A 49,100-nucleotide genomic window follows, 5' to 3' on the forward strand; every position below is an offset into this window, starting at 1 on the left:
CCCTTACTAGTTTAACACCTGCACAAATGGAAAGGCTGAAAGCCGGGCTACGATCCGGCCATCCCCGTATTGTAGAGCTGTTGATAAACAAGGAGAAAGTAAAGGCTAGAATCCAGGCAAATCCTGCTCATGGCGGACTTACCATTACCGACCTTGCTGGGCGAAAAATAGACCTCTCATCGACTACTAAAAGAAGAGCCAATTCAGCCGCAGCTAATACTTTGAAGGTAGTTGAAGACGTGCAGCAATCGGTAAATAATGGGAAGAGCAAGGGACAAAGAAACGGTTAAGGTAAAGCGGAAGGGAAAAACAACGGGAACATTCCAAAAAGAATAGAGGCAAAAAGAACGGCTAAAGTAGCCGCCCCGCTTGGAATTTCCAAACCCCGGAGGGCCATAAACACAGGGCTCGGCGGTGGGCCATGATAAAAGGCCATGCAGTGAAGCGACTGCCTGGCCTTTTATCATGGCCCGCTCTCATTTATAGCCCCAGGGTTTGGTAATGTCCACGCGGCGCGTCTATACATGGCCTTTCTTTTTGCCTCTATTCTTTTCGGATTGTTCAACGCGGAAACGCACTAAAAAATAAGATTATGAAAACAGTAAGTAAAGTAAATATCAAAAAATGTGAAATATGGGATAAACAAGGGTTGACTAACCCACTGGCGTGTCTTCGCCGGCGGCTCCTTCTAGTAGCTACACTCGCCGGAGTCATAGCTACTGTTCACTGTATCAAACCCACTTTCGATTCTTCGAAGGTGGTTCTTTCTCACACATCCATTTTTCCAATTAAAATTTTAAACAATAAAATCCTTCAATCATGAAAACTACAAAAAAGGAAAAACGTACACCATGGCCGTTTTCAGCCGAAGATCCCTTTGCTACTGAAAAGCAGGAAATGGATTCTAAAAATATCGAAAACACTAACTCTAAAAATCTAAACACAATGAAAACGAACAAAACTTCCGTAAAAAAGGCTCCTGTAACCCAAAAGAAATCCGCTCCCAGCAAGCCTATTGCGAATTCTGTTAAACGGGAAGCGGCAGAACGTGCTAAGCTCTCTATTGTGAAGGTGGAAACGCCGGGAACAGCCACGTTGCCAGGTAAGCCGGAACCCGTTACCCAACTTCAAAAAACGTTGCGCGTTGTGGACGAACTTGCACGTAAAGTTAAACAGCGGGATGTAATGGTGGAAACAATCGATACGCTGGAAACATTCCAAATCGATCAGGAGCAAAAAGAAGGAGAATACAACGGCTGCTCATTCACCGTAAGAGACGATAAAGGGATGAGCTGGACAATCAAAAATGTAAATTTTATTGTATCGATGCTGGAGTATGGCATCCAATGGTGCTATGCGCGGAAGGAAGCTATAGAGAAAACCATCATTCTTCCAACCAATGCCGCGTAACTTCCTGCTAAGAAGGCCTTCCCTGAAAATGGGGAGGCCTTCCTGTTTTTAACCAAATCTTACAACAATGCATAATATCCATAAAAATGAAGTAACAGGTCAGCACAGCTTCTTCTCCTACAAGCAAAAAGCATGGCATCAGCTTGGGAAGGTTGTGGATGAATATCCTACCAGCGCTGATGCCATGGAATATGCTGGGCTGAATTTTACGGTGGAGCGGCGGCCGCTGCTCACGTATGATTCCAGCAATTTTTACGGCGATCCTGAATTAGATGTGCTCATTGCTGAAGTTGATGTTCCAAACTATTACGCCACAGTGCGAACCGATACCGATCAGGTGCTCGGAGTAGTCGGGTCGGATTACCACGTGATGCAGAATGTAGAAGCATTTGCGTTCTTTGATAATCTTGTAGGAGCTGGCAACGGCATCAAATATGAAACGGCTGGTGCGCTTGGCAACGGTGAGCGGATCTTTATTACGGCAAAGCTGCCCGACTATATTCATGTGGTTGGTGACGACCTGCTGGAAAAGTACCTGCTGCTTACAACTTCCCATGATGGCAGTTCCGGCATTACCGCCGCCTTTACACCTGTGCGGGTCGTTTGCCAGAATACACTGAACTCGGCCCTCCGGAACCTGAAGAACCATATCACCTTCCGGCATACCGCTAATGCAAAGCAGCGGCTGGATAACGCGCATGAGCTCTTAGGTATTACATCGAATCTCTCCCAGGTTACAGAGGACCGCTTCCGCTTCTGGTCGAAAGTACAAATAACCGATCCGGAGGTGAAGCGGCTCATAGAGCTGGCAATGGCTCCTAGTAAGGAAGTGCTGGAAATGGTACACGCTAATCAGTATGAGGAATGGCCCACCGTTTTCAAGAATACCTGTGAAAAGGTGCTAGAGTATGCAATGACGGCAGAGAGCCAGCAAACGCAGGCTACGCGGGGGACCGTGTATGGCGCTTACAACGCGGTATCGGGGTATTTTCAAAATGTGCGTTCATATAGATCCCCCGAATCTAAAATGAAGAATATCTTCTACGGTGGTACGGCACAGCAGCGCACTCAGAAAGCATTTGAAATATGCGACAGCTATGTGGTAAACGGTGCTTTGGCGCTGCATGCCAACTGATCTCGATTTGATAAATATTCTTTAATTCAAATTATTTGTTATGAAATCATTTGAAGAACTAGATAACGTCGATATCGGTTACTACCTGCATTGTTGGTTTCCTCAGCATATTCCGGGACTATTACAGTACCTCGAAAATATGGCGCTATCCATGAGAGATGAACGCAGCAGTAAACAGCCAGATATTGAAGGAGTAGCAGCTGACGAAATGGAAGAACTATGGGCAAAAATAGTAAGGCGTATTCAGCATGAGCCGGAATTGAAGGACAACCCCACAAGGTTCGCCGAGAGGCTTTTTGCTGGTAAAGTTGGCATTTTGAATGTTAGCTGCATTATAACATGGATAAATTTTATCAAGCACGTAAATCCGAAATTTACGGAGGCGGTAAAGTTTTTTTTCGTAAACGCATGATAATCGGCCACCGCAGTGCCGCCCCGTTTGGGGGAGAAAGTTTTTAAATTTTTGTTTTCGATTTATTTGGTTTTTATTATTTCATATTTTTCTCCCGCTTGCCGCGAATTTTCCGTGCGGGCGGGTGTTTAAAAGCTAGTTTTTCGGGACTAGCTTTTTTTAGTTTAAAATATGCGGCTGTATTTCGTTGGAAGTAGGTACCAGCAGTTCAAAAATGGTTACGTGCAATAAATCTGCAAATTCTTGTAGGTTAACAATAGTAATGTTAACTTTTCCTTCTTCGATTTCTTCTAATTTCTCCGTTGAAATTTTTGCGGATTGGGCAAAAGTTATGGCGGATATCCTTTGTAAAGCCCGAATCCTGCACATATTTCTGCCAACTGTTTCAAGTATTGTAGCCATCACCCAAAATTTTCACAATTTAGGGTGTAAATATTGGGCAGTCGATGGGTAATAATCCATCGTAAGCAAATTTCTCCGGTTTCTGCAATAGGAAACCGGCGCACCACGCTTGGATGTAGCAGAAATAGAATTGCGTATCGGGCGTGGTGCGAGGTTAAAGTTTTTCTTTAGGCTGGAGGGGCGGAATTTCGAGCGGAACTACAATGAAAATCTACAAGGAAACCTGCAATGATTCCATTATCAAAAATTCATTTTCTGAATACGAACAGCGTTAAGGATTGCCAGTAACGCTACACCTACATCTGCGAAAACTGCCTCCCACATGGTCGCCAGTCCACCGGCGCCGAGAATCAGCACGATGGCCTTCACCCCAAACGCCAGGGCGATATTCTGCCAGACCACCCGATTCGTAGCTCGGCCGATCTTAATAGCAACAGGTATACGGGATGGCTGGTCTGTCTGGATCACCACATCCGCCGTTTCGATTGCGGCATCGCTGCCCAGTCCGCCCATAGCGATACCCACGTCGCTGAGCGCGAGCACCGGGGCGTCATTGATACCGTCTCCGATGAAGGCAACAACAGCACCGGGTTCTTTCTTTATCTGCTCCACTTTCTCCACCTTATTTTCCGGCAAGAGGTTACCGAATGCACGGTCGATTTTTAGAATGGCGGCTACTTTATCTACAACGGCCTGCTTGTCACCGCTGAGCATCGTTGTCTTGATATTCATTGCATGCAATGCCTGCACGGCTTCCTGTGCATCTTCTTTCAGTTCGTCGGAAATGGTGATATATCCGGCGAATTTACCGTCTACCCCCACCATTACAATGGTGTCGGTGATCGCGTCCGCATCCTGCGGAACGATTATGCCCAATCTCTGCATCAGCTTGCCGTTGCCGGCAGCCACCACCTTCCCGTTAACCGTGCCTTTCAGGCCGTGCCCGCTGATTTCCTCCAGCGAATCGACGGCCAGGCCATCTACAGATTTTCCCACGTGTGCTACGACTGCGGCGGCGATGGGGTGAGTTGATTTGCTTTCCAGCGCAGCGGCCATCGGCAGCCAGGCTTCTTCCGGCAGTTCGAAGCTGCGGACTTCCTGCACCTTGAAAACGCCTTTGGTCAGCGTGCCGGTCTTATCCATCACCACACGGTTCACTTTGGTAATAAGATCGAGATAATTGGAGCCTTTGAACAGGATACCTTTGCGGGATGCGGCACCAATGCCTCCGAAGTAACCGAGCGGAATGGAGATCACCAGTGCGCAGGGGCACGAGATCACCAGGAAGATGAGCGCGCGATACAGCCAATCGTTAAATACGTAATTATCGACGAAGAAGTACGGCAATAGCATGATACCGATGGCGAGGAAAACGACGATGGGCGTGTACACCCGTGCGAACTTTCGGATGAATTGTTCCGTCTTCGCTTTTCGTGTGGTAGCTTCCTGCACCATCGTCAGGATGCGCGCGAGGGAACTATCATTGAACAGTTTGGTTACTTGCAGCTCCACCACCTTCTCCTGGTTAATCATACCGGCCAGCACGGTTTCACCCTTGCGGAAAGTGGAGGGTTTGCTTTCGCCCGTCAGCGCCGCGGTATTGAAGCTGCTGCCATCATTGAGGATAACACCATCCAGCGGCACTTTTTCACCTACTTTAACCTGAATGGTTTCGCCCACTTTTACCGCCATGGGCCGCACTTCCTTGGCATTGCCGTTGACGAGCACCGTGGCGGTATCAGGGCGAATATCCAGCAACGCCTTTATGCTGCGCTTCGCACGGCTGACAGCTGCTCCCTGGAAGAGTTCTCCTACAGTGTAAAACAGCATAACGGCCACGCCTTCCGGATATTCCCCGATATAGAAGGCGCCCAGCGTGGCGATCGTCATCAAAACGAATTCAGTGAATACATCACCTTTTAAAAGCAGCCGGATACCGTGCATAGCCACAGGCCAACCTACTGGTAAATATGCGATACCATACCATACCAACCGTACCCAGCCGGTGAAGAAAGACGGCTGGATTAAATTGTCGGCTGCGAGGCCAACCATGAGCATCACGAAGCTGATGATGGCGGGCAGGTATTCCCGCCAGGGAGATGAGCTCGCCGGTGCATGTGAGTGGCCGTGTTCTACTTCAGCATCATCTTCCTCGGTGGCCACAACCTGCTCATGGGTGTGTATCGTGGAAGTAGCGCCCTTTATTTTCACACCTTGCCGTTCGATCTCTTTCAAGATGATATCCTTGTCGGTCGCTGTCTGGTCAAATTCGATGCGAATGTTACCGGTGGCGGATACGGAAGTATCTACAATGCCGTGCACTTTCTTCAGTTGGCCTTCCACGGCCGACGCTTCGATCATTTCACGGATGGCCTCGACTTCGATCATCAGGTGACCGTACTTCCGGGAAATCGACGCGCCTGCTTCCTGGGCAAAATGTTGGATTTGCTCCAGCGATATTTCGTCGGGATCGAAATGAAAGCAAAGCCTGGCGCCATTCTGGCCATCCGCGGGAACGACGTGCGCCTTTTCAATGCCTTTATGTTGCTGCATGGCCGCGATGACGCGCTGCACGCAGGCATCCCTTTCATCCGGCACTTCCGGCAAAACCAAATCCAGGTCGATCTTGATTTTTTCCATATGAGGGCTTTATATAAGCGGCGTCCGTATTTACACGAACGCCGCCGGAGTTAAAACATAAGATTTTACAGGCGTAGCTTCAGTCCGCCGTTTACGACGAAGCCATCCAGCGGTGCGTAGATATCCCGGAAAACGGGATTCGAGACGGTGCCCCTGTAAATTGTATCAAACCTTGTTTGCCGGGTATCGAGGAAGTTCTCGAAGTTCACGAACAGGGAGAATTTTTCCCAAATCTTCTCTGCCATGAAACCGCAGATCCAGTATGGTTTGCCGGTGCTGCCATCGCTGAGCTGCTGTTTGCTGTAATAGTAGCCTTCCAGCCCGAACTTCCATTTTTCTTCGATCTCATACATCAGCACGTTGTTGAGCCGGTGGCGGGAAGTGAGGTAGTTTTCCCGTTTGGTGCCGTTTTCATTGATCCGCGCATCGGTAAATGTGTAGCCAATGAACAGTTTAAGATCGCCGTAGCTCACCTTTACGTTGGTTTCCCATCCCTTTGTATCGATATGGCCTTCTGCATTGACAAGCCGGTAAAGATTGCCGGGGGCATTGGTCAGCAGCAGTGGGTCGTTGATACGGGTGTAAAAGAACAGTTGGTTCACGCTGAGGCTTACTTTGCCGTCTGCAAAGCCTGTACGGTAATTCAGGTCGAAATTGGCACCGTAGGACCGTTCTAGCTTGTTATCGTCCGAATTGATGGGCAGAACGGAATGGTATTGCAGTCGTTCCGTTTCTTCGGTAAAGATGGTAGGCGTTTTATAGCCCAGCCCACCGCCGATCCGGGACGAGAATTTCGGCGAGAACTTGAACAGCACAGAGGCACGCGGCAGCAACACAAAGCCATAGTCGATCACGTAGTCGCCACGTAGTCCAGTTTCCACATGAACGACCTCGCTGGCCTTCCAGGTGTTCTGCACGAAGGCGCCGATGGTGTTTTGATCGTAATTCCGCAGTGGGATGGTATCGGTCTTCGCTTCCTTGAAATTATCAGTATATAGGTTGACACCTCCGACCCATTCCGACCGATCTTTACGCAAACTGTAGGCGGCTTCTGTGTAGGAGGACCACTGCGTACCGTCGAATACATAACCCGGAATGCTCAGTTTTCGTTTAAAGTTGTTGACGGAATTTTTCACCGTCAGGCTGCTGTTTTCGCTGAAATCGTGGTCAAAAGCCAGTTGGGTGCTGTACCGCTGGGTTTTGTTCTTCTCAAAATAGGAGTGTGTAGCGTCGCCCCGGCCTTTGATATACTGGATATCCCCGCCAGTACGATCTTCCAGCGTGGCGTTCACCCCGAAGTTCAGGCGCGTGCGCGGGTTGAAGTACAGGAATAGTTTCGGGTTGATGTTATAACGTTCAAACTTTGGGATCGCAGTAAAACCCGTGTTGGAAGGATCATAAGGGCGGTTACTGTTGCGGGAGGCGAACACGGTCAAACCCACTTTCTCGAACTTCTGGCCGTAAAAGCCACTCACGTCCAATCCACCGGCGGTTGTACCGTTTACGAGGAATCGGAGATCCCGTTCCTCCGTTGGCGTTCTGGAAATGAGGTTAACCAAGCCTGCGATGGCACCTCCGCCGTAGAGCGTGGAGGCTGAGCCTTTAATCACCTCCACCTGCTTGAGGTCGAGCGGCGGTGTTTGCAAGAGCCCCAGGCCACCTGAGAATCCGGCATACAATGGGAAGCCGTCTTTCAGTATTTGGGTGTATCGCCCATCCAGCCCCTGAATGCGGATACTGGAATTGGCAGAAGTGGCGGAAACCTGCTGCGTCTGGATGCCGGTGCTTTCGTTAAGCATCATGCGTATATCGCCCGGCTTCATATTTCCCTTTTCCTCCAGTTCTTCCCCAGCGATAAACTCCACGCGGGTTGGGATGTTCTGAATGGTGCGGGTGCTGCGTGTAGAGGTGATTACCACTTCCTCGATTTCTTCGGATTCCTCTTCGAGCATGATAGTCAGCGTATCTGTGCCACGCGGAAACACAAGGGTATCGATTATAGTTTCAAAGCCAACGAAACTAAACGCAACTGCCTGCCGGCCGTTAGGAATGTTCCGTAGAATGGCAATGCCGTCTTCACCGGTTTTAGCGCCAATAGACGTTCCCGGCAGGGAAACCGTTGCGCCATGCAGAGGTTCCTTGCTGTCAGCTTCAAGAATGCGAGTAATAAGTACGTTTTGGGCATTGCATATATAGCCGATACAGGCCAGTAGGCCGGTAAATATAAATCTCTTCATAATACTTTATAGAGTGAAATAACAGTTCAATTCGCCATTGTTTGAGGCGATGCCAATGGTTTATATGTAAAATCAGGCTTTGGGGGGATGCCAGACGGCAGGCTGGTAGGTGGAAAGAACGGAACTATCCGGAGAAAAGAATACGTGCGTTGTCGAGATTGTCCAGGCGGTTAGAATGACCTTATTTGCGGTTACTACCACACCGTGGCAGGTATTGCAGGAAAAGAAGGGCGAACAGGGGAGTTCGGGTTTCCCATGCTTTTCGTGATCGTTATGATTTCCACATTCCTGGGCAGAAACCAACTCAGTCTCGTTCTCACAACATGCGTCATCGCCACAGCAGGGAACTGCGGATAAGGTGAGGACGTATGCGGCGAAAAGGAGCCAGAACCATTTCATCGGGTAAAATTACGAAAATATTTAATGATGTAATAGGTGCTTAACGAAAGGAGAAAAATGTCTCATGAGCAACATGATTTATTCATTTGAATTGGCGGACACTTCACTGTGCCGTAGCTGCAATACACACAACAATCTCCCAGTTTCGGCTTCAGTCTGATATTGCAGCTCGTGCAGGTGTAAAAGTATTGGCAAGCATCTACCGGCATGGTTTCTTCTTTTTGAAACCCGCAATGTGGGCAGGTAATAGTTGATTTCAAAACGATATTTTCTTGCATTTGGATTGTTTTTCCTTACTTGAAGTCTTTATTCAAACTAGTTTGTATTTGTTTCGCAACAAGGCTTATCTCCTTCGGCGTCTGTGCTGTCAATAACTTCCGATCCGCGAACTTTATAGCCTGTTTTCGCGATCGCCGCTGCAATGGCTTCCTTATTCGTTATTGAAGAGTCGAAAGCCACAACACTGCTCCTGCCCGTGAAAGAAGTGGTATACGACAGCACTCCCGGTACTTTGGAGATTTCATTGTTCACATGGGCTTCACAGCTTGCGCAGGTCATGCCCTGTATTGTAAATTTTGCTTGCAGCTTATTATCAGGGGCCTGATGCTCCGAATCCTGTCCTTTGCTTTTCGGGTAAAAGACGCTGGCGTATAGCGGGAAAGTCATCATTAACACGGAAAAAAGCGTGATGATCCCCAGGAATTTTGTTGATTTTAGAAACGAAGGCCTTTTTGCCGGTTCGCAATGGCAATCTGTGTTCGATGGTTTCGCTGGTTTAAGTTGTTGGTACCAGGCGAATAGCAATACCATCGCCGAAATGCCAATGAGGTAAGGCCGTAAGGGCTCCAACCAGGAAAAACTGGCCAGCAGGCTGCTACTGCCTGCGATCATGGCGATAATGGGAGTAATACAACAGAGCGATGCGGCGATGGCGGTCAGCAAGCCTGTGCCGATTGCCGCGCCCGATGATCTGGCCTTTTTCATGGCTCTACCATTTTAAGGGTTTCCGAATTGATATGCGTAAAAAACGGTTTTATAGTTGGTAAAAATTCTTTCACCAGCGAGTAATAAACCGTCAGGCCTTCTTTTCGCGTCTGAACGATACCACCATCCTTAAGTTTCTTTAAGTGCTGGGATATGGCCGGAATAGTCATCTCCAAAATGTCGGAAAGATCGCAGGGACAAAGTTCTTTTTCCTCTTCCAGTAGGTACAGGATCTTCAGCCGAACTTCATTACCAGTGAGCGACAACACAGCTGATAAGCTGGTGAAAGCCTTCTGTGCGGCTATCAACCTGCCTTTGCATGCCATGATTTGTGCCTGGTCAGCGAACCGGCGAATGCAGGTATTTCCTTCCATTCTCCAAATTTAAGTAAATTCTTAGTATTTAAGCAAATGCTTAAATACTACCTTCTTCATGTCGTACTCGAAGTGTATATAATCTAACCGGAAGGAATTGTGGTTGTGGATGGACAGCGTTTCGTAGATATGGAGCATCACAGAGCCGCAATGCGGATAGCCATACAAGTTTACTTTGCTGATAATCAATAATTTGTTTAAATTTGTACAGAAGAATAAAGTGTTCTTTGCATAAATTTGTTCAAATTAGACCACAGGCTTCGGGTACCTATTCGGGTACCTGCCAAGTGTGAGAATATTCAAACTCAATACCGAAGTGTATTTTGCTGGAATTTTAAAGATCCCAGCGGGATCACAAGCAACTTTAAAACCTGCGCACAGCGCGGGTTTTTTGTTTTTACTCTATAATTTACGCTATAAACTTTCCTAAATCAATTCAGATTACATTCCTTCTTAATAGAAACAGTAAGTTTTATGGACCAATTGGGAATATATGTTATTCTTTTATTTTTCCCGGCTACCGAGAAGCCGATTGCAGCAATTTGATTGTATGTTAGGATTTGTGGCCCGCCAGTAAAAACTTCTTTGTCCTCTGTTTGTATTGTATTTACACAAACCCTGGCAAGATCGGCACCATGAATGGGATTCGTTTTGCATGCTCCGTTGCCAAATAAAATAACTCATCCTTTTTTTGCCATCTTATAAAACTCACTCATAGTTTCAAGCTGTTGGTTCCACGCTTTGCCATATAAAAAAGCACTCAATTAACTTCATCCTTACCACGGTCAAAGAAATCATCAATTTCGCCAATTGCCGTTCTAAGGCATCTCATTATTTCTTCGTGAAAATCAGTACCCGAAGCGTGCAGCGGGTCAATAGATTTTACTAAAAGTTCTCTCAACTCAAAAAGCTGTTCCCGATTATATTTTTTTGATGCTTTTACCAGTTCCAACTTCATTAACTCTACCTGTTGATTTTGCTTAGGGTTGAAAATTTCGTTGATATGACTGCATTGATGACAAACTCCCTGCTGGTTGATTAGCGCGCATCTATGCTCAAAAATATCTGTCATAGTACTTCTTGCATCATTCAGTAAATGCTTTACCACACCTTCTGTTTTCTCAAGAATAAGGCAAATCTCCTTTACCTGAAAATCATACATATTTTTCAGTATCAATGTGACTTGGTTTTCAATCGGCAGTGTTTTCGAGATGCAAGTAAAACAATAGTCAATATGCTCTCTCATCTCATAAGCGCCGGCTGGCGATGTGTCATGAACCATCCAAAATACCTGCCGGATTTCTTCAGAGCCTATTGCCAGATCTGCTGCACGGTCTTGAGCATCTGGAAGCCACCTTTTTTTCTTTCGTAAATGATCGTAGGCAAGATTAGTAGCTATTTTAAACACCCAGGTTTTGAGGGAAGACTCCTGATTGAATGTTGATATTTTAGTAAATGCTTTTATAAAGGTGTCATGAGTTAAATCTTCTACATCGTCCCGGTCTGTAAGCAGCCGATAGAGGTATGATTTTAACTGATTTTGAAATTCAGCAAACAACGCTTGGAATGCGTTAATGTCGCCTGACAGAGCCGATTTAAGTATGTCTTCTTTTTCCATTCGATTCATAATCAAATAAAATGTGGTGCAATCTTTGTAAGAAGATTGCACCCAATAATGCATTACAATATATTCACTTTCCCACAATCCACATCAACAATGTGACTATTGAATATAATTCCATTTTCAGATGCAAGAAACGCAGCAGTTTCGCCAACTTGCCTTAATGTAGGGCTTGTTTTCAAAATGTCAAAAGCCTTGTACTGAGCAATGATCTGTTCCTTTGGTATGCCGTATTTTTCTACAACATCATTAATAAAGCCTGTAATTCTTTTGGTTTCCATTAATGCTCCCGGGCAAATACCGATGACTTTTATTCCATTTGCACCCCATTCGGCTGCCATTACCCTCGTCAGCCCTTCTATAGCTGCACTGGCAGCCGTAATGCCTGCCACATTAGGAAGTTTTGAGCGAGATAATGCTGCCGTTAAAAGCAGAATAGTTCCTTCTGTTTGTGTTGCTATCATATACTTTGCAGCCACTCTCGAAGTAAGAAACTGTGAACCGCAAATCTTTTCTATCGGTGCCATAAACTGTTCAAAAGTTGCTTCGGTTGTTGGTGGACGGCCACCCATCTCCCCATAATTAGCGCCGATGCCATTGAACACGATATCCAATTTGCCATTGTCAGCTATTACTTTTTTTAGGAAGTTGTCAATCTCTGTCTCATTCAAGGCATCTACTGGGGCAGCTTCAACATTACCACTACTTTTATTAAGTTCTTTCGCCAATGATTTTACCGCATCAATATTCCGTGCAGTGATGTACAGTTTTGTTCCATGTTCCGAAAGCGAGCGAGCAACAGCCCCTGCAATTTCTCCTGATGCGGCAAATACCACAGCTACTTTGTCTTTTAGATTTGTCATTTTACTATTATTTTATGTTAACAATAGTCTTTTGACGTTTGAGCTTTTTAAAACGGTCGGAATCTTCAAATAAAATTGAGCCGTTCTGTATATTATTGGTTATAAATTTTTTACATAGTATAAAAGTAATCACTTTTGTTTCATCACGTAATTTAAGGAAATGCAATACAACAACAGAAGGTGGCGAGGCAAAGTTCTATTATCTGAACGGGCAAATGGAGAAAATTACGACCAGAAATTTTGGAGAGACCTTTCAATCATTGACGGAATATTACAAATACAATAAGCCCCCGGCCGCATTAACCCCCTCCGCCAGAGATAAACTTAAAATATCCTATCTTAGTTAAATCATCGTATAACCCGGTAAACCATGTAAAAACAATGACCGCTTTATTGAATGCATTAAAGACCCGCAACCTGGATCTGGCCGCCACCCTTGCTGGCCAGGGCGAGCAATTACCCGGCAACCTGCCCGATTATGAGATACGCCAGCTGTTTGGCAACCTCCTGCAGGCCAAAGCCTATCCATTGCTGCTGCACCTGGTCAACGGCGGGTTCATCGAGACTGACATCTACGAATACGGCAAACTGGAAGACGGTGTATTTGAAGTGCTGCTGCGGTGGGTCAATGAAGAAGAAGAACGCCTGCAGTTCCTGCGGGATTTTCTTTCCAAACTGGATAATGTTGGGGATGCCGTGCAAGACAAAACCCTGCTGGATATCGCTTTTTCCCTGCAAGCGCCTATCAGCGCCATCCGTATTTTGGTGGATGCCGGCTGCGACCTCCACCGTAAGAACAACGCCGAAGCTAACCATCTCTATAAAGTAGTACAGGAATTTAGCATCAAAGAGGAGAGGGGCCTGGAGTATATCGCTTACCTGCTGAACGAAGGTATGGACGTGAACGAAGGGAACGTTGTGGGCGAAACGCCCCTCCACCTGGCCATCAACAAAAATAAAAAACGGTACATCCAGTTATTATTAGAGAAAGGCGCAGATCTGAACCAACCAGACGCCAAAGGTGAAACGCCGCTTTACGGCGCCGTGGTGCACCAGGTGTGCGACGCGGATACTTATAGGTCCCTCACTGCTTTTGCCCCGCCAGACTTTGAGCAGGCCACTAAAGACGGGGAGACCCTGCTGCTTGGCGCTGTGCGCATGCGGCGCAGCGGAAATGAGCAGGAAGCCGGGCTCCTGACCGCCCTGCTGAACGATGGCGCGGACCTGTACCAGACCGCTCCTCACTACGGGAAGGCCAAATCCGCGCTCGACTGGATCTGCGAAAAACCGTCCGGCCTGCTGAATGCCGCACTTTCCGCCGGCGCTGCCGACGTACACCGCCGGGACGATGAAGGCAACACCCTGCTGCATCATGTATGCGCGTACAATGTGAACTACGAGCAGGAAGCCGCCCGGCAATTGTATCGAAAGGTAAAACTCCTCATTGCGGCCGGTGCGGACCCCAATGCCACCAACGACCAGGACCAGACACCCCTGATGCTGGCCGTGCAGGACAACCTGAAAGCCAAAACAGTTGAACTATTGCTCAAACATAAAGCCTAAGCCATGTCCATGTCTTTTATCATTGCCTGCGAAAGCGGCAAACGGAAAATTGCTGAAATACTGCTTGCCAATAAAGAGGTGGAGGTAGCTTATACAGACGAAAAAGGCCGTACCGCCATTCACTATGCCGCCCACCGCGGCTATCTTGATCTTGTGAAATTGCTGATAGAAGCCGGTGCTGATATCGATTATGAAGATCATAACGGCGAAACGCCCCTTTATTTTGCCTGCCTGCAAAAGCAGAAACAAACCGCCATCTATCTCCTGGAGAAAGGTGCGCGTACCAATATCAACGACTACCAGGGCAACAGCCTGCTGCACCTGGCCGCCCGTACCGGGCAAACCGAAGTTGTTGCCAAACTGCTGGAGCTGGGCATGGATGCCAACCTGGAAAATAACGAAGCCGAAACGCCCCTGATGATAGCCGTGGCCGCCCGTTTCAAAGAGGCGGCAGCGCTGCTGGCTGGCCAGGGCGCCAGCGTGAACGCCACAAACAAAGCCGGTAACACCCCGCTGCTGATAGCAGTGCGTACCCGGAATCAGCCCATGGTCTCCTTCCTGCTGGAAAACGGCGCCAGCGTCAACCACGTCAACCATGCCGGCGAATCCGCCCTGCTGATAGCCTGTTATGATGCCAACCGCGCGCTCACCAGCCTGCTGGTGCAGCAGGGCGCCGATGTACTGGTCACTTCCAAAGAAGGGTTGTCTCCCATCTGGCATGCCTGTGCCAAAAACCAGAAAGAGGTGGTGGCCCTGTTCCTGGATAATGGGGTGAACGTAGATTTCAGTCAGCCCGTATCCGGTAATACAGACAGCATGAACAGCTATCTCAGCTGGGTAGAGACCGCCAACAATCTTTCCATGGAAGCCAGTTTCAGCTTTCATCACAGCTACAGCTACGGCGGCGAAAGCCTGCTGCACGTGGCCGCAAAGAACGGGCACCTGAGCATGGTGAAGCTGCTGCTGGAACGGGGCGGAAATATCAATATACAGGACGAATCCGGTAATACCGCTTTGCACTATGCCACGTCCGCCGGCAAGAAGGATGTAGTAAAGTACCTGCTGGAACAGGGTGCGGACGTTACGGTCGTAAATGCGAAAGAGCAGAAAGTGATCGATTACGCTAACATCAAAGGCCTGAATGAAATTGCCGCCCTGTTGCTGGGTGCGGCCGCCAAACCGCAGCAAACGGCTATCCCTGATATCAAGAAAGCCCTCCTGGACCTGAAGGAACTGTTGGATGCGGGTGTATTGACGGAAGCGGAATTTGCAGCGCAGAAAGCAAAGCTGCTGGCAGTTTGAATACAATCATTGGCACATGAGCAAAAAAGCGTTAGACCACGGATTCTTCATTATCGACAATAAATTCATACTCCATTTTGACAGGGAGGTATACAGAAAATTTTACCCGGTTATTGACTTTGCCAGTTTTGAGATCATTGAAAGCAACGGTGCTACTTTTCATTATTTCCGGGATAAGCACCGGGTGTATATAGAAAGCTACATGAATGCGTTTGCCGTACTCCCCGATGCGGCCTCTGTTTATTTTAAGGTGCTTGATTTTGAACGCGGCAAAAGTACGTCTAACGGGAACGATTATCTCTTTGACCAAAAGTTGCCCCACCGTTTTGACGATTACCGGGTATTGTCCAACTACTACCAGTTTGCGGCCGGCACGGTTTATTTCAACTATTTCCACGCCATGCCCGAAGCGGATATCCGGTCTTTTGAAGTATTGCATGGTGAGAACGTTGGCAATGTAGCCAAAGACAAAAAGCACGTTTACTTTCGGGATAAGGTGGTGGATGGCGCTGATCCCGGCAGCTTTCATTTCCTGGAAGAATGCTTTTCCGGGGAATACTATAGGGAATGCGACCATACGTATTATGCCATAGACAAGCACCAGGCCTACTATGTGGATACCATTGCCAGGGCGTTTAAGGCCATCAGAACAAAAGACACCGGCCAATTCCACTTCAAAGTGATCAACGAGCTGGGTTATGCTTTTGACGAAAAATATGCATACCTGTTCGGGAAAAGAAAACCGGTTGGTTAAAGGCCACGCAGATCAGCGCCTGCTTAAAACCCGTTCCACAGCAATTGGGTCTTGCAGGTCCACACCGGAAGATTTCAATTGCTCGCTCATGACGCCAGATGCTACCACATACCGGAAGTTATAGAAGGGCATAAGCGTGGTTTCCAGCCCGTCGGGCACCTGTTTGCCGGTGGTATTGGCCGTCCAGTAATAATGAATGGTGAGCGTTCCCTGGCGGTATTCGTACGCGAAATTATGTACCACGTCAGACGGAGACACGGCCTGGAACGAAAGCGGCAGCGGCATCCAGTTATGCACGCCTTTCGGGATCATATATACCAGCACCAACCCGTTGTCGATCACTTCTTTCGTGATCTCAGGGGCTTCTACAGTGATGTATTTGCTGAAATGCAGTTTCACCTGGTTATTGCCATAGTCAAGGGCATAGTGGCCGGGGTATTTCCATGTGGAGGCCATGGTGGTGAACTTCTTTGCCGTGATGTTGGCGTTGCCGTCTTTACCTGCGGGGCCGGCGGGGCCTTCTTTTTTACAGGCGCCCAGGGCAATCAGGAAAGCAGCGGTAAGCATCACAAACGCATTTTTCATAATTAAGGGGTTGCGGGGTGATTGAATGGGTGCAAGCTAGGCATGTTAATAGCCTGAAGGGGAAGTGAATTAACGGATGAAGGGTTTTTGTTAACGGAAGATGGGTATCACTTTATGCCCCCGCAACATCCACCGCCGCCAGTTTCATAAGGCAGAACCTGCTGTCACGGATGGGGTAGCGCACATGTCCTTCCTCCTCCATGAACTCGATGGCCAGGGCCACAAACACAGGGTCAGCCGTATTGACCGGTATTTTCACGGACAATGTTTGCGGTACTGCGGGCGTTACGTTCAGCGGCATATCCGCGGACCGGGTGAATGAGACGGTATGCTTGCCGTTCTCGAAGTGCAACACCGCGGCGCCCAGCTTCAGCCTGTAGTGCGTGGCCTTTTCGGGCGCAAGGACCACCTCCCCGGGGATGTACGCCGGCCATTCCAGGCTAACGGTACCCGCCGCCCTGTCAACCCGGTGCAGGAACGGCACAGGCATGGTGTTGCTGAAGCTCCCCGCCGGCGTAAATTCGAAATCGTGAAAAAGCCGGGTATCGCCATCCGGCAGGCGGCGGCTGCCCCGTTTATGCGCCAGGTCTGACTTGATGACCGCTTTGCAAAGCCCGGTCAGCCGCTGGAAAAGGTTGCTGTTGGCCTGCCGCGGCACCATGGCGGCAAAAGCCCGTTTGATCAGCACGGCTGCCTTGCAGGCTTGGCCGAAGTCTTTGGCGTTCAGCCGGGCGGCCTCATAGTTCGGGTCAGTGGCCATCCTTTCCGCCGTAACCCCGCCTTTCTTCCGGAAACCAAATTCACCGTTCCTTTTCCGGTAAATGATCATGTTTTGGGTGGGGCCCGTCAATTGCAGGATGCCCCGTTGCTTTTTTTTAGCCATAATAATTGCTTTTAAAAATGGAAAAATGTGACGCGCGTCATTACCATTCAAATGTAGCCGCCGTTGGAGGGCGGGCAAAACCAAATTGCCGATTTTGCCGCTTTTTGCCGGTTTTTGCCGCTTTTCGTCGCGGGTATTGCATGAAAAATGGCCGCAATTAGGGGGGCATTGTGTTTGCCGTTTTTTGCTGGGGGCCAGCTGCCTGCTTATCGGCATAAAAGGCGGTCTAGTCGCCTTCTAGTCGGCTTCTTATCGGCTTGTTACCGGCGGCTATGGCTGGCAGTGAAGGAATGGCAAAGCAGGGCCTGCCTGCCTATTCACTCCGCAATACCGCCACGGGGTTGCTACTTGCCGCCTTCAGCGTCTGGGACCCGATCATCATGAACGCGATCAGCAGCACCGCCAGCAGGCCGGCGAACAGCTCGGTGAATTGTACGGGAGTATGATAGGGGAAATGGGGAAGTACAACAGTTTTGAAGAAGAAATAAGTGGCGGGCAGGGCAATGAACGCTGATACTGAGAGGAGAAACAGGAAACCGCGGCTCAACAGGTACATCAGGTTGCCCACGCTGGCGCCCATCACCTTCCGGATGCCGATCTCCTTTAGCCTTGTTTCGGTGGTGAACACCACCATGCCGAACAACCCCATGGATGCAATGGAAATGGCCAGGAACGAAAGGAAGCCAATGATCTTGATCATAGTGGAAAATTCGCTGTACGCATTTTCTATGGCTTCGTCGTAAAATTCAGCCATGAGCGGGTGAACAGGATCTGTCTTTTTCCATGCTGCCCCGATCCGGGCCAGCGTGGCCGGCAGGTTGGCGCTTTGTATCCTGGCGCTGATGATGGCCCTGTCTTCGGGTGTCCAGAAGGTGAATGCCACCGGCCCGATGAGGTGCTCCACCTTGCCGTAATGAAAGTCTTGCATGACGCCAACAATGGTCATCTGGCGCCCATTCAAAGTGATCTGTTCCCCGATTGCTTTTTGGGGATCGTTACCGCCTATGTTGAACCGCTTTAAAACCTGCTGGTTAACGATCACCTCGCTAACGGCCCGGGCAGTGGCGGGTCTCGCTATAAAATTACTGCCGGCAACAAGTTGATAGTTATGCAGCGGCAAATAGTTTTCGTCTACGTGGTTGGTCATGACCAGCTGGGAATCCCGCGAGTCTTTGTATTTCATATTGCCGCCCCAGGCGTTCCCCACGCCGGTGGTGATCAGCGACCGGGAGAGTGCGGTCACTTCCGGCATTTCGCCGAGTTCCTTGAGCAGCGCATCGGGTTTATTGGCCTGCATGTTAATGTTCAGGATGTTTGCCGTGCTGAACCCCAGGTCAAACGCCAGTATGTTCCTGTACTGCACATAACCTACGGCGGTTGTTGTAATAAAGATCAGTGTAACCGTGTACTGGACCAGCACCAAAGCCCGCCTGAGCGTCAGGTGTTTGAACATTTTCACGGAAGTGCTGCTGAACGCGTTGACGGGGCTTACTTTCGAAAAGAATATAGCGGGCAGAAAACCGGCCATCACGCCCACAGCCACCGAAAAAACAATGAAGGCCGCTACCATGGATGGTGTAAGACTGAGTTTCACCATCCGTTGCATCTCCGGGGCCATATTGATCAGCACCGGCCGCAATAGGAGGAACAGGAGGAATGAAAGGAGCAGGGCGGCCAGAGAGATCATGACCGCCTCGGCCAGGAACTGCAGCCGTACCTGGTTATTTCCGGCGCCAATGGCCTTGCGGAGGCCTATTTCCTTCATGCGCCGCATAGCGCGCGCAATTGAAAGATTGGTATAATTGAAACAGGCGGACAATATCACAATAAATGCCAGCCCGCCGAGTATCCAGAGCACAACAGGGGGCATGTGCGGCCCGGAGAAGCCAGGGCCGCCCTCGGATTGACGAAGGCTTTCCCCCACCACGATGTTATATAAAGGCAGCAGTTCAAGCCGGATGCTGCTATTTTCTCCGGCAAGGTTTTCCTCGCGTGCCAGTGCGCCGAGCTGCGAGCGGATGGCGTCCATGTCAGCGTTCTCCGAGGGCAGCACGTACACGGAGTTGGACCACATGTTTGTCCATGCGGCAAAATGCGGATCGTTTTTATTGATCTGTTCGGCGGTAGACAATGATACCAGCGCTTCAAACTGGATATGCGAGAAAAACGGAACGTCTTGCATGATACCGGTCACCTGGTAAAGGAGCGTATCGATCCTGATGGCCTTGCCTACCGCGGCCTGACTGCCGAACAGCTTCCTGGCGGCCGTCTCCGTGAGAACAACAGAGTAGGGGTCTTTCAGCGCCGTTTCGGGATGGCCTTCTATCATCGGGAAAGTAAAGATCCGGAACAGCGATGGCTCCGCCCAATAACCGCTGACGGGGAGAATATTGTCGCCCACCTTGGCGTCGCCAGAAAAGTTGTTGCGCATAATGGCCACTGCGTCAATACCGGGCACCTTCTCGCGGATGAGTTGTCCGGTCTTTATGGATGTAGTGGCAAACTTGCCGTTCTGTTCGTTGCCGGAGGTCAGTACGTTGGTGACACGATAGGTCCGGCCGCCATTTTCATGGAACCGGTCATACGAGCGCAGGTCGAGCACGAAAGCGATCAGCAGCAGCCCAACGGACATGCTGATGGCAAGGCCCAGGATATTGATGAAGGAGAACAGCTTGCTGCGCATGATGTTGCGCCCTGATGTTTTAACGTAGCTTCCGAGCATGGTGCGGTCCATAAAAAGGTTGACAAATATTGATCTGCGTACCGTATAACTTCTGAAGAACTTAAAAGCATCAATAATGTAGATCAGCTTTGCACGGCGTGGCCCCACAGATTGCAGGTTCCGTTCAAAACATTCGTGGAGGTCTCCCGTCAGGTCTTCCACGAGCCCCGGCTTGCAATACCATTCTACAAACCGCTGCGCCCAGGAGGGGGGATGGTGCTGCTGTTGTTCGTTCATGCTACATTTTTTCCCAGACAAGCAACGGTATCCTGGCCCACAGCTGGTCACGCATGGATTTGGCGCTGACCAGCGCCGCTTTTCCCTGCATGGTGAGCTGATAGAATCTTTTACGTTTACCGCCACGGGCCTTTGTTGCTTCACCCAGCTCGCTTTTCACAAGCCCTTTCTCTTCGAGACGGTTGAGCACCGCGTGTACCACGCCAAGTTTCACGGAACGGCCGGTATGGCCCGCCAGCTCGTCACAGATGGCTACGCTATATGCTTCGTTCAGCAAAGCCGCAATAGTGAGCAACACCAGTTCTTCAAATTCACCGAGGTTTGTACCTTTCATTTCCTGGATTAATTATGTAAATGTATGTAAAAAGATGATATTATACATACAAAAAGTGAATAAATGAAAGGGTGTACGATTTTTGGGTTAAATTGTAGCATGCCAATGAATGCCATCCGCTCTGGTATTGACCGCAGGATTAGGATCAGGCGTCCGGTATTTCAGGTTCCACCAGTTTGGCCAGCTTCTCCAGTGATTCCTGCCAGCCTAAATAGCACATTTCTACCGGTATGGCGGCGGGTATCCCTTCCTGCGTAATTTTTATTTCCGTACCGGCAATAGTTTTCCGGAGCGAAACGGTGGTGATCATTTCTCCCGGCATGTTGGGATCGTCAAATTGATCTGTGTATTTCAAGAACTCGTTGGGCGTAAGCTCCAGGTACGTTCCGCCAAATGAATGGCTGTTGCCGGTTGAAAAGTTCTGGAAAGACGCCTTGTAGGCGCCGCCTTTTTTGACGTCCATTTGCTGAATGGTGCAAAGAAATCCGTAGGGAGGCAACCACGATGCCATGGCGGTAGCGTCCGTAAATGCGCGGTACACCTTTTCCGGAGAGGCTTTCAATACTCTGTGCAACGAAACAGTGTTGTTAGACATAAAACATATTTTTTGTTCCTACTCTTCTGGCTTTTCGGTACCGCCCGTTTTTGAAATGGTGGCTGCTCCACTTGTTTTTCAACACCACAAAGATGGCAAGAAGACCGGAAATGGAACGTGGCTATATCCGACATTTCAAGGGTTTTTTGCGACCCTGTCTTAACGGCTTTGCTGCATTTGCTCAACAGCGGCCCATCCTTCCGGCGTAATGCCCATGATCTCCGTTACCACGCCCAGCGTCTGGTACGTGTCAAAGAAAGCCATCCGGGCAATGGGATGGTCTACTTCGCTGATGGTCACGTAACCTTGTTTGCGCAGATCGGTGGTAACGCGGTCAAATTCGCTGACGGGCAAACGGAAGGCAATGTGTTGCGTGCCGCCATCGGGGTAGCGGGCCAGATAGTCGTGGAACATGCTTTGACCGGAAACAGGCTGGATAAGCTCAATAAAGGCGCCCCCGTTGTAGGTCTGGGTGGTCAGCCATTCCCCGGCCACGGAATTTCCGTAATAGGTCATGCCCAGGTCCCGGGCGCGGAAATGTTCCGGTGGCGGAAAGCCGGCAATGCCCAAAGCGGTACCCAGGAATTTTACGGCCGCGTGAATGTCGGGTACTACCCAGCCGATCTGTGCCAGTTCAAGCCCGGCCAAGGTGTTGTTGATATTGTTCATGTTTACAGGTTAATGGTTGAATAAAGTTAAAGCAGGCGGGTTGCCCGCATCGGGGGTATCTGCGACAATATAAAGGCGGTTTGCGACCGGCCAACAACAAAAAAGGAAGGCGCCGTTAAGCGCCTTCCTTTTTTGTTGTATTGCAGTCAGCCCTTATTTTGACAAGGATGCCGAAATGCTGTTAAGCAGCCGTTTGGCCGCATTCAGATCATCATTCCAGCCTTCGTGGCGGGAATAGCTGTTCAGTTTGGCGATTGCCGCGTTCAGCGCTTTTAACTTGTCCGTGTCTTTTTGTTGTTCCAGGCGTTTTTTTACGATCTGCACTTTCTCGTAGTCCTGTATGCCTTCCAGCAAACGCTCATACCTGATGGAGCTTCTGGCCTGCGGGTAGGTGATATAAGTATCTCCTGCCGGCCATGTCCTGAACCTCGAATCTACCAGCGGATTTTCCACCCATGAGTTAAAGGCCCAGCGCAGCACGCCGTCATAGCCCGCGGCCATGGCATACCAGCCTGCATAGACAGACTCCGCGGGGTCCGAGAAAGTAAACTGGTTAGGGAAGTTATTGCCGCAATAGATGTAGAAGGTGGTGTTCAACCCTTTGCTTCTGCGCGTTGCCAGGTCTTTGGGATCTATAGGGTGGTGTACCGCCGTGCTTACATCGCGGCTGTTGGGATAGCGTTTGTAGGTTTGCTGGTTGTCTGCATAGGCCACCCCCAGCGCGGGCGCTACTTTTTCTATGAATGCAAAGGCGGCGCCCATTTCTTCCTTGTTCCTTTCATCCAGGGCTATGTTCGTAATGTTGAGCCAGCCCTTTTCCCCGAGGTGTTTTGCAAAGTCTTTCAGGAACGGCTCCCACATTTCCGCAAACGCCGCTGTGCCGGGTTTGGCCACTACGTCCACAAATTTGCCGGTAGCGGCGTCTTTGTAGTGAATTTCATTGTTCCATGGAACAATGGAGTAGCAGTTGATCATCTTCTTTACGCCCAGGCCCATCATGAAAGACACCCATTTGTCGAAAACCTGGTAGTTGTAAGACCAGCTGCCGTCTTTTTCTTTTGTCCAGATGATCATGTCATCATAAGGATCATAGGTTTGTACATGCCAGGGGTCTTTGTTGAGGGTGGCCGTGATCACTTTCTGGCCCAGGTTGGCCAGCATTTGCATTTGCGGCTTCAGGGCGTTGAAATGGGCCTCGCTCCACATGGGCAGGTTGTTGACGCGGGCAACGGCGGAAGGGTGCTGCCATTGGTCCAGGTGGAATGTCCATGCAGCGGCTTCCGGCAGCAAATGGTCCTGCACGTCCAGGGAAATGGCCAGTTCCTGTTGTTTGCCTTGCGGGGCGGTTATTTGCACTTTTGCGGCGTAAGTGCCTTTGGCGGCTTTTCTCGGGATGGCGATGGTGATCCATACGGGCCTTACCTTGTTCTTTTCCAGGTTGAAGGATGAAAGATCGTCCAGCAGATCAGGAGAGAGGGAAGCGGCAAAGTCTCCCGGTTTGCGTTTCCCGCATCCAGGGCCAAATTCATCCGTCAGAATATAACGCTCAAACCGGGCGTACCCGATAGCCCCCAGTTTTTGCCCGTTCTTTGATGTAAAATCTGATACCTGCACTTTTACGCCGGGTATGGAGTCTGTGGTCCAGAGCAACAGCTGGGCGGATAAACGTTCTCCTTTCCAGCCTGTTACATGCGCCGTGCGCTCCAGTGTAACCCCGGGAACTTCGGATTTGGCGTACCGTTTATCAATTGAAACGAAGGAGCTGTGCAAGCCTGGTTGTACAGACCGCCAGCGTTGAAGGTCCGCCTTTACGGGGTCGCTGGCCTCCATAAATGTCTGCCCTTTATCCCACTGCGGCTGCTGGCAAAATCCGGCGCTGGTGATTCCTGTTAAGGTGCTTAAGCAAATGAGTTGATAGAACGTTCTTTTCGCATTCATAGATCAAATGGTAGTTTTACTTCGTTTTGAAAAGTTTCGATTAAAACTACAAAAAGTTTCATTGTATTGCAAAAAGTTTCACTATCTATTGCCAGCTCCCTGAAATAGCCATCTCAGGCTGTCATTCTTCAGGTCCATCTCCATAGGGAATATGATCTTGTACTCGTTCATTTCCGCCCGGCAGCCGCCAAGGTAGCCTGAAGCGTTGGCTCACGCAGGAGAAAGCCGTCTTGACCGCAGGTACACCACCGTTCTGTTCAGGTAGGGGAAAAGGGCTACCAGCAACAGCATGCCCACTATCAGCCAGGCCATCAGCTCGTAATAGTCCATCGCAAACCGCAGCTGCCCCTGCCCGTTGACCCCTTGCACCAGCAATTTGTGAGCGGCCTTTGCCGCCTGCCGAGGCGCCATGCCTTTTGCCGCCAGGCGCTCCGTTTGCTGCTGCAAGTTCAGCCTCACCATCGGGTCTGTTATGGTCAGGTGGTCCTGGAAGGCATTGTAGTGCCTGCTCTTTCCCCACAGCTCAAAATAGTTGATGAGGCTGATGCTGACGCAAAAGCCCAGGTAGCGCACGGCCAGGCAGACAGCGGAGGCAGACGGCGCCAGCGCCCCCGGCACCGAAGAAATGGCGTAGATGATAGTAGGCACCATGATCAGCCCTACGCCCAGCCCCTGGATGAACAGCGGTATAAAATAATTATGCGCATCGCCCTGCACATCAAAAAGGAAGAACATGCGCACGTGGAACGCCAGCAACAACAGGAACCCCGGCAGCCAGGTGTAGCGTATCCGTTTCTTCTGCAATACCATGCAGCAGGCTATGATAACGCCGGTAACCAGCCCTGCCAGGTTGAACAGGTTGATGTACGAAACATGCATGGGGTCGAAACGGAATACCGTAGCAAAAAAGTTATTGGCAATGCCGGACGCAAACCGGCAGAGGTACATCACGAACAACACCAGCAATCCTATTTTGAAGTTGCGGGACCGGAATATCCGCAGGTCTATGTAGGGGTGTTTCATAGACCGCTGCCGCAGCAGGTAAATGGCCGTGAGGCCGGCAATGGCTATTGTGCTGTACCGGATGCGGGCATCTTCCAGCCAGTAGTATTCCTGCCCGTAGATCATGATGTAACCGGCCAGGCAAAGCACCGTGCTGTAGAGGGCAAAACTTTGCCAGTCCAGCTTGTAGAGCGGGAAACGAACGTTGAGCCGTACGTTGTTCATGGTCAGCCGCAGCAGGATGAGGCAGGGGAGGAAGGAAAACAGCGCCGTTTTGTAAACGATGTTGAAGTTATAAGCGTCTATCAGGTCTGCCGTTATAAAGTTGTTGAAGGGGATGGCGCACAGCAGCAGCCCGAAGAAAACAGAGAAGCTGACTTCCCTGGCCCGCCCGCTGCGCAGGCGGGTGAACATGAGCGCAAGGGAGAGGTTCACCGTGCAGGAGAACAACATGCCCTGTATAAACCGTACGGGGAACAGGATGCAAACCTCATGGGTCAGGTAGCAGGCCAGCGTGGCCAGCATTTGCAGGAAGGTGATCAGGATGAAGTATTCCCTGGCGGCCAGGTAGGTGAAAAACCGGCGCTCCAGGCTGTAGAAGCCTGCATAGCCCGCGTAAAAAAGCGCTACGGCAAACTGTATGTCTGCCGGCTCGCTGCCGTAATAACCGGCGGCGGCGTTGACGTTTGCCAGCGGCAGGAAGAACAGCACCATGCTGGGCAGTATGACCAAAAAGAGGATGACCTTGATCAGCCATTCCGGCGCCCAATGCCTGAATATAGGAATGCCGCTAGTCACGATGTTGTTGTTTGGGGATGTAGACGTTTACGTTCATGCCCGCTTTCAGCGCGTCTGTTTCCTTTCTGGCGCCGTCTATGCGGATGCGCACGGGTACGCGCTGTACTATCTTGACGTAGTTGCCCGTAGAGTTGTCTGGCGGCAGCAGCGAAAAGCTGGAGCCGGTGGCGGGAGACAGGGAAATGATGGTGCCGTTGAACGTTCGGCCGGGGAAGGCATCGGCTAACACTACGGCGGAGTCACCCACCTGCATATGTGCTACCTGGGTTTCCTTGTAATTGGCCACCACCCATTTATCTGTTTCGTTGTTGACAATGAAGGCCAGCGTTTCCCCTGCGTCTACCATTTGCCCTGCTTCCACCGTTCTGCGGCCCATTCTGCCGTTGTAGGAGGCGGTGATCACGGTGTAGCTCACATCCAGCTGGTGGCGTTTCAGCAGGGCCTTTAACCGCGTTATTTCCGCCAGCACCACCGCTTTTTCCGCCCTGATGTCCGCAATGCGCGAAACGGCGGCCCCGTAGTTGTCCTGCGCGGCCTGGTGATCGCTGGCATGCACGTCCAGCGTGGCCTGCATGTGTTCCAGCTGCTGTTTGGTGGCGGACTCCTCCTGGTACAGCTGATGGTAACGGTCATAGTCCAGCTGCTGTTTCCAGACCTTTGCCTTGGCGGCCGCCACCTGCGCGCGGGCGGCCAGGGCCGTTCTATCCAGCGTATGGATAGTGCTTTCCAGCACCAGCAGCTGCGCTTCAGACCGCTGGATGGCGGCTTTGGTTTGTTCCTCCTGCAATACGTATTCCCGGTTGTCTATGAGCAGCAGCGTATCGCCTTTACTGACCAGCTGGTTCTCTTCAAACTTTACGGCCACAATAAAGCCGCCTGCCCTGGAAATAACGGGGTTGATGTATTCCTGTACCTGCGCATCGTTTGTTTGTTCGTAGGTGTAATAGCCCCAGAGCGTGTACACGCCCCAGATGGCCAGTGCAATAACAATAATGCCGGATATCCAGCCGGTTACCCTTGTGATCAGTCTGTCTGTAACAGCGTATTTCTTTTTCATTGTATTTTATAGAACGCCAGTGATGTTTTGGAGTAAATAGTACCTGTTCTGCGCCGTGATGCGCGCGGCGGCCAGCTCAAAGCGCGACTGGAGCACCTGTATGTCCGCGTCCAGCAGGTCGGTGATGAGGGAGGTCTGGTTGAAGTAGGTGTTCTTGATGATCCGCGCATTTTCTTCCGCCTGCGTAACGTTCACTTCCGCCACGCCGATCTGCACCAGCGCTTCCCTGTACCGCAGGTAGGCCGCTTTCACCTGCTGCCGTACTTTATCTTCCGTATCCTTATGTATTTCTTCTTCTTTTTCAAACTCCAGCCTGGCCGCCCGCAGCTTGTGTACGTTGTGGTAAATGGCGGAGAGGGGAAAGGTGGCTTTCAGCCCGGCCACGCCCAGCGAGTACCAGTAAGGGTTGTACGGGAAGAGGAATATCTGCGGGTTGGCGTAATAGAAATCGCCGTATATGCCCAGGTGCGGGCGCACGTTGGCCTTTACCTGCCTGATCCGGAGCTGGCTCAGTTCCGTGTGTTTTTCCGATATATGGTACGGGAAGGAATGATGAAGGGCCTCGGCCAGGTAGTGCTCGTAGGGCGCGTGCTCGTTGTGCGGCGGGTTGGCGGAGGTGGGGAAGATCACCCGCTCGTCCGGCTCGCCGAGAATGATGTTGAGCTGCTGGGTGATGATCAGGATATCGTTGTTAATAGTGACCAGCGCCATGTTGCGCCGGGAGAGGTCCAGCTCCACCCGCAGCACGTCGCTTTTCAATACGGTGCCGTTCCTGTGAAAGGCCTTGATCTCCTTCAACTGTTTTTCCTGGTCTGCAATATCCTGTATGATGAGGCTTTTGAAGATGAAGGACCGTTGGAGGTCCAGGTACAGGGCGGCCGTTTTGTACCGTATGTCAGACACTGCCTGGTCTTTTTGAATAAGGCTGATCTGGTGGAGGGTTTTGTCTTCTTCCATTTTCAGGTTGAGCTTGTTGCCGTGGTAGATGTTCAGGTAAAGGTCTGCGCCCACTTTGTAAAGCGTATGGATCACCTCATGCTGGGAGGGTTTGGAGAACAGGCCGTTGTTGTAGATGGGGATGTTGGAGGCCTTTTCGGCGGTGCCTTTCAGGCCAAGCTCCGGGTAGCGTTCCATCCGCACGTCTTTGATCTCTTCCGCGGTGATGGCCGCGGCCTTTTTTTTGATGGCTACCAGGCGGCTGTGGGTTTCCGCTTTTTGCCATGCTTCCTGCAGGGTGAGGTGTAGTGTGTCTTCTTTGTTGCCCGGTGGCAAACCGTTGCCGGCAAAGGAAACCTGTTGCAAATACAACAGGGAAAGCAGAACTGGAAGTTTCCGCATACTGTGTGTTTCGATTTTGGAGCGCAAAGCTACGGTGCGGAAACATGTGCCATTATACTACAATAGCCATCTTTTTATTCGATCCGGCCAAAATTAAAAATGGGGATTTGCTTGCGTGTAATTACCTTTGCGCCGGTAACAGCTTTATGGGATTAATTGCATCATTGCCGGATATTGACAAACAGCCCCGCGCTGTTTTTGTCATGCATGAAAAGTCCGAGAAACTCATTCCGCTGCATACCCACCGGAAGGGGCAGCTGAGTTATGTGGAAGGCGGTATTGCCTACATCACCATTCATTATAAAACCTATGTGGTGCCCGCCCGGCATTACTTCTGGATACCGAAAGGCATGCCCCACGTCCTGCGCATCGGCCATTCGGCCACGGTATTAAGATCGCTGTATTTTTACGCCACAGATGATGAAGGCCATCCTTTCTACAGCCAGCTGGGCATTTACCCCGCCAGCGAACTGCTGATACAGATGATCAACCATACAGAGCAGTGGGATGGCAGGCATATCAATCAAAAGAACTACAACTTCGAGTTCCTGGTGGCACTTAAAAAGCTGCTGCCGCAGCTGAACAACAATGCATTGCCCATTATACTGCCCATTACGGAAGACGAACGTATGCAGCCCATTATCAAATACCTGGAGCGGAACATTGGCGAGCCCGTTACCCTGAAAACACTGAGCGCCCGCTTCAATATAAGCGAGCGCTCCATGTCCAGGCTCTTTCAGTCCCACCTGCATATTTCTTTCCTGCAGTATGTCAAAACGCTGCGGATGGTGAAGGCCATTGAAATGATATTGAAAACCAACAAGTCCATCACAGACATTGCCTTCCAGGTAGGGTATGACTCCATAGGCTCTTTCAGCAATACCTTTTATGCCTTTACCCATTCCAGGCCTACAGACCTCCGGAAAGGGTAGGGAGGTTATCTGCCCGCGGGCACGGCCTGCGGCGTGGTGGTGGGGCCTTCTACTACCAGCGCCCCGTTCTTCAGTATCTTCATCCGGTCAATAAAAACAACACGTTTATCTCCTGTTGCCGATGTGCGGGCGTGGTATACGCAAAACATCTCTTTGCCGTTGGGGGAGTAGGTAATGCTGTTATGGCCCGTGCCGGTCACTACGCCGCCCTGCTCCACGTTCTTCTGCAATACAGGGTTGTTGGCCGCCTTGGTAAACGGCCCCAGCGGGCTTTTGGCAGTGGCGTAGCCCACGGCGTAGTTTTTACCGCCAAAGTAGTTGGCGGAGTACATCATATAGTAGGTATCCCCCTTTTTGAAAGCCACGGAGCCTTCCGTCCACCGCCGGTTCACTTCTTTGGAGGTAACGGAGCGGCTTTCCCATTCCGCCTGTTTGTCGCTCATTGTTACCGGGGGGCGCAGCAGCAGCACCGGTTCGCCTGTTACACCGCTGAAATCGGGTTTCAGCTCCACGCCGTATACCCAACTTTCTTCTATGGCGTCAAACCAGCCCTTGTTTTTGGCCCAGGCGGCCACTTCGCTTTCTACGGAGTGCTTGTAGCAGCAGCGGGAGTAGTAGAGGTACACCTTGCCGTTCTTGTCAAAGAGCACGTTGGCGTCAATGATCGGGTAGCCGGGGTCGAATACGGGCTTGTTGTGGATGTCTGTGAACGGCCCGGTAGGACTGTCTGCCACGGCCACGCCAACGCGGAAGTTCTCGTGCTCCTTGCCGGGATTGTTTTTCCATTGCGCGCTGTAGAACATATAGAACCGCCCTTTGTACGCATATACTTCCGGCGCCCAGTAAGCGCCGTTCCAGGCGGCGGTAGAATCGCTCCAGCCGTTCGGGTTAGCTGCGTGGTACACCTGGCCTTCATCTTTCCAGTTCACCAGGTCTGTGGAGGAATAAGCGGCAAACCCGTGTTTGGCCGCGCCGCCGGTACCGTACATATAATATTTGTCACCTTTAACATGCAGCACGTACGGGTCGCCAAACTCAACGGGCAGCGGGTTCTGGTAGGTGCGGCCGGTCTGTGCGGAAGACCCGGTGGCATACAGGGTGAATGCCAGCAGAAAGGGAATAATGGTTCGTCTCATGGTAGTAGATCCTTTACGGTCAAATATAACCGCAAGAAGTTACAAATTGAAATCCGGGGCGGGGAAACCCCTCCTCCCGCGCCATTTAAATTTTTTTTTGGAAAAGGGTTGTGAATCTTCCGGAACTTTAGTATGTTTGAACATTCATACATGAGTTTAAAGATAGACCATAAGAGCAAATTGCCCCTCCATATACAAGTGGAGGAACTGCTGCGGCGGCTGATCAGCCAGCCGGAGTACCAGAACGGTACCTTTCTGCCCAAGGAAGTGGAACTGGCCAACCGGCTGGGCGTTTCCCGCAACACCATCCGCCAGGCCACCAACAAGCTGGAATATGAAGGCTTGCTGGCGCGGAAGAAGGGGGTAGGCACCAAGGTAGCGCAGCGGCAGCTTTCCACCAGCCTGCAGGATTGGCAGAGCTTTACCAAGGAAATGTCCAAGCGGGGCATCATTACATCCAACCTGCTGCTCTCGCTCGAAACAGTAAAGGCGGATGAAAAGATGGCCGGTTTTTTCAACATCCCGCTCCATACGCCTATCTGCAAACTCAGCAAACTCAAAGGGGTAGACGGTGAGCCCATCGTTTACTTTGAAAGTTACTTCCATCCTCGTATCACGCTTACAGCAAGTGACGATCTGAACCGTCCGTTGTACCAGCTCCTGTCTGAAAAGTTCGACATTGTGGTGGTGCGCTCCAGCGAGCACATCAGCGCCCTGGCGGCGGGCAGTGTAGCCAAAAAACTGGAAGTAGACGCCAAGTGCCCCGTACTCTTCAGGGAGCGCTTCGTGTACGACCCGGGAGACAGGCCTATTGAATACAACGTAGGTTATTACCGGTCAGACAAATTCACTTATTCTATTGAGATAAGGTCAGAAAGCTGATCTTTTATGTGATCTCCTTTTTTTGCTCCGTGCAGGAAAAGGATATTTTTTTCTTCATTTTTAATATGTTCAAACATATGAACAATAATTATGTGATCGGTGCGGATATAGGTGGTTCACATATTACGGCCGCCCTGGTAGACCTGGCCAACGGCGCGGTGGTAGACAGTTCCAAGTACAAGGAGCCGGTCAACGCCGGTGCGGACGCAAGGGATATTCTCACCCGGTGGAGCAAGGCCATTGGTCATGTGCTCACCGCCGCCAACGGAGAAGCAGCTGCCATCGGCGTTGCCATGCCGGGGCCTTTTGATTACCCGGAGGGCATTTCGCAGATCAAGGGCGTGGCCAAGTATGAGTCCCTGTACGGCATGAACATCAGGGCCGCGCTGAAAGCCTCTTTAGGTTTTGAAGGCGGCATTTATTTCGAGAACGATGCGTCTTGCTTTGCCCTGGGCGAAGCATGGGCGGGAGAAGGAGCGGGCTGCGGCCGCATAGTGGCCGTTACGCTGGGCACCGGCCTGGGTGGAACTTTCCTGCATAACAATATGATCCTGCATGAAGGCAAGGGCATACCGCCGGAAGGATACATCTACCACCTGCCTTACAAAGCGGGCATTGCGGAAGACTACATCTCTTCCCGCTGGCTGCTCAATGAATACCAGCAGCGCAAGGGCCAGCGCCTGGGTGAAGTGAAGAACATCGCGGACCTCGCGGAACAGCAGGATGCTACGGCGCTGGCGCTGTTTTCAGAAATGGGCCATGCGCTGGGTGAAGTGCTGGCGCCCTGGCTGAAAGATTTTGAGGCGGAAAGGCTGGTGATAGGCGGCAACATCCGCAAAGCGCACCCTTATTTTTTACCGGCGCTGCAAACCTGCCTGCAACAAAACAACATCAACACCACTGTACATATTTCCAACCGCGGGGAGAACTCGGCCCTCTCCGGCGCTGCCTGGATATGCAAATCGATACTCGTTACCAACAATAATGCGCGATAGAAAATGAACACCATCATGAATTGGAGAAAAACAACCCAACCCCTGATGCCGGCCACAACGGCAGAGAAACAACCTCCCGCGGCGGGTACGTATGACATGTACCCTTTTGCCCGGCTGGGAGCAGGCAAGGTCCACAACGGATATGCCAGTCTTGCTAAATGGATGACCGGCCGGAATGTTATTTTGATAGACGGATATATTGGTAACGACTGGGAGTATATAGCCGGCTCCCTGCAGCGGGAGCTGGAGGCTGCGGGTGTAGCCGTAACCGTGGTATGCACTTCCACCCTGATGAAACCTGCCGGGGACATAGAAGCGCTGGTAGCGCCTTTCCTCGGGGAAAAGGGCACCGTATGGGGCAGAAAAGCGTCCATCACGCTAGCAGATCTTTTTGATACAGAAAAACTGCGCAACATACAGCCCGCCGCTGAAGGCATTACGCTCGTAATTGGCGTGGGCGCGGCGCTCACCGGGCTTGATGCGCCGGTAGTATATATAGACCTGCCCAAGAACGAATTGCAATACCGCATGCGCGCCCGTACGGCCAACAACCTGGGCAAGCAGGCGTGGGACGATAACCAGGAAACCTACAAACGTTTCTACTTTGTAGACTGGGTGCTGCTCAATGCGCACAAACAACAGATACTCTCCCGCATAGACGTGATCGCGGACGGCCAGTGGAAAGACCAGCTTGCCTGGGCTACCCATGCGGCTATCAGCGAAGGGCTGCAATACCTCTCGCAAAACGCTTTCCGCGTGCGGCCCTGGTTTGAGGCCGGCGCCTGGGGTGGGGACTGGATGAAGGAAAAGATACCCGGCCTGAACAAGGAAGAGGTGAACTACGCCTGGTCTTTTGAAATGATAGTACCGGAAAACGGGCTGGTGTTTGAAAGCGACGGCCACCTGCTGGAAATTGCGTTTGACTGGCTGATGATGAAACACGCCAAAGACGTGCTGGGGCAAGATGAGCAACGCTTCGGCATAGACTTCCCCATCCGGTTCGACTTCCTCGATACCTTTGACGGCGGCAACCTCTCCATCCAGTGCCACCCCCGTGTACAATACATCCGGGAGCAGTTCGGGGAAACCATCACGCAGGATGAGACCTATTACATGCTGGACTGCAAGCCCGGCGCCAAAGTATACCTCGGCTTCCAGGAGAACATTGATCCCGCCGCTTTCCGCCAGGCGCTGGAAGACAGCGTGGCTACCAATACCGCCATTGACATTGAGCAGTACGTGCGGGTGTTCAACGCTCACAAGCACGATTTTTTCCTCATCCCCAACGGCACGGTACACAGCTCCGGGAAAGACAACCTGGTGCTGGAGATCAGCGCTACGCCTTACATTTTTACGTTCAAGATGTATGACTGGGTGCGGCTTGATCTCAACGGTAAGCCCCGCCCCATCAATATAGACCATGCTTTCAATAACCTGGATTTCAGCCGCAAGGGCGCCAAGGTAGAGGAGGAGCTGATCTCCAAACAACAGGTAATTGATAAGGGAGAAGGCTGGCAGCTGGTGCATGCGCCCACCCATGCGGAACATTTTTATGATGTACACAGGATGGAGTTTGCTAAAAACATCACGGTAGACACCAACGGCAAATGCCACGTGCTGATGCTGGTAGAAGGTGAATCTGTGGTGGTGGAGACCGCCAACGGCTTCCGCCAGCGGTACAGCTATGCGGAAACCTTTGCGGTACCTGCCGCGGCAGGGTCTTACAAGATCATTAACGAAGGCGGCGGCACTGCCAAAGTGGTAAAGGCCTTTGTAAAGTAAACCTGAATAAGGTCTTGTAAAAGATCACCAGCGAAGGCAGTGAACCGCAAAGGTGGTAAAAGCCTTTGTAAAGTAAACAGGAATAAGGCCTTGCAAAAGATCATCAGTGAAGGCAGCGCCACGGTAAAGGCCTTTGTAAAATAAAAACCGGAACTGTCCGGGAGCGTAGGTTCCCGGACAGTCATCATCACAAAACAATGCAGGTATGAGAAAAGGAAATTGGATACTCGGGTTGTTGCTGCTGGTTACAGCATCCCTGAGCGCGCAGGAAAGGAAGGATTGGGTCAGCTACGTAGACCCGTTGATCGGTACGGCGCATTGCCGCTGGTTCCACTTTGCGCCCGGCGCTTCGCCGTTCGGCATGGCAAAGCCGGGGCCGTCTACCAACGGGCATTACGGCAACCCCAACGGTTGGGAAGCGGTGGGGTATGATTACCGGCACACCTCTATTGAAGGGTTCCCCAATTTTCACGAGTTCCAGGTGGGCGGCGTATCGCTGATGCCTACCAAAGGGCCACTGGTCACAGTGCCCGGCCAGCTGGAAGACTCGCTCTCCGGCTACCGCTCCGCTTTTGACCGCGCGCAGGAAGAAGCCACCGCGGGTTACTACGCTGTGCAACTGAAACGCTACGGCATCAGGGCGGAAGTAACCGCTACCGAGCGCGTGGCCTTTCAACGGTTCACGTTCCCCGCCGGTGCTGATTCACATATATTGTTCGACATTGGCAACAAACAGGGGGAGAGTGGCGAAGTAAAAGACGCCCGCGTATACCTGGCGCCGGATGGCCGCATTGAAGGCTATGTGATCACCTTGCCCGCGTATGTACAGAAGTACCAGCAGGGCGCGGAGGTGGCCATGTACTTTTCCGCCGTGGCAGATAAAAAGCCCGCGGCTATAGGCACCTTCCGGGGTGAAGCGCAAACGCCCGGCGCTACAGACATTAGCGGTAAAGGCGCGGGGCTGTACCTCACCTTTAACACAAAAGACCAGGAGGCCGTTACCGTGCGCCTGGGCCTTTCTTATACATCTATAGAGAACGCCCGCCGCAACATGCAGGCAGAGGCCGCCAACATGAGCTTTGAGCAGGCCAGGCAGCAATCCCGCCAAAAGTGGAATGACTACCTGGGCCGCATCACTGTAACCGGCGGCGCCGATGCGGACCGTGTTAAATTCTACACCGGCCTGTACCACGCCGTACTTGGTCGCGGCCTGGCCAGTGATGTGAACGGCGCTTATCCCAAGAACACTGGCGGGGTGGGGCAGATACCCCTCAACGCGCAGGGTGTTCCCGCACACAACCACTACAATACAGACGCCGTTTGGGGCGCGTTCTGGAACCTGACGCCGCTTTGGGCGCTGGCGTACCCGGAATATTATGCGGACTTTGTAAGCAGCCAGCTGCTGGTGTATAACGATGCCGGCTGGCTGGGAGACGGCATTGCTTCCAGCAAATATGTGTCCGGCGTGGGTACCAACTTTGTGAGCCTGGTAATGGCCGGTGCGTACAACTACGGCATCCGTGATTTTGATGTGGCCAAGGCCTATGCCGCCTCCCTCAAGAACGAGATAGGCTATGAGGGCCGGCCGGAAGGCGCGGGGAAAGACGACGTGGAGCGCTTCCGCAAATACGGCTATGTAGATCACATAGACCCGGCGGCGGGCGAGTGGTGCTTCTCCGGCTCCCATACGCTGGAATATTCTTTCAGCGCTTACGCCGTAGCCCAATGGGCCAAAAAGCTGGGCAAGAAGGATGATTACAACACCCTGCTGACACTCTCCAAAAGCTGGCAGAACATTTTTGACCCGGCTACGAAGTATATGCGCCCCCGTTACGCCAACGGCAGTTTTGTAGACAACTTCAAGCCTACAGAGCCCTGGCGCGGTTTCCAGGAAGGGAACGCGGGGCAGTACTCTTTCTACGTACCGCACGATCCCGCCGGCCTCATTGCCAAAATGGGCAAGGCGGAGTTCAACAAGCGGCTGGACAGCATTTTTACCGCCGCGCAGCAAACCACCTTTGGCGGCGGCACTACCATAGATGCCTTTTCCGGCCTGAGCGCGCCGTATAACCACGGCAACCAGCCCTGCCTGCAAATGTCATGGATGTTCAATTACTCCGGCAAGCCGCACCTCACGCAGAAGTGGGTGCGCGCCATCTGTAACGAGTTTTACGGTACGGAAGGCATTCACGGCTACGGCTACGGGCAGGATGAAGACCAGGGCCAGCTGGGCGCCTGGTACGTACTGAGCGCCATTGGCCTGTTTGACGTGCAGGGCGGCGCGGCGGCGCGGCCGGAGATGCAGATCGGCTCGGCCATTTTCGATAAGGTAGAGATACAACTGAATAAGAAATACTACAAAGGCGACAAGCTGGAGATCATAACACGCAACAACAGTGCGGCCAATATCTACCTGCACCGGCCCACGTTCAACGGTAAAAAGCTCAGGCGCAATTCCATTCCCTTCGAGCAGCTGACGCGGGGAGGAAAGCTGGAGTACGAACTGTCAGACAGACCTGCCGCCTTTTAGTGCAGCAAAGCATGAGATAAGAACCACATTCCACATCTGATCAAACAAAAAATTAAGCCTATGTTCGCTTATTGTCACGTTATCGCAGAGCGGCTCTTCCGGAAGAACGGCCGGCCATTGATGGCATTGCTGCTGTTGCTCGCCATGGCCGGCAGCGCGCATGCCCAGCAGCCGCGCACCGTTACCGGCCGCGTTACGGACGGCGCCACCAAACAGCCTATACCCGGCGTATCCGTTTCTCTCAAAGGCACCGGTACCGGTACGGCCACCACGGCAGAAGGTACCTTTTCCCTCAACATTCCTGCCGACAGCAGCCAGTTGCTGGTATTCTCCTCCATCGGCTACGCCTCACAGGAGGTGGCCATTCCCGTCAGCGGCCCGCTGAACGTATCCCTCAGCGTAGCCAGCAGCACGCTGACTGACGTGGTGGTGGTAGGCTACGGCACGCAGAAGCGCACCAGCCTCACCGGCGCCGTGAGCGTGGTAACCGCCAAAGAGCTGGAGGGCAAGCCCGTTGCCAACGCCGTACAGGCCCTGCAAGGCGCGGCGCCCAACCTCATCATCCAGCAGAACGCCACGGAGCCCGGTGCCGCTATGAACATCAACGTGCGCGGCGTGAGCACCGTGAACAACTCCAGCCCGCTGATACTGGTAGACGGTGTGCCCGGCTCGCTGGAGCTGATCAACCCGAATGATATTGAGAGCATCAGCGTGCTGAAAGACGCCGCTTCCTCCGCCATCTACGGCTCCCGCGCCGCCAATGGCGTTATTCTCGTTACCACCAAAAAAGGCCGGCTCAACAAAGTGCCCCGCATTACCTACAACGGTTTTGCCGGCGCGCAGCAGCCTACCTTCCTCATCAAGCCGGTGAGCGGCGTGGAATACATGCAGCTGAAGAACGAAGCGCTGGTGAACTCCGGCCAAACCGCTCAGTTCTCACCAGAGCAGATCCGCCGGCAGGGGGAGAAAGGCACGGAGAAATGGTGGATGGACGAAGTGATGCGCCCCGCCGCATTACAGCACAATCACAACCTGGGCGTTACCGGCGCAGTTGGTAAGGTATCCTACCTGTTATCCGGCGGCTACCTGGACCAGAACAGCCTCTACCGCGGCCCTAACTACGGCTACCAGCGGTATAACGGCCGCGCCAACCTCAGCACGCAGCTGGGCAAACTAAAGCTGGGCGGTAACTTTGCCTATGCCAAACAAAAGATACGGGAGCATGCCTACTATTCAGACTGGCTGATCTCTACCGCCATCCGCATCCCTACCATCTACCCGATAAAAGATACTGCCGGCCATTACTTCCTGGCGCCCACCGCGTCCAACAACCCGCTGGCGCAGCTGGAGCAGGGCGGCCGCCGGCTGTATAACAATGACAGCTACAACTACATGGCCAATGCGGAATACGCCATCACCAAACACCTCTCCGCCAAAGTGGTGTATGGTGCGGACATCCGCGTGAACAACATGGACGAGTTCCGCCGCTCTATTGACTATACGCCGTATTCCGGCTCAGACAACCAGAGCAGCAGAACGGTGAACCATGCCCGCAGCATACAGGACAACTTCCAGGCGCTGCTCAATTACGATCAGACCTTCAATAAAGTACACGAAGTAAAAGGCCTCCTCGGTTACGCTACAGAAGGGTGGAAGAACGAGTACAGCCAAACCCGCCGCCTCAACGTAGACAACACCACCGGAGATTCTACCGCCGGCACCCAAACCCTCACCGGCTTTAACGATACGTACGATACCCGTATAGACCAGTGGGCGCTCAACTCCGTGTTCGGCCGGTTGAACTATGCGTTCAATAACAAATATTATTTCGAGTTCAACTTCCGGTACGATGCTTCCAGCCGCTTTGCCAAAGGCCACCGCGGCGCTTTCTTCCCGTCTTTCTCCGCCGCCTGGCGTATAACGGACGAGCCGTTCATGGAAACGGTGCGCCAGAAGGTGGGAGACCTGAAGCTGCGCGGCTCCTGGGGCCAGCTGGGTAACCAGCAGATCATCTCCAACTACGGGTACCTCAACGTGTACACTACCGTAAGCAACATGTATGGTTTCAACAACCTGCCCGTGGCCGGTACTTCCTTTGCTGTGGGCAACCCGGTGATCACCTGGGAATCCGCCAACTCCGCCAACATCGGGTTTGACCTGACCATGCTGGACAACCGGCTCACCATCAGCTACGATTATTTCCACAAGATCACAGATAACATACTGCTGCAACTGCCCGCCCCCGGCCTCTACGGCGCTACGCCCGCCTTCCAGAACGCCGGTAAAATAAAGAACCAGGGCTTTGAGCTGGCCGTGAACTACCGCGCCAAAACCGGGGAGTTCAATCATACCATTGGCGCCAACCTGGCAGACAACCTCAACGAGATTGTTGACTTCAAGGGCAGAACGTTCATCCAGGAGGGAGACGTGACGTACATCAACCGCGAAGGTTTCCCCATCAGCTCCTACTACGGCTACCAGGCCGCAGGTTTTTACCAGAGCCTGGAAGATATCAAGAACAGTCCCAAGCCTGCCTTCGTGAACGAAGTGAAGCCGGGAGATATCAAGTACGTAGACCGCAACGGGGATGGCGTTATAGACAACAACGACCGCTTCATTATGGGCAACCCGTTCCCCCGTTTCACCTTCGGGCTGAACTACGGCGTTACCTGGAAAGGGTTTGACGCCAGCATCTTCATTCAGGGTGTGGGTAAAAGGAATGTGTACATGCGCGGTGAAGGGGTAGAGGCGTTCCACAACAACTGGGACAACGTGTATTCCCAGCACAAAGACCGGTGGACGCCTAACAATCCCTACGCGGATTATCCCCGTCTCACCATCGGCACCGCGTCTGTCAACAACTACGCCAATTCCACCTTCTGGCTGGAGAACGGCGCTTACGCCAGGCTGAAGAACGCGCAGGTAGGGTATACGCTGCCCGCCAGCCTTACCAACAGGGCTAAAATTCAGAAAGTGAGGGTATACCTCACCGGGCAAAACCTGCTTACCATTACCGGTATGAAGAACGGCTTTGACCCGGAACTGACGGAGTTTAACAATACCCTCAACCTGAACCAGCTCAGCAGCGCCACCAGCGGCCGCATTTACCCGGTGCAGAAAGTATGGGCGGTAGGGCTGGACATCAACTTTTAACCACGTTTAAATGATCTTATTATGAGGATAAGAAAGTATTGTACAATAGTGATGGGGGCGCTGCTGCTTGGAGCGGCAGGGTGCAAGAAGCTGGACCTGGGGCCATCTTACCAGGATACAGACCTCACCTTCTGGCAAAAGCCGGAAGCCGCGGCGGAGAGCCTCAACAACTGCTATGCAGGCATGTATTCAGATGATTATTATTTCTTCAACGAAAGTCTCAGCGATAATTCCTTCAGCTCCAGCTCCGTGAACGGCGGCGCCGCGCAAAGCATTGCCGCCGGCGCGTACGATGGCCGTACCAACCGCGTGGCAGGGGAGTGGGCCTTTCACTATGGCGGCATCCGCAACGTGAACAACCTGCTGGCCAATATAGACAAGGTACCTGAGCTGGACGCCGGCCTGAAAGCCCGCTACCAGGCAGAAGCCCGGTTCATCCGTGCGTTCCATTATTTCCATTTGGTGAACTGGTATGGCGATGTGCCGCTCATCAAAGATGAGATTTCTTACGATGAGAGCTTCAACATAGCCCGCACCGCCAAAGTCGAAGTGATCAGCTACGTGCTGGCCGAGCTGAACGAGATCACCGGCGCCCTGCCCCTCAAAACCGAATACGCAGACGCGGATAAAGGCCGCATCACCAAAGCCGCCGCCGCCGTGCTGAAGGCCAAGGTGTTGCTGTATGACAGCAAGTGGCCAGAAGCCGCCGCCGCGCTGCAGGAGATCATGACAGATACGTACGGCACCTACACCCTGTTCCCGTCCTTTGCAGGCATCTTCCAGCCGGAGAACGAGAACAACAGCGAAGTGATCCTCAACATGGAGTACGTGCCTGTACACAGAACACAGTCCATGCAGCGCTTCTTCATCCCTTTCAGCGAAGGCGTGCTCATCAGCGGCATGGCCCCTTCACAATCTTTAGTAGATGATTTTGTAATGACCAACGGCAAGGGCATTCACGAAACTGGTTCCGGCTACAACGAGAACGCCCCCTTCGCCAACCGGGACCCGCGGCTGGAAGCCACCATTATACACGACGGTTCTTCCTTCATCACCAAACGCGGGGAAACCGTGGTGATCCGCACCGCGCCCGGCACGGGAGACAATGCGGTAGACAAGGCAGACGCCTCCAAAACCGGTTATTACTTCCGCAAGTACTACGACCGTACGGCAGATGGCAACAACAACTCCGGCCTCAACCTGATCCTCTTCCGCTATGCAGACGTGCTGCTCATGTATGCCGAAGCAAAAGCCATGCTGGGCCAGCTGGACGAAGCCACCTGGAACCAGACCATCCGCCCGCTCCGGGAGCGCGCCGGCTTTACAGACCCGGCCGCCCTCAACTTTGCCAATTACGCCGGTTTGGGCAACACAGGCCTCACAGACCTGGTACGCCGCGAGCGCCGTACGGAGATGGCCCTGGAAAGCCAGCGGGTATTTGACATTCGCCGCTGGAAGATAGCCGAAACCGTGATGAACGGCACGCTCTACGGCATGCAGGTAGGCGGCAGCCACCTGGTGGTAGACCGCCGTGTGTTTGACGCCAGCAAACATTATCGCTGGCCCGTGCCGCAGGCAGATATTGACATGAACAAAAACCTGCTGCCGAATAATACCGGCTGGTGATCATAACCTATATCAACAAATCATCAAAAGACATTGTCATGAAACATACTTTCAAATTCAACATATACAGCATCGTAGCCGCCCTGGCGGTTATCGGCACCTTCGCTTCCTGCGAAAAGGAAAAGACCATCAACAGCAACATTTCCACCGTGAAGGAACTGTACTACCCGGAAGTGGGCAAATACTTCAAGCTGCAGCCCGCCACCAGCGCCGTGGTGAACTTTGAATGGAGCGCCGCCCGTGCGGAAGACGGCAGCCTGGTGATGTACGAAGTAGCGTTTGACACCGTGGGCGGCGACTTTCAGCGCCCCATTTACACCGTGGCCTCCAACGGCAACGGCGTGCAGAACTCGCTCTCGCTGTCTCATAAAGTGCTGAACAGCATTGCCAGCAAAGCCGGCATCCAGCCCTCCACCAGCGGCTCCCTGCAGTGGACGGTGATAGCCAGCAAAGGCCTCAACGAAAAACGGGCAGACTCTTCCCGCGTGATCGTCATAGAACGGCCCGCAGGCTTCACGGAAATACCCGCCAATGTATTCATCACCGGCGCAGCCTCCGAAGGCGGCGCGGATCTGGCCAATGCACAGGCCATGAAGCTGGGCGCAGACGGCGTGTTCGAGATCTTCACCCGTTTGAAAGACGGCGCTTTCTTCTTTGCGGACCGCAACAGCGGCACGCCCGTTACGTATTCCATCCAGGGCACCCGCATGCAGGAAGGCGGGGAGAACCAGCAAACCGGCGAAAAGATCTACCGCATCCGGTTGGACTTTGCCAACGCCGCCGCTGAAATGGTGGAGATCACAGATGCGGGCATATTTGCTTCCGCATATAACAACGTGATCGGCAAGCTCACCTACGCCGGCAACGGCACCTGGGAAGCCAAGAACGTGCCCATTGCCTACTACGACTTCGGCAGCTGGAAAGATGACCGTTTCAAGTTCCAGTTCCTCACCGCGGACGCGGGCGGCACACCCGGCGCCATGTATTATGGCAGCGTGAACCAGTCTAACTCCACGCCGCCAGATGCCAACACCCCCGCCGCTTATTACCAGGTAGTGCCGGTAGATAATTCACAGTGGGATTACACGTACAAGTACCCCGCCGGTGCAGACGGCAAAGCGGGAGACTTTACGCTGCAACTGGGCGCCAAGGAAGATTACAGCTACCTGCTCACCGTGCATTAATTGTTGGACTATTAAAGCCATTTACATGAGATCGATCTTTTTAATGATAGCAGCCGCGGCCATCACCCTTACCGGGTGTTACAAAGAGCGGGAAGACGTGCCGGTGAAGGTGGAAGGAGATACCACCAGCGTGCAGCTCACCTACAAGCTCAAGGCCCGCCAGGCGCTGGAAGATATATACAAGAACTACGGCATTGGCGGCAGCCACTACGTGCGCGAAAGTTTCCCCGCCCAGCCGGGAGATCCGAAGTATGCCTACCTCTGGCCGTACTCCGCCATGTTCACCGCCGCCACGCTGCTGAAGCAGGCCGGTTATACGGACGAAGCGGCGCAGGGTTACTACAACACCACCCTGGCCGGCATGCAAGGCTACCTGGACGCGTCCAGAACGCCCGCTGCTTACCAGTCCGTGCCCGTCAGCGAAGGCCTGGCGGACAGGTTTTATGACGATAACGCCATTACCGGTATAGACATGCTGGAAGCCTACCACGTAACCGGCAACGCGCAACTGCTGCAGAACGCAAAGATCTGCTACGAGTTCTGCGCCTCCGGAGAAACGCCCGAAGCAGGCGGCGGCCTGCACTGGAACGAAGGTGTGCGCAACCATCCAGACGATCCAAATTATATCAAGGCCACCAACGTGACCGCTCTTTCCGCCACACTGGCCCTGCAGTTGTACCAGCAAGACAAGAACGAGGTATATCTTACTTCCGCCAAACGCTGGTACAACTGGGTCAAACAGTATATGCTTGACCCTGCAGACAAAACCTTCTGGAACTCCATCTGGATCAAAGACGGCAGCATCAACTACGCCAAGTGGACGTACAACTCCGGCGCCATGATACAGAACGCCGCGCTGCTGTACAAAATAACCGGTGAGGAGTCCTACCTGGCAGACGCCAAAACCTGGGCACAGGGCTCCTACAACGTGTTCACCCGCGAAGTGTCCGGCCTGGGCCGCTTCTTTACGCCGCACGACCCATGGTTTACCGCCGTGCTGCTGCGCGGCTACCTGGAGCTGTACAAGGCAGACGCAACCGCCGCCACCTACATCAACACCCTGGCGGCCAATGTAGACTACGCCTGGCAGCACGCCCGCCTGCCGGACACCAAACAGTTCTACGAAGACTGGTCAGGCTCAGACGTGGGCAGGTATTACTCCCTGTTGACGCACATTGGTATGGTAGAGATCTACGCCAGGCTCTCTATTTGGAAAAACGAACAATAAACGAACGGCTGGCTAAAAAATAAACCAGGGAATAGCATAAACAAGAACAGGCTTTTGGGATAGCCGCATTCAAACCGGAATTATGAAAAGGATGTTATTCAGTATAGCGATGACCGGCATGGCCCTCACCGCGGCGGCGCAGCAATTGCAGTCCCCCGCCGAGTACCAGCGCAGGGCCACGGAAATGTTTCACCGGGTATGGACGCTGTACCGCGTACCGCAGCACGGGCTTTTTTCAGAATATTACCCGCAGCAGCATAAAGATTCCCTCACTTATATGCAGGACGGGAACGTGCAGTCAAAGGAAGTGAGCTACCTCTGGCCGCTCAGCGGCATTGTAACCGCCTCCAGCATCATGATGCGGCTGCCCGGCAAAAAGGTCGTGTACAAGCCGTATGTAGACTCTTCCATGGCCGCCATGTACCAGTACCGGGATGCGGGCCGTAACCCCGCCGGTTACCAAGCCTACCCTGTAAAGTTCGAAAAGGTAGACCGGTATTATGACGATAACGGCCTGGTGGCCATAGACTACGCCGAAGCCTATGAAAATACCCGCAACCCGGTGTATCTTTCAAGAGCCAAGGAAGTGTTCACCTTCATCATGAGCGGGTGGACGGACGTGCTGGGCGGCGGCGTCACCTGGCTGGAAGGGCATGCAGACCAGAAGCCCGCCTGCAGCAACGGCATGGCCACCCTGGCCGCCCTCAAGCTATACCAGGCCACCAAAGAGCCGTACTACCTGCAGCAAGGCATCCGGTATTATGAGTGGATGAACAAACACCTGCGTGATTCCGCCGGTTTATACGCAAACGATATTAAGACCGCCACCGGCATCGTGAACCCAACGTATTATACGTACAACTCCGGCTCCATGCTGGAAGCCGCCGTGATGCTCTACGGCTTCACCCGGCAGCAACAATACCTGCAAGACGCCCGGCAAACCGCGGAATCAGCGTATCACTACTTCGGCAAACCGCAAAAAGACATGCGCAGCGAATTTTGCGACCTGCCCTGGTTTGCCACCGTACTGTTCCGCGGCTACGCCGCGCTGTACGAAGTAGATAAAAAACCGCAGTACCTGAAAGCCATCATTGCCAGGGTAGACCATGCCTGGCATAACCGCGACCGTTACGGCCTGCTCAACCACAACTGGGCGGATGCGCGAGACGAAGCCGGCAAACCCAAATGGCTGCTGGATGAGGCCTGCATTGCAGAGCTGTACGCCCGCATGGCCCTGCTCAACTTAAAATAATATTGCTATGACGCAAGCAACCAGCAACATACCGCAGCCGCCCGCCAAAACCAGCGTGCTGCAACTGGCGCCCATCCTGTTCGGGTTCTTTATTATGGGTTTTGTAGACGTGGTGGGCATTGCCACCAACTACGTGAAAAAAGACTTTGCGCTGTCAGACACCCTGTCTAACCTGCTGCCCATGGCCGTGTTCCTGTGGTTCCTGATCTTTTCCGTGCCCACCGGCATGCTCATGAACAGGATAGGCCGCAAACGCACCGTACAGCTCAGCATGGTGGTCACCGGCATAGGGCTGCTGGTGCCCATGCTCTCTTACACGCTGCCTGTGGTGCTGGCCGCCTTTGCCCTCATCGGCATCGGCAACACCCTGCTGCAGGTAGCCCTCAACCCGCTGCTCACCAACGTGGTGAGTAAAGACCGGCTCACCAGCAGCCTCACCGCCGGGCAGTTCATCAAGGCTATCTCTTCCTTCCTGGGACCCATCATTGCCGCCATTGCCGTGGCCCAGTTCCATAACTGGCAGCGGCTCTTCCCGGTATTTGCCGGCATCACCCTGCTCTCTTTCCTCTGGCTGAGCGCCACGCCGCTGCAGGAAAACGACCGGAAAGAAAACACCTCCACCATTGCAGAGTGTTTTGCCTTGCTGGGAGACGGGAAGATATTCTTCTACTTCCTCGGCATTCTCACCCTGGTAGGCATAGACGTAGGGCTGAACGTATCCGCCCCCAAAATATTGATGGAGCGCACCGGCATGGCCCTGGAGCAGGCGGGCTACGTGGCCAGCCTGTATTTTGTGTTCAAAACGGCGGGCACCTTCCTGGGGGCTATCCTGCTGGCTAAATGGCCTGCGCACCGGTTTTACTTAATCTCTTCGGTGGCCGCCGTAGCGTCTATGATAGTGCTGCTATTCGCCTCCACCGCCGGGGTGATCTATTTCGGCGTGGCGCTGGCGGGTTTTGCCTGCGCTAACATCTTTTCCATCTTGTTCTCCTTTGCGCTGCAACGGAAGCCGGAACGCTCCAACGAAGTGTCTGGCCTGCTGATCATGGGCGTTTCCGGCGGGGCTATTTTCCCGTTTTTGATGGGCGTGGCCTCTGATGCGGCCGGGGCGCAGTGGGGCGCGGTGGCGGTGTTGCTGGTGTGCTGCTTGTACCACTGGGGGCTGGCGGCGAAGGGGCGGTAAGGTAGCTTGGTTATGTTTCTTGAAGCCGGGGGGATGGGTTTTTACCATTCTCCCGGCTTTGTTTTGCGTATATTTAGGGTAAACGCCCTTCTTATGAAACTGGTTTGTTTCTTGCTATTTTGTTGTAGCGCGGCCAATGCGCAGACGGATTCCCTGCCTAACTATGCGTACATGAGCACCCATGAATATTATACTGACTACTATACCGGCTGCTGGAAGGCGCGTGATACGGCTGCTGGTAGCCTGATGACCAGGGCAGATGGTACATTTCAGTGGGTGCGGTTGGGGGAGACTTTGCAGGGGAACTGGCGGATAGCGTCTCGGTTTAGTATTCCGAAGAAGGTGACGGTGATGGTGTTGAAGTTTTCGGGTGGGGGGAGGGAGAAGTACCAGGTGGGGGTTACTTCGTTTCCGGCGGTTATTTATTTGTCGGGAGGTGATGAGTTTCGGAAGGTGGGGTGTAGGTAGCGGGGATATTTTCCGGTACTTCCCAAGAAGCATAGGGGACATTATTAATTTTAACAAAAGATGATGGTACGGTCACAATATTTACGGGATATAATTACGCTATTGTTAGACGACGATGATGAGTATATTTTAATCAAGAAGCAGGCAGACTGGATAGAGGAAGAAAAGTTTGAATATACGGGTTCGGGGGTTTTTGTAAGTTTTAAACTTAAGGAACAAGGATTAAAATATAGGTTTGGTGTAAAGGATACCAGGGTGAATGGAGTATTGATAAAGTCGGACGAGATTGATATTGCGGCAGATGCAACCATTGTTGTATCAGATGGTTTGATTGACTACCTGGAAATTTGGTCTTATGGTGATGTATATCCATCTAAAGACCCGGTTCATTATACATTAGCGCAACAATGGAAGGAGGGGGATAAGAATAAGGTGATAGTAAGGTGATACAATACGGCTTCGTGCGACGCGTTGAGCGTATTGATGTCGAAAATGATCTGGAAAATCGACATATCAATGGTTTTATGTCGAATGCTTCGACATATAAATGCGGTGGTGTCGAAAATTGGGCTTTTTTTCGACATTAAAATGATAGGCTGACTGGCCGGCGTTGGGAAGCGTTAGCCCGTTGGCTTTTGAGGAGTTGTGGTGCAAACTGGTTTGTTAACAGGAAAACATTTTTGGGTTTTGGAAATTATAATGGAAAATTATTGTCAAAAATTGGGTTATAATGGAAAAATATTGACATGGGGATAGTTATAATGGAAAATGGTCGCCTAAAATGGGGTTATAATGGAAAAATATCTCCGTTTGGGTGGTTATAGTGGAAAATGGTCTTTTGGTATAGATTGGGACTTGGACGGCTGATTCTTAAAATGATACTTAGAAAATTCAAATCGATATGAGTGTATGGAGAAGAAAAGCGATAACATGCCTGCCCCACTTAAAAACTGAGCTCGAGAGTAAAGACGTTTCCATTTATGAGGTTTTCTCCGAATTACTGGCTGAGACTATTGCTGCTCACAAAGCTGGGGATGATGTGAAGCTGAAGGCCTGTTATGAATTTGCGGAATGGTGCCTTCAGCAGAAGGAAAAGAAGCTGTGGAATGCCGCTGGAGTTTCGTTTTATGAGCATTTGGGCGATCAGAAAGAAACGATGCTTGTTATGCCGCAGTGGGTTAGGAGAGAGGTATATGAGCAAATAAGGGGGTTAATTGTATTACGTATTGGGGAGGGGGAGATCAAGGTGGTGGATAGGTTGTATGGTATCATATGACCATATTATTGTTTCTTCCATAATCTAATTGAATGATAAATTCGACTTGCCCTTGTTGTGGGTATATTACTTTGTCAGAAAGAGGGGGATACGAAATTTGCCCGATATGTTTTTGGGAGGATGATCCACATCAATTCAGCGAGCCGGACTATCAGGGGGGGCGAACAGGGGTTTCTTTGAGGAGGCACAGCAAAACCTTATAGCCTTCGGAGCTTGTAAGAAACCTACGAATAACGACAAGAGGGCCCCCAACTGGAATCCTTTGTAATTTTTTAATGATCTGTTATGCCGGAAAAAGGTACTTATAAAATAAGCAGAAAATGTGTTGACTGTGGCCATGAGGATGAAATTGGAGTCACCAGAAGTGAGGCAGCTTTTATACTGGTTGATATTGATGAGCGGTTGGGGGCAACTTGCAAGATATGTTCCTCCACCTTATTTTCGAGATCTTATGAAACGCCAACCCCTGATCTTGCGTTGCTGAAGGAATGGGCAGAGGACGAGGAATTGCATTTTTCGGCGTATGACGATGATCTTGTGCTGGCTGAAGCTGAAAACCTCAATATCATTTTGGAGGTGCTGGATACGATGCCCCTTTCTGATTATAAAACGGCGGCATTAATGAGTGCCCTTTGTATTCTAGTATACGATAATTCATCTACAAATGATGCAGCTGCCGGGCAGTTAAGATTGAGAGTGATAGGAGAGTTGAATAAAAGGCTTGATAAATTGAAACTGGCGGATGGGCTCAGCCGTGAATTTATAAAGGAGAAGGTTTATCCATTGTTGGATGTGGAGGTTTAAGCCCAATAATCATTACCAATCTAAACTGTCAGGTTCCATTCTTGTAAGTCGGAATTCCCCAAAGTTTTCATAAAATTCAGTTGTTGGATATTTGCCGGTTTTGTCTTTTGTTCCTGTCCATGTAAGATGAACCACCGCAAACGAGCAGCTATTCTCTGAAACAACGAAGAAAAGCACATCATCCTATAGGAATAGAATGTAGAAGCTATGTGAGTTTCGTAGACTGGTGTTTTGCCTTTTTTAGCGCAGGGAGGAAAATAGAAGGAAAGCCCGGAGGTCCATAAGACCGGGACTATCTCAGTAACTGTGTAAGTTTTCAAAAATCGGAGTTCGTAGCAGGATCTATATCCTGATCCTGCTTTCAAAAATAGTTAAAAACTGGTCCAGGACAATGCCCCAGTTCCTTATTGGCATT

Annotated in this window: 41 protein-coding genes (1 of these 41 running past the window's edge); 22 read left to right on the forward strand and 19 right to left on the reverse strand. The window is 51.8% G+C overall.

Translation table 11 applies throughout. The features are described 5' to 3' along the window. The 4 genes from D3A97_RS16130 to D3A97_RS16145 all read left to right on the forward strand — a co-directional run. Positions 1 to 290, forward strand: the 3' portion of a protein-coding gene (locus D3A97_RS16130; RefSeq protein WP_119079492.1) for a hypothetical protein. Its footprint begins 838 nt before the window's first position; only the last 290 of its 1,128 coding nucleotides appear in the window; its start codon lies off the left edge, out of view; the stop codon is at positions 288 to 290. Positions 291 to 819: 529 nt separating this feature from the next. Then, positions 820 to 1,410: a hypothetical protein gene (locus D3A97_RS16135; RefSeq protein WP_119079493.1), complete on the forward strand. Its 591-nt coding sequence runs from the start codon at positions 820 to 822 to the stop codon at positions 1,408 to 1,410. A 67-nt stretch (positions 1,411 to 1,477) separates the two neighbouring features. Further along, entirely contained in the window at positions 1,478 to 2,545 is a 1,068-nt protein-coding gene (locus tag D3A97_RS16140; protein ID WP_119079494.1) for a DUF932 domain-containing protein, read from the forward strand. 40 nt (positions 2,546 to 2,585) lie between these two features. Next, on the forward strand, positions 2,586 to 2,957 hold the full coding sequence (locus D3A97_RS16145) for a hypothetical protein (RefSeq protein ID WP_119079495.1): 372 nt from the start codon (positions 2,586 to 2,588) through the stop codon (positions 2,955 to 2,957). Positions 2,958 to 3,116: 159 nt separating this feature from the next. On the opposite strand, the gene D3A97_RS16150 is transcribed toward D3A97_RS16145, so the two are convergent. From D3A97_RS16150 to D3A97_RS16185, 8 genes are all read right to left on the reverse strand, one after another. Then, positions 3,117 to 3,359, reverse strand: a complete 243-nt coding sequence (locus tag D3A97_RS16150; protein ID WP_119079496.1) for a helix-turn-helix domain-containing protein — start codon at positions 3,357 to 3,359, stop codon at positions 3,117 to 3,119. A 240-nt stretch (positions 3,360 to 3,599) separates the two neighbouring features. After that, a complete protein-coding gene (locus D3A97_RS16155; protein ID WP_232825985.1) occupies positions 3,600 to 5,999 on the reverse strand; it encodes a heavy metal translocating P-type ATPase in 2,400 nt (799 codons plus the stop codon). A gap of 65 nt (positions 6,000 to 6,064) precedes the next feature. Further along, complete coding sequence (locus tag D3A97_RS16160) at positions 6,065 to 8,236, reverse strand: TonB-dependent receptor (protein WP_119079497.1); 2,172 nt, start codon at positions 8,234 to 8,236, stop codon at positions 6,065 to 6,067. 461 nt (positions 8,237 to 8,697) lie between these two features. Beyond that, positions 8,698 to 8,913, reverse strand: coding sequence for a GDCCVxC domain-containing (seleno)protein (locus D3A97_RS25305; protein ID WP_119079498.1), 216 nt, complete (start codon positions 8,911 to 8,913; stop codon positions 8,698 to 8,700). A 37-nt stretch (positions 8,914 to 8,950) separates the two neighbouring features. After that, a complete protein-coding gene (gene merTP, locus D3A97_RS16170; protein ID WP_119079499.1) occupies positions 8,951 to 9,619 on the reverse strand; it encodes a mercuric transport protein MerTP in 669 nt (222 codons plus the stop codon). Further along, entirely contained in the window at positions 9,616 to 9,993 is a 378-nt protein-coding gene (locus D3A97_RS16175; RefSeq protein WP_119079500.1) for an ArsR/SmtB family transcription factor, read from the reverse strand. The genes merTP and D3A97_RS16175 overlap by 4 nt, the downstream gene beginning before the upstream one ends. A gap of 760 nt (positions 9,994 to 10,753) precedes the next feature. Next, positions 10,754 to 11,611, reverse strand: a complete 858-nt coding sequence (locus D3A97_RS16180; protein ID WP_119079601.1) for an RNA polymerase sigma factor — start codon at positions 11,609 to 11,611, stop codon at positions 10,754 to 10,756. Positions 11,612 to 11,673: 62 nt separating this feature from the next. Next, positions 11,674 to 12,477, reverse strand: coding sequence for an SDR family NAD(P)-dependent oxidoreductase (locus D3A97_RS16185; protein ID WP_119079501.1), 804 nt, complete (start codon positions 12,475 to 12,477; stop codon positions 11,674 to 11,676). 381 nt (positions 12,478 to 12,858) lie between these two features. Between D3A97_RS16185 and D3A97_RS16195 the strand changes: the two genes are divergently transcribed. Genes D3A97_RS16195 through D3A97_RS16205 form a run of 3 tightly spaced genes read left to right on the forward strand, consistent with a single transcriptional unit; the run spans position 12,859 to position 16,096 of the window. Continuing rightward, positions 12,859 to 14,040 carry an ankyrin repeat domain-containing protein gene (locus tag D3A97_RS16195; RefSeq protein ID WP_119079503.1) on the forward strand — a complete coding sequence of 394 codons (1,182 nt, stop codon included), beginning with the start codon at positions 12,859 to 12,861 and terminating at the stop codon, positions 14,038 to 14,040. Positions 14,041 to 14,043: 3 nt separating this feature from the next. Then, on the forward strand, positions 14,044 to 15,342 hold the full coding sequence (locus D3A97_RS16200; RefSeq protein WP_119079504.1) for an ankyrin repeat domain-containing protein: 1,299 nt from the start codon (positions 14,044 to 14,046) through the stop codon (positions 15,340 to 15,342). Positions 15,343 to 15,358: 16 nt separating this feature from the next. Next, positions 15,359 to 16,096 (forward strand): DKNYY domain-containing protein, encoded by a 738-nt coding sequence (locus tag D3A97_RS16205; protein WP_119079505.1) that lies wholly within the window; start codon positions 15,359 to 15,361, stop codon positions 16,094 to 16,096. A gap of 12 nt (positions 16,097 to 16,108) precedes the next feature. On the opposite strand, the gene D3A97_RS16210 is transcribed toward D3A97_RS16205, so the two are convergent. From D3A97_RS16210 to D3A97_RS16255, 10 genes are all read right to left on the reverse strand, one after another. Continuing rightward, entirely contained in the window at positions 16,109 to 16,681 is a 573-nt protein-coding gene (locus D3A97_RS16210; RefSeq protein ID WP_119079506.1) for a hypothetical protein, read from the reverse strand. A gap of 112 nt (positions 16,682 to 16,793) precedes the next feature. Then, positions 16,794 to 17,564, reverse strand: coding sequence for a hypothetical protein (locus D3A97_RS16215; RefSeq protein WP_119079507.1), 771 nt, complete (start codon positions 17,562 to 17,564; stop codon positions 16,794 to 16,796). Positions 17,565 to 17,877: 313 nt separating this feature from the next. Further along, entirely contained in the window at positions 17,878 to 20,523 is a 2,646-nt protein-coding gene (locus D3A97_RS16220) for an ABC transporter permease (protein WP_232825986.1), read from the reverse strand. Between the two features lies 1 nt (position 20,524). After that, positions 20,525 to 20,857 carry a PadR family transcriptional regulator gene (locus D3A97_RS16225; RefSeq protein ID WP_119079508.1) on the reverse strand — a complete coding sequence of 111 codons (333 nt, stop codon included), beginning with the start codon at positions 20,855 to 20,857 and terminating at the stop codon, positions 20,525 to 20,527. A 145-nt stretch (positions 20,858 to 21,002) separates the two neighbouring features. Beyond that, complete coding sequence (locus D3A97_RS16230; protein WP_119079509.1) at positions 21,003 to 21,452, reverse strand: SRPBCC family protein; 450 nt, start codon at positions 21,450 to 21,452, stop codon at positions 21,003 to 21,005. 159 nt (positions 21,453 to 21,611) lie between these two features. Beyond that, the gene (locus tag D3A97_RS16235) at positions 21,612 to 22,121 is read right to left on the reverse strand and encodes a VOC family protein (RefSeq protein ID WP_119079510.1); all 510 of its coding nucleotides are present in this window, start codon (positions 22,119 to 22,121) and stop codon (positions 21,612 to 21,614) included. 153 nt (positions 22,122 to 22,274) lie between these two features. Further along, complete coding sequence (locus tag D3A97_RS16240; protein WP_119079511.1) at positions 22,275 to 24,059, reverse strand: DUF4091 domain-containing protein; 1,785 nt, start codon at positions 24,057 to 24,059, stop codon at positions 22,275 to 22,277. A 210-nt stretch (positions 24,060 to 24,269) separates the two neighbouring features. Beyond that, the gene (locus tag D3A97_RS16245; protein WP_119079512.1) at positions 24,270 to 25,859 is read right to left on the reverse strand and encodes an MFS transporter; all 1,590 of its coding nucleotides are present in this window, start codon (positions 25,857 to 25,859) and stop codon (positions 24,270 to 24,272) included. Further along, positions 25,852 to 26,916, reverse strand: coding sequence for an HlyD family secretion protein (locus D3A97_RS16250; RefSeq protein WP_119079513.1), 1,065 nt, complete (start codon positions 26,914 to 26,916; stop codon positions 25,852 to 25,854). The genes D3A97_RS16245 and D3A97_RS16250 overlap by 8 nt, the downstream gene beginning before the upstream one ends. 6 nt (positions 26,917 to 26,922) lie before the next feature. After that, a complete protein-coding gene (locus tag D3A97_RS16255) occupies positions 26,923 to 28,254 on the reverse strand; it encodes a TolC family protein (protein ID WP_119079514.1) in 1,332 nt (443 codons plus the stop codon). A 146-nt stretch (positions 28,255 to 28,400) separates the two neighbouring features. On the opposite strand from D3A97_RS16255, the gene D3A97_RS16260 reads away from it, so the two are divergent. Further along, on the forward strand, positions 28,401 to 29,186 hold the full coding sequence (locus D3A97_RS16260) for an AraC family transcriptional regulator (RefSeq protein ID WP_119079515.1): 786 nt from the start codon (positions 28,401 to 28,403) through the stop codon (positions 29,184 to 29,186). A 5-nt stretch (positions 29,187 to 29,191) separates the two neighbouring features. Here the strand turns inward: D3A97_RS16260 and D3A97_RS16265 are convergent, their stop codons facing one another. After that, entirely contained in the window at positions 29,192 to 30,322 is a 1,131-nt protein-coding gene (locus tag D3A97_RS16265; RefSeq protein WP_119079516.1) for a glycoside hydrolase family 43 protein, read from the reverse strand. 150 nt (positions 30,323 to 30,472) lie between these two features. Between D3A97_RS16265 and D3A97_RS16270 the strand changes: the two genes are divergently transcribed. From D3A97_RS16270 to D3A97_RS16340, 14 genes are all read left to right on the forward strand, one after another. Further along, positions 30,473 to 31,204, forward strand: a complete 732-nt coding sequence (locus D3A97_RS16270) for a GntR family transcriptional regulator (protein WP_119079603.1) — start codon at positions 30,473 to 30,475, stop codon at positions 31,202 to 31,204. A gap of 77 nt (positions 31,205 to 31,281) precedes the next feature. Further along, positions 31,282 to 32,199 carry an ROK family protein gene (locus D3A97_RS16275; RefSeq protein ID WP_157986582.1) on the forward strand — a complete coding sequence of 306 codons (918 nt, stop codon included), beginning with the start codon at positions 31,282 to 31,284 and terminating at the stop codon, positions 32,197 to 32,199. Positions 32,200 to 32,214: 15 nt separating this feature from the next. Further along, positions 32,215 to 33,981, forward strand: a complete 1,767-nt coding sequence (locus tag D3A97_RS16280; protein WP_119079604.1) for a class I mannose-6-phosphate isomerase — start codon at positions 32,215 to 32,217, stop codon at positions 33,979 to 33,981. Between the two features lie 205 nt (positions 33,982 to 34,186). Further along, a complete protein-coding gene (locus tag D3A97_RS16285; RefSeq protein WP_119079518.1) occupies positions 34,187 to 36,511 on the forward strand; it encodes a GH92 family glycosyl hydrolase in 2,325 nt (774 codons plus the stop codon). Positions 36,512 to 36,571: 60 nt separating this feature from the next. After that, on the forward strand, positions 36,572 to 39,664 hold the full coding sequence (locus D3A97_RS16290; protein ID WP_119079519.1) for a SusC/RagA family TonB-linked outer membrane protein: 3,093 nt from the start codon (positions 36,572 to 36,574) through the stop codon (positions 39,662 to 39,664). Between the two features lie 21 nt (positions 39,665 to 39,685). Further along, complete coding sequence (locus tag D3A97_RS16295; protein WP_119079520.1) at positions 39,686 to 41,290, forward strand: RagB/SusD family nutrient uptake outer membrane protein; 1,605 nt, start codon at positions 39,686 to 39,688, stop codon at positions 41,288 to 41,290. Between the two features lie 38 nt (positions 41,291 to 41,328). After that, positions 41,329 to 42,474 carry a SusE domain-containing protein gene (locus tag D3A97_RS16300; RefSeq protein ID WP_157986583.1) on the forward strand — a complete coding sequence of 382 codons (1,146 nt, stop codon included), beginning with the start codon at positions 41,329 to 41,331 and terminating at the stop codon, positions 42,472 to 42,474. Positions 42,475 to 42,499: 25 nt separating this feature from the next. Next, positions 42,500 to 43,702 carry a glycoside hydrolase family 76 protein gene (locus D3A97_RS16305; RefSeq protein ID WP_119079522.1) on the forward strand — a complete coding sequence of 401 codons (1,203 nt, stop codon included), beginning with the start codon at positions 42,500 to 42,502 and terminating at the stop codon, positions 43,700 to 43,702. A gap of 82 nt (positions 43,703 to 43,784) precedes the next feature. After that, positions 43,785 to 44,954 carry a glycoside hydrolase family 76 protein gene (locus D3A97_RS16310; protein ID WP_119079523.1) on the forward strand — a complete coding sequence of 390 codons (1,170 nt, stop codon included), beginning with the start codon at positions 43,785 to 43,787 and terminating at the stop codon, positions 44,952 to 44,954. 7 nt (positions 44,955 to 44,961) lie between these two features. Then, on the forward strand, positions 44,962 to 46,137 hold the full coding sequence (locus D3A97_RS16315) for an MFS transporter (RefSeq protein WP_198674014.1): 1,176 nt from the start codon (positions 44,962 to 44,964) through the stop codon (positions 46,135 to 46,137). A 570-nt stretch (positions 46,138 to 46,707) separates the two neighbouring features. Continuing rightward, entirely contained in the window at positions 46,708 to 47,052 is a 345-nt protein-coding gene (locus D3A97_RS16325; RefSeq protein WP_157986584.1) for a hypothetical protein, read from the forward strand. 454 nt (positions 47,053 to 47,506) lie between these two features. Beyond that, entirely contained in the window at positions 47,507 to 47,881 is a 375-nt protein-coding gene (locus D3A97_RS16330) for a DUF7674 family protein (protein ID WP_119079526.1), read from the forward strand. Between the two features lie 32 nt (positions 47,882 to 47,913). After that, a complete protein-coding gene (locus D3A97_RS25365) occupies positions 47,914 to 48,084 on the forward strand; it encodes a CPCC family cysteine-rich protein (protein WP_198674015.1) in 171 nt (56 codons plus the stop codon). An 82-nt stretch (positions 48,085 to 48,166) separates the two neighbouring features. Further along, a complete protein-coding gene (locus D3A97_RS16340; protein WP_119079527.1) occupies positions 48,167 to 48,685 on the forward strand; it encodes a hypothetical protein in 519 nt (172 codons plus the stop codon). Positions 48,686 to 49,100 lie beyond the last annotated feature (415 nt).

This window comes from Chitinophaga alhagiae, from assembly GCF_003568665.1.
In the GTDB taxonomy this organism is placed as follows: domain Bacteria; phylum Bacteroidota; class Bacteroidia; order Chitinophagales; family Chitinophagaceae; genus Chitinophaga; species Chitinophaga alhagiae.

What these genes read in the sequence shown, in the direction of transcription:
- D3A97_RS16270 (WP_119079603.1), top strand. Translation starts at nt 30,473, where the DNA reads ATGAGTTTAAAGATAGACCATAAGAGCAAATTGCCCCTCCATATACAA.
- D3A97_RS16285 (WP_119079518.1), top strand. Translation starts at nt 34,187, where the DNA reads ATGAGAAAAGGAAATTGGATACTCGGGTTGTTGCTGCTGGTTACAGCA.
- D3A97_RS16185 (WP_119079501.1), bottom strand. Translation starts at nt 12,477, where the DNA reads ATGACAAATCTAAAAGACAAAGTAGCTGTGGTATTTGCCGCATCAGGA.
- D3A97_RS16135 (WP_119079493.1), top strand. Translation starts at nt 820, where the DNA reads ATGAAAACTACAAAAAAGGAAAAACGTACACCATGGCCGTTTTCAGCC.
- D3A97_RS25305 (WP_119079498.1), bottom strand. Translation starts at nt 8,913, where the DNA reads ATGCAAGAAAATATCGTTTTGAAATCAACTATTACCTGCCCACATTGC.
- D3A97_RS16235 (WP_119079510.1), bottom strand. Translation starts at nt 22,121, where the DNA reads ATGAACAATATCAACAACACCTTGGCCGGGCTTGAACTGGCACAGATC.
- D3A97_RS16195 (WP_119079503.1), top strand. Translation starts at nt 12,859, where the DNA reads ATGACCGCTTTATTGAATGCATTAAAGACCCGCAACCTGGATCTGGCC.
- D3A97_RS16265 (WP_119079516.1), bottom strand. Translation starts at nt 30,322, where the DNA reads ATGAGACGAACCATTATTCCCTTTCTGCTGGCATTCACCCTGTATGCC.
- merTP (WP_119079499.1), bottom strand. Translation starts at nt 9,619, where the DNA reads ATGAAAAAGGCCAGATCATCGGGCGCGGCAATCGGCACAGGCTTGCTG.
- D3A97_RS16275 (WP_157986582.1), top strand. Translation starts at nt 31,282, where the DNA reads ATGAACAATAATTATGTGATCGGTGCGGATATAGGTGGTTCACATATT.
- D3A97_RS16280 (WP_119079604.1), top strand. Translation starts at nt 32,215, where the DNA reads ATGAATTGGAGAAAAACAACCCAACCCCTGATGCCGGCCACAACGGCA.
- D3A97_RS16215 (WP_119079507.1), bottom strand. Translation starts at nt 17,564, where the DNA reads ATGGCTAAAAAAAAGCAACGGGGCATCCTGCAATTGACGGGCCCCACC.
- D3A97_RS16310 (WP_119079523.1), top strand. Translation starts at nt 43,785, where the DNA reads ATGAAAAGGATGTTATTCAGTATAGCGATGACCGGCATGGCCCTCACC.
- D3A97_RS16140 (WP_119079494.1), top strand. Translation starts at nt 1,478, where the DNA reads ATGCATAATATCCATAAAAATGAAGTAACAGGTCAGCACAGCTTCTTC.
- D3A97_RS16220 (WP_232825986.1), bottom strand. Translation starts at nt 20,523, where the DNA reads ATGAACGAACAACAGCAGCACCATCCCCCCTCCTGGGCGCAGCGGTTT.
- D3A97_RS16340 (WP_119079527.1), top strand. Translation starts at nt 48,167, where the DNA reads ATGCCGGAAAAAGGTACTTATAAAATAAGCAGAAAATGTGTTGACTGT.
- D3A97_RS16145 (WP_119079495.1), top strand. Translation starts at nt 2,586, where the DNA reads ATGAAATCATTTGAAGAACTAGATAACGTCGATATCGGTTACTACCTG.
- D3A97_RS25365 (WP_198674015.1), top strand. Translation starts at nt 47,914, where the DNA reads ATGATAAATTCGACTTGCCCTTGTTGTGGGTATATTACTTTGTCAGAA.
- D3A97_RS16155 (WP_232825985.1), bottom strand. Translation starts at nt 5,999, where the DNA reads ATGGAAAAAATCAAGATCGACCTGGATTTGGTTTTGCCGGAAGTGCCG.
- D3A97_RS16300 (WP_157986583.1), top strand. Translation starts at nt 41,329, where the DNA reads ATGAAACATACTTTCAAATTCAACATATACAGCATCGTAGCCGCCCTG.
- D3A97_RS16180 (WP_119079601.1), bottom strand. Translation starts at nt 11,611, where the DNA reads ATGGAAAAAGAAGACATACTTAAATCGGCTCTGTCAGGCGACATTAAC.
- D3A97_RS16205 (WP_119079505.1), top strand. Translation starts at nt 15,359, where the DNA reads ATGAGCAAAAAAGCGTTAGACCACGGATTCTTCATTATCGACAATAAA.
- D3A97_RS16200 (WP_119079504.1), top strand. Translation starts at nt 14,044, where the DNA reads ATGTCCATGTCTTTTATCATTGCCTGCGAAAGCGGCAAACGGAAAATT.
- D3A97_RS16290 (WP_119079519.1), top strand. Translation starts at nt 36,572, where the DNA reads ATGTTCGCTTATTGTCACGTTATCGCAGAGCGGCTCTTCCGGAAGAAC.
- D3A97_RS16255 (WP_119079514.1), bottom strand. Translation starts at nt 28,254, where the DNA reads ATGCGGAAACTTCCAGTTCTGCTTTCCCTGTTGTATTTGCAACAGGTT.
- D3A97_RS16260 (WP_119079515.1), top strand. Translation starts at nt 28,401, where the DNA reads ATGGGATTAATTGCATCATTGCCGGATATTGACAAACAGCCCCGCGCT.
- D3A97_RS16330 (WP_119079526.1), top strand. Translation starts at nt 47,507, where the DNA reads ATGAGTGTATGGAGAAGAAAAGCGATAACATGCCTGCCCCACTTAAAA.
- D3A97_RS16150 (WP_119079496.1), bottom strand. Translation starts at nt 3,359, where the DNA reads ATGGCTACAATACTTGAAACAGTTGGCAGAAATATGTGCAGGATTCGG.
- D3A97_RS16160 (WP_119079497.1), bottom strand. Translation starts at nt 8,236, where the DNA reads ATGAAGAGATTTATATTTACCGGCCTACTGGCCTGTATCGGCTATATA.
- D3A97_RS16230 (WP_119079509.1), bottom strand. Translation starts at nt 21,452, where the DNA reads ATGTCTAACAACACTGTTTCGTTGCACAGAGTATTGAAAGCCTCTCCG.
- D3A97_RS16210 (WP_119079506.1), bottom strand. Translation starts at nt 16,681, where the DNA reads ATGAAAAATGCGTTTGTGATGCTTACCGCTGCTTTCCTGATTGCCCTG.
- D3A97_RS16305 (WP_119079522.1), top strand. Translation starts at nt 42,500, where the DNA reads ATGAGATCGATCTTTTTAATGATAGCAGCCGCGGCCATCACCCTTACC.
- D3A97_RS16315 (WP_198674014.1), top strand. Translation starts at nt 44,962, where the DNA reads ATGACGCAAGCAACCAGCAACATACCGCAGCCGCCCGCCAAAACCAGC.
- D3A97_RS16250 (WP_119079513.1), bottom strand. Translation starts at nt 26,916, where the DNA reads ATGAAAAAGAAATACGCTGTTACAGACAGACTGATCACAAGGGTAACC.
- D3A97_RS16225 (WP_119079508.1), bottom strand. Translation starts at nt 20,857, where the DNA reads ATGAAAGGTACAAACCTCGGTGAATTTGAAGAACTGGTGTTGCTCACT.
- D3A97_RS16295 (WP_119079520.1), top strand. Translation starts at nt 39,686, where the DNA reads ATGAGGATAAGAAAGTATTGTACAATAGTGATGGGGGCGCTGCTGCTT.
- D3A97_RS16175 (WP_119079500.1), bottom strand. Translation starts at nt 9,993, where the DNA reads ATGGAAGGAAATACCTGCATTCGCCGGTTCGCTGACCAGGCACAAATC.
- D3A97_RS16240 (WP_119079511.1), bottom strand. Translation starts at nt 24,059, where the DNA reads ATGAATGCGAAAAGAACGTTCTATCAACTCATTTGCTTAAGCACCTTA.